A 57,671-nucleotide genomic window follows, 5' to 3' on the forward strand; every position below is an offset into this window, starting at 1 on the left:
CGCTTCTTCTGACAATAGCGAGTTATAAGTAGCAAAACGTGCTTGATTTTGTGAAACGTGCTGCAGCGGAATGTACATACTGCCGTCTTTTTGACTGAACAGCTCTGAATGACGATGACTGAACGTACCACGACCCACGTCTTCACCTGTGATGCGCACAAGTTTGCCTTCGTCCACCAAAGACGCATACGCCAAAGTCTCAGCGGCACCCCAGTTTAGCGGCTCTTGACCTGTTTGCATTGCCAGACGCTGCTCGATTACCTTGGCAACTTGACGCTGCAATTCAAAACCTTCTGGCACTTTCGCCATCGCTTCGCCATAGGCTTTTAGCTTGTTAATGTCAACGCCGGTTTCCCAGTCGTCCACCAGCTGATGACCCACATAAGGCGACCAATCCACAAATAGACTGGTGTCTGGCTCTTTCACCAAGCCATTTGCCACGTCTTCGCCATTGTCCAGAGCCACACGATAATCATCTTCTAGTTTGGCGCTGTCGTCTGCGCTTAGCACGCTTTCATCTGCCAATTTCTTGGCGTATTGCGCGCGTGTGGTTGGCAATTTTTTGATGATTTGGTACATCAAAGGCTGAGTGGCTGACGGCTCGTCCGATTCGTTATGACCGTTACGGCGGTAGCACACGATGTCAAGTACGATGTCTTTGCCAAATTCACGGCGATAATCTACCAAAAGCTGAGATGCAAACACCACCGCTTCTGGGTCGTCGCCATTGACGTGCAGCACTGGTGCGTGTACCATTTTCGCCACATCTGTGCAGTACTCGGTCGAGCGTGCGTCTTGTGGGCGTGAAGTGGTAAAGCCCACTTGGTTGTTAATCACAACGTGCAACGTACCGCCTGTCTTATAGGCGCGTGTTTGCGACATTTGGAAAGTTTCTTGGTTTACGCCTTGACCTGCAAAGGCTGCGTCGCCATGCACCACGATTGGTAGTACAGTGCTGTTATCAATGTCGTAGCCGTATTCTTCACTGCGGCGAGCTTGGCGCGCACGCACAGAACCCAGCATAACAGGCGATACGATTTCTAGGTGCGATGGGTTGTACGCCAAAGCAAGGTGCAGCTCACCGCCTTTGGTGGTTACGTTTGAGCTAAAGCCATTGTGGTATTTTACGTCGCCTGAGCCGATGGTTGGCTGTACTTTACCATCAAATTCATCAAACAAAGCGCTTGGGTTTTTACCCATGATGTTTACCAGCAAGTTCAAACGACCACGGTGCGCCATGCCAATCACGACTTCTTTTGCACCATAACCGCCCACACGCTGAATCATCTCATGCACAGCTGGGATAAAGCTCTCACCGCCTTCAAGACCAAAACGCTTCACGCCTGTGTACTTACGCGCAAGGTATTTTTCAAGACCTTCAGCCGCAGTCAAGCGATCCAGAATTTCTAGTTTTTTGGCGTTGTCAAAGCGAATGTGTCCGTGGTTTGACTCGATGTAATTTTCAAACCAGCGTTTTTCAGCAGCGGTGAAAACGTGCATGAACTCATAGCCAATGCTGCCACAGTACACACGTTCAAGAATCTCAATGATTTCACGCAAAGTCGCTTCAGATTTACCGATTGCCAAATCATTGGTTGGGAATAGCGTGTCCAAATCCGCTTCAGACAAGCCATGAAATTGCAAGGTCAAATCTTCCACTGGCGCACGTTGTTGCAGTCCTAGCGGATCAAGTTTTGCCTTACGATGACCACGGCGACGATAAGCGCTGATCAGCTGCTGAACCGCCATTTGTTTTGGGTCGCACTCGCCTGTGCCACCTGCCGTTGGGCGTGCGTTGGTTTGGTTGCGTGCCAAAAGCAGATACTGCTCTTTGATGGCGTTATGCGGCGCATCAGCGTCCGAACGGTAATCCGCAAAGTACTTTTGCCAATCTTCGCTCACGCTTTGATTGTCTTCCAAATACTGCTCGTACAGCGCTTCAATATATGCCGCGCCGTCCGCTGCCAATTCAGTGTTCTGATAAGCCACCGTATCTTTGCTATTTTTAGTCATAATTTTTGCCATGTTGGTAAATTACTGGATCGCTCACCAAAACACGCAGTTTTTGGGCAAGCCATCGCCTTTTTTAAATGCGTACGCATATCTGTATAGTTTACGCCATTTGACGACAGATAACAAGTTGCATTCTTTTGAAAAATGCAACACAGCACACTTTAATCGCCCTTTTATCACCATTTGACGGGCATTAGGCGCAATTTTACCCAAAAATAGGATAAATTTTCTTTTATCAAATTTCACGATTGGGAAAATTTATCATTTATGCAGACTTAAAATTCAACAAATCGTCGGTTGAATGTTGGTTTCGTCCAATGAATTTACCCACTCTGTCGGTTTGTAAACCAGACTGGCTTGCAAGCTAACTTTGAATTAACTTGTAAATTAAGCAGACTTGTAAGTTGATTAGATTATAGGATAAGCAGGCTTGCAAGTTAGGTTGGCGCAACCCAACATTTTAAAAAACGATTTTTAACCGATTTTTCTAGTTTGCCCAAAAGAAACCTGCCATAAAAACAAAAAAAGACCTTACAAAATAAGGTCTTTTTTTCTTACAGCTAAGATTTTTAGCCCGCTGTGTCAAGCAGCATACTGCGGATATGACCGATGGCTTTGGTTGGGTTTAGCCCTTTTGGACATACTGACACGCAGTTCATGATACCACGGCAACGGAACAAGCTGAATGGATCGTCAAGACGTGCCAAACGTGCTTGGGTGTCGCTGTCGCGACTGTCAATGATAAAGCGATAGCCGTTTAGTAGCGCTGATGGGCCTAGGAATTTGTCTGGGTTCCACCAGAATGATGGGCAAGACGTCGAGCAGCAAGCGCACAAGATACATTCATACAAGCCGTTTAGCTTTTCACGATCTTCTGGCGATTGTAGACGCTCTTTTGGTGGCGCAGGCTGATTGTTGATCAAGAACGGCTGTACTTTTTCGTACTGGGCGTAGAATTGGTTCATATCTACAACCAAGTCCTTAATCACAGGCAAGCCCGGCAACGGACGCACAACGATTTTATTTGGCAAGGTGTTCATGTTAATCAAACACGCCAAGCCGTTTTTACCGTTGATGTTCATACCGTCAGAACCACAGATGCCTTCACGGCAAGAGCGGCGGAAAGTCAGGGTTTCGTCTTGTTTTTTTAGACGCAAAAGCACGTCCAGCAGCATACGATCTGATTCTAGCAGCTCAATCTCGTAAGTCTGCATATAAGGGGCGTTGTCCTTGTCAGGATCGTAGCGATAAATCTCGATAATGCGAGTTCCACGACTCATAATTTTCTCCAAATGTCGTGGGCGCTTGGCGGCAGCTTCGCGCCCAAAATTTGCTAAAATGTCTTAGAAAGTACGAACTCGTGGCTCGCAATATTCAACGGTCAATGGCGTTTTACGCACTGGCTTGTAAATCACACGGTTGCCTTCAGAATACCAAAGCGTGTGCTTCATCCATTCGTGGTCATTACGTCCAAGCGGCGCAACTGCATCATCAGCAGGACGCTCATAGTCAAGCACGCTGTGCGCACCACGGCACTCATGGCGTAGCGCAGCTGATAGCATGGTCGCTTTGGCAACTTCGTATAGGTTTGCCACTTCTAGCGCTTCAATACGAGCGGTGTTAAACACGGCTGATTTGTCTTTTAGGTGAATGTTGTTCACTTTATCAGCCAATGCCAAGATTTTTTCAACACCTTCGTCCATCAAGGCTTGGGTGCGGAATACGCCTGCGTGCGCTTGCATGGTTGCACGGATTTCGTCCGCCACTTCTTGAGCGTTGTAGCCTTCGCTTGAGTTTTGTAGCTTGTCAAGACGTGCTTGAGTGAAGTCTAGCACGCGTGGATTTAGCGGCTTGTAGCCACGATCCGACTTGGCAAATTCGTCCAAGATGTGCTGACCTGCCGCACGACCAAATACCACCAAGTCAAGCAGTGAGTTGGTGCCTAGACGGTTTGCGCCGTGTACTGACACACACGCACACTCACCGATGGCGTACAAACCTTTAATCACACGACCTTCGGTGTACAAGCCTTGCTCGTCCACGTTGCCATCTAGTACAGGCACGGTAACTTGACCGTGAATGTTGGTTGGGATACCGCCCATCATGTAGTGAATGGTTGGTACAACTGGCACTGGCTCTTTGGTGATGTCTACGTTAGCAAAGTTATGGCTGATTTCAAATACTGAAGGCAGACGCTTCATGATTTCGGCATGACCTAGGTGCGTCATGTCCATCACGATGTAGTCGCCGTTCGGGCCGCAGCCACGACCTTCTTTGATTTCTTGGTCCATTGAACGTGATACGAAATCACGCGGCGCAAGGTCTTTTAGCGTTGGCGCATAACGCTCCATGAACGCTTCGCCATGCTTGTTACGCAAAATCGCACCTTCACCACGGCAGCCTTCGGTTAATAGTACGCCTGCGCCCGCCACGCCTGTTGGGTGGAATTGCCAAAATTCCATGTCTTGTAGTGGAATGCCAGCGCGCACCGCCATACCAAGACCATCACCTGTGTTGATGTAGGCGTTGGTAGAAGCCTTAAAGATACGGCCTGCACCGCCTGTTGCCAATACGGTGGTTTGCGCTTGGAAAACTGAGATGTTGCCAGTTTCTTGGTCAAGTGCAATCACGCCATTGATGTTGCCTTCTGCGTCTTTAATCAAATCAAGCGCAATCCACTCCACGAAAAATTGCGTGCCTTTTTCAAGGTTCTTTTGATAAAGTGTGTGCAATAGCGCGTGGCCAGTACGGTCAGCTGCCGCACAAGCGCGTGGCACTGGTTTTTCGCCATAGTTGGCAGAGTGGCCACCAAATGGACGCTGATAAATCGTACCATCTGCGTTACGGTCAAATGGCATACCCATATGCTCAAGCTCATACACCACTTTTGGTGCTTCGCGGCACATATATTCAATCGCGTCTTGGTCGCCCAGCCAGTCCGAACCTTTTACGGTGTCATAAAAGTGGAAATGCCAGTTGTCTTCGCTCATGTTACCCAAAGACGCACCGATACCGCCTTGGGCTGCTACGGTATGACTACGCGTTGGGAAAACTTTGGTCAAAACCGCCACTTTCATACCGCCTTCAACCAGCTGCAATGACGCACGCATACCAGAACCGCCACCGCCAACGATGACTGCGTCAAAGTTTAGCGTTGGGATATTGTGAATTTTTTCTTCTACTGAAGCCATGATTCAATCCTAAGTTAATAATTTTTCAAATTGGGATAATTTTGATACTGATGAATGTTGATAATACCGCCTTAAATTTCACGAAATTATCAATAAAATCAATCAATTACCAAAAAATCATCACACCCCAGAACAAATACACCAAAATCGCCACGATGATGGCAGCTTGAAGCACAAGGCGCAGTCCAGCAGATTTCACATAGTCGGTAAGCACAGTCCACATACCTACCCACGCATGAAATACCAAAGACAAAACCGCCACCAAGCTAAACAGCTTCATTGGCAAGCTCATCATAAAGCCATGCCACACATCATAGGTAACGTCATTAACTAGGAAAAAGCCGACCATTACCACCGCATACACCGCCAGCACCACAGCGCTGATACGTTGCAAAATCCAATCACGAGAGCCTGAGCCAGTCAGACCTGTGGCACTTTTAATACTTGAATTATTTCTAGCCATTAGAACATCACCCATACAAACGATGCGACAATCAAAATAGCGGCGATGATAAAGCTGATGATCGCTGCTGTTTTGCCCGATTTAAATTCTTCATTCATGCCAGCGTCAGCAAGCAAGTGCTTGATACCCATGACAAAATGATAGGCGGTCGCCGCCACAAAAATCCACGCCACAAAGCGAGTAGCGATGTTTGAGAATGCCGCTTCAAAGCCTTCTGGCGATGACAGCGACACCTGCAATACGCACAGCATTACAGGCACAAGTAAAAACAGCACAATGCCAGAAACACGGTGCAAAATAGAAGCCATGGCGATTGGTGATTTTGAGTTCACCGCAATCACTTGGCTTAATGGTAGGTTGATTGGTCTGTTGCTTTTCACAGCGGGCATCCTTATCTGGTTTTCGCCGCAAACTTACGGCAAGGAAAGCTGGCTGGCTACATAAACTGACGAACACCGATCAGCCTATGCCGCGAGCATCACAAATGTAAACTTCCATAAATGATACAAATAAATCCATATTTTTAAACGATAAGCCTTGACAATGCCAATGATTATCGTTTATGAATATCATCGTTTATGAAAGCAGGTTGGTAAATAGATAAATTATAAATCGTGAGCGTAAAATTTACAAACAAAAAACGATATTTTGCGCAAAAATTGGGTAATTTTTTTTGTAAATGATGACAATTATTCGCATTCGTAAATGTTTTTGCACGGCTTGTCGCTCATTTTTGGGCAATTTTGACGTAAATTTTCGTAAATTTAGCGCAGCTTAGGCATACCATACACGCCATTGATGAGTTTTGCACATTTATATTTTTTATTTTCTTTATCATTAAAATAAAACATCGCTCAAATCAGCGCCCCAATCGAATTGTTACAAATAATGTCAAGCAGCCAATAAACGCTTGCCAAACGCCCAATTCCCCACTAAAATCGGTGCATGATTGTTTATTAAATCACAAATTTGGCACGCTGTTTTGTCAGCGAATTTGCCGATTTTCCAAGGATTTAATGCCCACAATCCTCGCAAATTGCACGTTAATGAGTGTAAATTTTTCGTAACGGCTTGCAAGTTTGCGAAAGTTTTTGTATCATCACCTTGCTAAAGATGAATAATAGCACAGCAAATTTGTCGGAAATATAGCGCCAAATAAGCAAAACAAGGACGTCGTGTCTCGTTGTCAATAAAGGGAAAATGACACGAACACGATTCACACTCCACTCTTTTTTCGGCAAGGATTCGCATATTTGACAAGTCGCCATGGCAGGTGTTTTCAAAATATGCTCACGCCTAAAAAGAGCCAACAACCAAAAGAGGTTTATTATGTCAGAAGTTAAATTAGTCGTGGACGGCACCGAATACGAAATGCCTGTATTGCAAAGCAGCTTGGGTCGCCCAGTGCTAGACATCAGCGCCATCTCTAAAGCGGGTCTATGGAGCTATGACCCGGGCTTTATGGCAACTGCGCCAGTAGAATCTGCACTTACTTATATTGACGGCGACAAAGGCGAATTGCTGCATCGTGGCTATGCCATTGACGATTTGGCGGACAATGCCGACTACCTAGAAGTGTGCTACGCCCTGCTTTATGGCGATCTGCCAAATGCTGAAGAAAAAGAAAAATTCTACAAGCGTGTAAACAGCCACATGGCAGTACACGACCAACTGCGTAAATTCTTTGAAGGTTTCCGCCGTGACGCTCACCCAATGGCGATTATGATTGGTGTGGTTGGCGCACTGTCTGCCTTCTATCACAACCACCTAGACATCTCTGATCCTGATCACCGTGATGACACTGCGGTGGATTTGATTGCAAAAGTACCAACGCTTGCAGCAATGAGCTACAAATACTCAATCGGCGAGCCGTTCTTGTACCCACGCAAAGACTTCAGCTACGCAGAAAACTTCCTATACATGATGTTCGCCACTCCGGGCGATGTGAACTACAAGCCAAATCCTGTGCTTGTAAAAGCCATGGATAAGATTTTCACCCTGCACGCTGACCACGAGCAAAACGCTTCTACTTCTACCGTGCGTCTGGCTGGCTCAACTGGCGCAAACCCATATGCGTGTATCGCTTCTGGTATCGCAGCACTGTGGGGACCAAGCCACGGCGGCGCAAACGAAGCTGTGCTGAATATGCTTGATGAAATCGGCTCAGTAGAAAACGTGGCTGGCTTCATGGAAAAAGTAAAAACCAAAGAAGCTAAGCTGATGGGCTTTGGCCACCGTGTTTATAAGAACTTTGACCCACGCGCCAAAGTGATGAAAGAAACTTGCGATGAAGTATTGGGCGCACTTGGTATCACCGATCCAAAACTTGCCCTAGCGATGGAACTTGAGAAAATCGCTTTGAACGACCCGTACTTCGTAGAGCGCAAACTGTATCCAAACGTAGACTTCTACTCTGGCATTATCCTAAAAGCCATCGGTATCCCAACGTCTATGTTCACCGTAATCTTCGCCCTAGCGCGTACCGCAGGCTGGATTGCACACTGGACAGAAATGCACTCAGAGCCATTCAAAATCGGTCGTCCACGTCAGCGCTATGTTGGCGAAAAACACCGCGCATTTGTAAAACTAGAAGACCGCAAATAAGCCGTTTTCTCATACAAATCCAAAGCCAGCTCCCTTGTGGGGCTGGTTTTTTTAGCGTTAAATTTTAGCTGATGATTTTTAAACAGCGAAATTATAAAAGCCGTCTCACAAACCATCTCGCAAATTGCAACTCAAGCCATTACAATCCAAACCATCGCAAGACAGTTCATTACAACAAAAAAACAGCCCAACTTTCATTGAGCTGTTTTTATGTTTTTAGACTGGTGCAATTAAGCTGATTTAACTTAATAACACAAGCAAAACAGGAAACGCCAATCGCCTTACAAACCTGCTTGCTTTAGCAAAGCGCCAAAGCTGCCAAGTTTATTATCCGCAGATTTTGGCTTGTCGGTTTTTGTGCGTTTTGGTTTGGCTTTGTCCGCACCATCGTTGAATTTGCCATTTGCTTTATCGGCTTGGCGTTCAGACTTTTGTGTCTTAGGCTGCGCCTTGGACTTTTTATTTTCTGATTTCATGCTAAAGCCAATGCGTCCGCGCGCTTCGTCCACCACGATGACACGCACTTGCACAATGTCTTGTGGCTTGACCACATCGGCAGGATTTTCCACAAAATCGTCCGACAGCTCAGAAATATGCACCAAGCCGTCTTGGTGTACACCCACATCTACAAAGCAGCCGAATGCCGTTACGTTCGTTACCACGCCTTCTAGCACCATGCCCACTTGCAAATCTTTGATGTCATTGACGTCATCACGGAAAGTTGCCGTGCGAAACTCACCGCGCGGATCGTGCGCAGGCTTGGCAAGCTCAGCCAGCACAGTCGCCACTTGGCTAAAATTATCCGTGCTGTCGTTTAGCGCCTTAGCGGCAGCTTCGTTGCCCAGCACATCGTCCAGCGATTTATCTGCCTTGCGTAAAATTTCATACACCAAGCCATAACTTTCTGGGTGTACGCCCGTTGCGTCCAGCGGCTCGCTGCCGTCTTTAATGCGCAAAAATCCAGCCGCTTGTTCAAAGGTTTTCACACCCAAGCGTGGCACGGCTTTAAGTTCTTCGCGGCTTGTAAATGCGCCATTGGCACGGCGATAATCCACGATTTGCTGCGCCACGTTACGATTAAGCCCCGCAATGTGCGCCAAAATCGCAGGACTTGCAGTGTTTACGTCCACGCCCACGGCATTCACGCAGTCTTCGGTAACTTTATTCAGGCTGCCTTCTAGCTCAGTTTGGTTCACATCATGCTGATATTGCCCCACGCCGATGGCTTTTGGCTCAACTTTCACAAGCTCCGACAATGGGTCTTGCAAGCGGCGCGCGATAGAAACCGCCCCACGCACCGACACATCAAGCTCGGCAAGCTCGCTGCTGGCAAGCTCGCTGGCAGAATACACAGACGCACCTGCTTCAGAAATCACCACCGCTTTGGTGGCAAATTTATGCTCATCAATCACCGCTTTTACCAGCTGCTCGCTTTCACGGCTGGCGGTGCCATTACCCACCGCCACAAGCTCTACGCCATGCGTTTTAATCAAATCGGCAATTTTTGCGCGCGCTTCGTCCACTTTATTTTGTGGCTCAAATGGATACACCGTGTCGGTCGCCAGCACATCGCCTGTTGCGTCAATCACCGCCATTTTCACGCCATGGCGAATGCCCGGATCCACACCCAAAATCACCTTGCGCCCTGCTGGAGAAGCCATCAGCAAATGCTTTAGATTCTCGGCAAATACACCGATGGCATCCGTCTCTGCAGCGATACGACGCTCGGTCAAAAGACGATGCTCAATCTGCGTGCGCCATTTTGCCGACCACAGCTTATCAGCCGTATCCGCCAAAAACTCGCCATTATCCGCGTCCATATTCACGCCAAAATGCGCCTTAATCATCTCAATAAATGGCGCATCTTCGCCGTCCACATACAGCACCAGCACATTTTGCTGACGACCACGCAGCATGGCAAGCAAGCGGTGGTTTGACAGCTTGGCAAATGGTTCGCTGTGTTCAAAATAATCCTTAAACTTCTCGCCTGCTTCACGTTTTTCTTCGCCCACAAGCTCACTGCGAATGCTTGCCGTCTTATTAAAGCCTGTACGCACCGCATCCAGCAAATCCAGCGACTGCGCCCATTCGTCCAAAATAATCGCCTGCACGCCAGCCAGCTGTTTGTCGTACTCGTGAAAATCCGCTTCAAAGCTCTCGCCTGCTTCGTCCGTCAGCACATCAGGGCAGCTAAAGTTTGCCAAAGCGTCTTTTGGTGATTTGCCTGCCAAAATTTCCATCGCCACAGGCAAAAGTCCTGCCAATTTGGCACGGCTTGCCACCGAACGGCGACGTGGGCGGTACGGCTGATAAATTTCATCAATTTCCAGCTTGCTTTTTGCTGCCGCCAAACGCTCGCCAAGCTCGTCTGTATAAGCGTTTTGTGCCTTGAGCAGCTCGGTAACTTTCAAGCGGCGCGCCGCCAAATCACGCTCAGCAACCAGCGATTTTTCCAGCACACGCAGCAGCACATCATCAAGACCGCCCGTCTGATCTTTACGATAACGTGCGATGAAAGGCACGCTCGCCCCTTCGTCAAATAAGCGCGCAAACGCTTCTACCTGCGCAGGTTTTACGCCATGCTCGCTCGCCAATTTGGCAAAAATTGCCGCTTGGTCAATTTCCACAGTTTGCTCGGTCGCAGAATCAAAAGTCGGTACGGCGCTCAAATCAGCCGATGAAGTGGTGCTAATATCAGTCATAAATCATTTTATAAAGTTGAACATGGTAAACTCGCCGCCTGCAAGCGTTTATCAACAGCTCTGCCGATTGCTTTGCTCATTGCTTTTTGGTCGCTTTGCCAACTGCTTTATCAGCCGCTTTGCCAAAACTTTGTCAATCGCTGGGCGTGCGTGCTTGCCATTATAGCAATTTTTCACGCCAAGTTGTCAAAAGCACGGCAAATTAACGCCAAAAAACACGCCCGAAGCCACAAAAATCACAAAACTTGGCAACTCATCATCGCCAAAGCGTGCCAGATGTAAAAAATTGGTGTAAAATTTGGTAAAAATGCGAAAAACAGTTACATTTTTTTGTGCAATGTTGTACACTTAACAGATGAATGCTGGCAAATCCAGCAAGCCAAACACCAAAGCAAATACTTTAAAGGAATCGCCATGACAGAAATTCACGAATCCATCGCTCATCGTATTTTGGTCGTTGATGATGACGCACGTTTGCGCACTTTGTTGCAGCGTTTTTTGGAAGATGACGGCTTTATCGTGCGTGTAGCGCATGACGGCAAACAAATGGACAAATTCATCGCGCGTGAGCTGTTTTCGCTGATTGTGCTGGATTTGATGCTGCCAGACGAAGACGGCATCGCCATTTGTAAGCGTCTGCGTGCCGACAATGCCGACATTCCAATCATCATGCTCACCGCCAAAGGCTCGGACGCTGACCGCATTGCTGGGCTAGAAGCAGGCGCAGACGACTATCTGCCAAAACCTTTCAACCCAAAAGAGCTGCTGGCTCGCATCAAAGCGGTGTTGCGCCGCCATAACAGAGAGCTGCCCGGTGCGCCAAGTCAGCAAATGGAAGTGGTGGAATTTGGCCCTTGGACGCTGGATTTATCCACACGCACGCTCAAACGAGACGGCAACGTGGTAACGCTCACCACTGGTGAATTTAGCGTATTAAAAGCACTGGTGCAGCACCCAAGAGAGCCTTTGACGCGCGATAAACTCATGAATTTGGCGCGCGGACGTGAATGGGGCGCAATGGAGCGCAGCATTGATGTGCAGGTGTCTCGCCTGCGCCGCCTGATTGAAGATAATCCATCACAGGCACGCTATATCCAAACCGTGTGGGGCGTGGGCTATGTGTTTGTGCCAGATGGCGCGGAAGGCTGATTTTCTCATCATGCGCAACCATAAATCAAACCAAGCTGTCAGATGATGGCTTGGTTTTTGTTTTATCGCATTCACACCGAGCAACAGCTTGGCAAAAGTCCGCTTGGCAAAAATAAAACCCCTTGTGTGGAGAGACAAGGGGTTTTGTTTACAATGAATGCGTCTAATCAGAAGTTATAACGCAGACCTACTTTTGCGCCGTATTGATTGATTTTGGCATCGGTGCTGAAAAATTCGCCAAGATGATTGTATTCTACGCCAGCATCAAGCGCTAGATTTGGGTTGATGGCGTATTGCACGCCAGCCAGTACGCCAGCAGCCACAACGGTATCCTTGGCATGGTCGTTTTCTGCCTGATTTACACCCAAGCGCGCGCCAGCATACGGAGTAACGCCTGACACTGGAGCGAAATCATAGATAGCCGACAAACCCACCGAGCGCATCGTAGTTTCCCACACCACTTCAGCTTTGTCGCTAAACTTACCAAAATCTGTATAATCAAGCTGATAACGCACCGCGCCTGTATCCTTACCTACTGCCACGCTGTAGCTTGCGCCGCTGTCTTTCAACTTTTTACCAAGCTCTTTGGCTTCTAGTTTAGAATAACCCACATTACCTTGAACATAGTAGCCAGAGTTGGCCATTGCCAGAGTAGAAACGCCTGCCAATGCAGCAGCCAATGCAAATTTTTTCATATCATTTCCATCAAAATAAGCGCAAAAGCGCAATCATATCCCAGCGACTGATGTCAGTCGCAAGCCTTTGATCAGCTCATGGTCATTCTACCCCTCTTCCCGCAATACTTTTGCAAGGGTTTGTTACAATTTTTTTAAAATTTGCAAAAAATAATTGACAAGTATTTGAATTTATTCATTTAAAAAACAAAAAAGACAACCCATCAGATTGCCTTTTTCTCAAATCCAAACTCACTGCCTGCGCTTTAACAAATACACGCCTGCAAGCGTGCTGATGACAATCGGCAACAGCGCCATCAACAAAGGCGATATGCCAGCCGCCAGTGCGATAAATCCTGTCAAATCCGTCAAATAACTAAACAGCAACCCTGTCAATAACGCCAGCACAATGCGCAGCCCCAAGCCTTGCGAACGCAGCGAACCAAACACAAAAGACGACGCCACGAGCACCAAAGACAGCACCGCAAAAGGCGACAGCAGCTTTTGCCAAAACGCCACTTCATGACGCAGCGAACGTGAATCTTGGTGCTGCATAAGCTGACCGTGCGCATACAAATCCGTCAGCGACATATCTTCAGGCTCTTTGGTGAGCAAATGCACATCGGTCGGCGCAATCGGCAGGCTGAGCAATCTGTCATCATCATGCGCGCGCGACACGCCAGCAGTGCTGATTTGCACTTCGTCCACGCCTTGCAGTTGCCAAGTGTATTCGCCAGCGTTTGCATTGCTTTTTATTTGATTGGCTTGATTGGTTTGGTGCTGATAAATGCCAGAATCCGCGCGTAAAGCAGCCGTCAAATTGCTCGCTTCGTCCAGCCGATAACGCTTGGTTTCGCCAAGTTTGCCATCGCTGTCGGCATAGCTGATATACACAACGTCTTGACCGCCATCACGCGGCACAACCGACCAATAGCCATGCACCGAAGTGATTTTATCGTCTTGTATGTGCGATTTGATGATTTCGGCTTTTTGGTTGGCGATGGGCAGCACAAACTGATTCACCCCAAGCGCAATCAGCACAAACAACACCGCAGGAATCATCGTCCAGCCAATGATTTTATACAAGCTCAAACCCGCCGCACGCATACTGGTCAGCTCGCTGTGATTGGCAAGCAAACCTAAGCCCACCACTGCGCCCAAAAGCGCGCCCGTTGGGATAAATTGCACCAAAAAATACGGCGAACGATACAGCATATAATGCAGCGCGTCCATGGCGGTATAGCTGTCATTGACATTATCAAGCTCGGATAAGTACGCAAACACTGTCTGTAAAAGCCACAGCCCCACCACTGCGCCCAGCATGGCAAGCAAGGCGGCACGCATGACGTAGCGTGGCAAAATCATCGTTTTCATAGCTTGCTCCGCTTAGTTTGTGGGGTTTGAACGCTTGGATTTTGGGTGTTTAAATTGTGCGCATTTTGGTGTTTGGCAAGACGAAACCGCGCCATGATGCGCTCGTGATAATTTAAATACAGCGCAAACGCAAAAAACAGTGCAATCACCACAGGATATGCCCACACGCCAAGTTTGCCCTTGCTGATGCTTTCTTTGAGCGAAATGACAATCAGCGCACTCGCCACAAAAATAAACACCGAAGGAATCAGCTTAAACCAGCGCCCTTGTCTTGGTCGCACCTGCGCAAGCGGCGTGGCAAGCATGAGCGCCAAAATAATGAGCCAAGGCAAACTCACACGATAGCCAAGCTCAGCTTTGGCTTCTGGCACATTGTCATAAGGCAGCTTGCCTTGTACCACCGCCCATAAATCCGCCGTGCGCCAGCCTTCAATTTTCACAGGCTTAGCTTCATTTGGCTGCGCCACATCAAGGCTAATGCGATAACGCTCAAAGCCCACTTGGCTGTATTTACGGCTGGTTGCGTCCACTTCATAACGTCTGCCTTGATGCAAATCCAGCTGCAGCACACCGCCATCGCCTGACACTTGCGTGGCGGATTTGGCATAAATCAGCGTGTCTTTTTCACTAATCAGCTCGCTTGGAATTTTATGCTCGGAAAATTCAGACAATGCTTGCTGCTGCTCGTCTGTCAAGGGCGTTGCCGCTTGTTTTGGCGTATCACTTGCCATCTGAATGACTAAAACGTCTTGTAAATATTCACGATTTTCGCCAATCTCGCCAACATACAAATGATAATCGCCACTGCTGATGAAAGATTTTGGCTTGATTAAATCAAACACTTCCACCAAAGATTGTTCTTGCCATAAATTCGCCGCACGCTCCACGCCCCAAGGCTTGCCAATAAGCGCAATCCACGTCTGCAGCACAAACGCCAAAAGCACCAAAGGCACAAGCAAACGGCTCAATCTGCCACGACTGATACCGCTGCCCACGACAATCGCCATCTCATGATCGGCATACATTCGCCCCAGCACCAGCATGAGCGCGATAAAAAACGCCAGCGGAAAAATCAGCTCCAAAAAGTACGGCAAATTATAACCAATCAGCGTAAACAGCACGCCAACGTCCAGTCCGCCTTCTACCGCGATGCCAAAATAACGAATCAGCCGCCCACCCAAAAGCATGACCACCAAAAACCCAAGCACAAGGGCGGTGGTTGTGGCAACTTGCCAAGTCATGTAGCGGCGTAAAATCACAAATAAAATCCCTAGCTGATTTGATAAAAATGCAAGCGCATATGGCAACTTATGGCAATGATTTACCAGCGTCAAATTTGCCATTGTCAAACTTGCTATTATAACAAAAACCGCCACAAAAACCACACTAACCGCCAAGCCAAGTTCAAGCATTTTAAAGCGCTTGTTAAAGACTTACGATTTCACGGCAGAATTTATCGCTTTGGTGTGGCAAAGCCTGCAAAATGTGCTACACTAAAGCATGCCCAAAGTGGCTTATTTGTGCGGCTGCGATATTTTATGATTTTATGCCGCACACCTAATGACAACTTGGCAAGTGTTTAAAAAGTATGCTTAAATCAAACTTAAGCCAGCCTACTTTTAAGACCACGCCCAACAACTTTTTAAACTTTCACACAAACAACAGTTAGGAAGATAGCATGACAACTTTAGCGTTTGACAGCAAACTTGGCGTGAAAAAAAGCGCCAAAAACGCACCGCACTTGATTATTTTTGCCGACAGCGATGGCAAGATTCTAGGCGGTTTTGACAACGACACCAATCTTGAGCGCGCAGCAAATTTAATCAGCGCCGCCAACTTTTCAGGCGCACTTGGCGAAACCGTGAGCGATTACGCCCTAGCCGATAAAGCGTCTGCCATCAGCGTGATTGGCGTGGGCAAACTTGGCAAACTGGCAAATAACATCGCCAAAGTCGCAGCCGCCGCCTTTAAAGCTGGCAAAAACAGCAAAAATGTAGTGATTTTATGGGGCGATGTGCTGTGCCAGCAGCATTTTGGGCAATTTGCCTTGGCGTTTTTGAACGCAGGCTATCGCTTTGACACTTATAAATCAGAAAAAACCAAAACCACGCTAAGCACCGCCACCATCATCAGCACCAAAGATACCGCTGCCGATTATGAGCGTGCTTTGGCGCATGCACAGGCGACTTTCATCGGTCAAAGCCTTACGCGCGATGTGGCAAACGAAGCGCCAAACGTGATGAACCCAAGCGAACTTGCCAAAGTCGCCAAACAACTGGGCAAAGAGTATAGCGATGTCGTAAACGTCAATGTGCTTGGCGAAAAAGAGATGGCAAAACTTGGCATGGGCTGCTTTTTGGCGGTGTCAAAAGGCTCGGACGAAGAAGGTAAGCTCGTTGTCATTGAATACTTTGGCAAATCTGGCAAAGGCAAAAAAGCCAAACTTAAAAACCCAATCGCCCTAGTCGGCAAAGGCATTACTTTTGACACTGGCGGCATTTCGCTAAAACCAGCCGCTGGCATGGACGAGATGAAATACGACATGGGCGGCGCGGCTGCCATGCTGGGTACGATTAAGGCGGTGTGCGAAGCTCGCCTTGCGCTGGATGTCGTGGTGGTGCTGGCGTGCGCTGAAAATATGCCATCTGGCAAAGCGTCTCGCCCGGGCGACATCGTTACCGCCATGAATGGCATGAGCGTAGAAATCCTAAATACTGACGCTGAAGGCCGTCTGGTGCTGTGCGATGCGCTGTGCTACACCCAAGACAACTACAAACCTGCCACCATCATTGACGCTGCCACCTTGACAGGCGCGTGCGTGATTGCGCTTGGCGGCGTGCGCTCTGGATTGTACAGTAATGACGAAGACACGCTGTTTGCCCTGCAATCAGCTGGCGAATACTCAGGCGACTTAGTATGGCAAATGCCGCTGGACGATGCCTATGACGCACAGCTAAAATCTACCTTCGCAGACGTGCAAAACATTGGCGGACGTGAAGCTGGCTCGGTAACAGCAGCGTGTTTCTTGCAACGTTTTATCAAGGAAAACCAAGCGTGGGCGCACCTTGACATCGCAGGCACGGCTTGGCAATCTGGCGAAAACAAAGGCGCAAGCGGTCGTCCTGTGCCGATGCTGGTGCAATATCTTGCCAATCAAGTAAGCAACTAAACCCAAACCATCAAAGCCGCCCATCGCCTGATGGGTGGTTTTTTGGTGGCAAGATTTAAAGTTTGTAAAATTGACAGATTTGCTGGCAAAATATAGCCGTGATTGGATTGGTGCTACAGGTTGAGTTGGCAAGGTAAATCATCAGTCCAGCTAGCAAAAAACTCAGCTTTTAAAAACAAATTTTTAATCCATAGGAAGCTGTCATGGCAACGCTGATGCAAAAAGACGTACTGCTTGAGATGGTGTTTTTTATCAACGCTCGCGTTTTTCATGCCGAAGGTAAAATCAGCGAACGTGAAATGATGAATGACTTGATTTGGCTGGGCGCTAAGAAAAATGAGTATTATGGCACCGATGAAAGCAGGCTTGATTATGACGCTGAATTAAGTGAATTAAAAACTTTAAAACACAAGTACGAAACTTTATGCGCTTAATCGTTGATATTTAAAATACACCAAACGCTCGTTCATTTTACAAATTTAAAACCCAAAACCATCATAAATGCTAAATACAACTCAAGACGTGTTTGCACCGCCTAAACCCAATTCCAAAACCGCTGCAAACATCGCCAAAACATTTTATAATTAAGCAAACCAACCGCCAAACACAAATATGCGCAACAATCCGCACAATACCAAAACCCACAACCAAACCCTAACCATCGTCAGCGTAACAGGACATCAAGCCTACGCCGAAGGGTCGGTTTTTGCCATTTTGCGCAGCCGTGCTGAGCTGCTGCACAGATTTCCTGATGTGCAGTGTCTGCTTGTCAGTCCAGAAAAACCGCACGATTTGCCTGACGAAATTCGCCACATTTGCTGCTCGCCTTTTAGTTATTTTGAGTACAATCTTTTTATGGTGTACATGCTCGGCTCGCTCATTGATACCGACTTTGCGCTCGTGGTGCAAAATGACGGCTGGGTGATTGACGGCACAAAATGGCGTGATGAATTTTTGGAGTATGATTACATCGGTGCGCCCATCGCCCATTTTTATGAAATTCACGACCACGAACCCACGCATTTTTATGATCATATGTTTTGGGCGAAGCATTGGCAAAATCCACCCCAAAATCTGCACACGCCCCAAAATGGCGGTTTTTCGCTGCGCAGTCGCAAGTTGCTTGATGCGCCGCGTGCGCTGAATTTAGAATATAAAATCCACGCACCTAATGCCTTTAACCCTGCTTCTGGCAAGCCTGTGGGCATAAAATGGGGGCATGGCGGCTATCATGAAGATGTGTATCTGACCACCGCCAAACGGCAGCTGCTTGAGCAACACGGCATTAAATTTGCGCCTTTGCCCGTGGCGGCACTGTTCTCGATGGAAATGATTACTTGTCAAATATGCTATCAAATCCCCATTGACGAAGTGTTCGGCGCGCACTTTTGCTCAGGCATGATCTTAACTGGTACTAACAGCGTGCTTTTGGCAGACCCGTTTTATCACACCGATGAAATGCTGAGCAATTTTCCCACCATCAAACGCCTAAAAGACCTTGGCTATCAGCTGTATCTTGACGAAAATACGCCTGCATGACTGCCAAATTCATAACAAAACCCAAATCACCTTTTGCGATTTGGGTTTTATTTTGTCAATCAATTAAGCTAAGTGAATCTAAGTTAATCAAGATAAGTCAATTAAGCCAAATCAATTAAATCCAGCCAATTAAACCAAGCCAAACGCACTCACTCTTGTTTGCGCTTGGCTTCAAAAAACAGCATATCAATCACCACGAACGCCATGCCCACGCAAATGCCAATATCGGCAATATTAAAAATCGGATAATGCCACACATCTGCATAATGAACGTGAATAAAATCAATCACATAGCCGTGTATAAAGCGGTCAATCACATTGCCGATTGCGCCGCCCAGCACCAACGCCAGCCCAAAAGACAATAAGTGTGCTGATTTTGGCACTTGGCGCAAATAAGTGATGATGAATACCGACACAAACAAGCCTAGACCTGCAAAAAACCACTTTTGCCAGCCGCCAGCGTCCGCCATAAAGCTAAATGCCGCACCGTAATTATACGCCAGCGTCCAGTTTAACACAGGCGCAATCACGTCCATCGTCTCACCAAGCTCAAAGCGTGTATTAAAAAAATACTTGCTGATTTGGTCAATGACAAGCACGAACGCCGCCAGCAGATAATAACGAGTCGCCAGCTTGCCATTGGGCGCAAGGGTTACGCTTAGATTTTTGCTAGAATTAGGCATAGCGGCGCTCTCCACCTTCACCAAAGGCATTGGTTACGCAGCGGCCGCACAGCTCTGGATGTTCGGCATTTGCGCCCACATCGGTGCGAATGTGCCAGCAGCGCACGCATTTTTCGCCCACAGCAGGCGCAATGCGCACACCCAGCTCGCCATCGCCTTGCTTGACGGCAGCATCACTGGTGATGAACACAAAGCGCGCTTCATCGCCCAGCTTGTCAAGTGCGCTAAACACCGCACCGCTTGCGCTAATTTCTACTTGGGCGGTTAGGTTGCTGCTTACGGTCTTGGCGATTCGCGCATCTTCAATCGCCTTATTCACCGTGTCTTTCACCGCCAAAATCGCTTCCCAATCGCTGACGCTGATGTCGTTCATTGCAGGCTGTGGCAGCTCATACCAAGTTTGGGCAAAGATGTATTTGTCATTCTCAGCATCACTGCGCACAAATGCCCACGCTTCTTGGGCGGTGAATGGCAAAATCGGCGCAATCCAGCGCAACAAAGCGTGCGCAATGTGATGCAGCACCGTCTGCGCTGAGCGGCGTGGCTTGCCATCAGCGCGCGTGGTATAAGTGCGGTCTTTGATGATGTCTAGGTAAAATCCGCCCAGCGACTGTGAACAAAACGCACTCACCGTCTGCACCGCTTGGTGAAATTCCATGTCGTCATACGCTTTGGTGATGGCGTCTTGCGTGGCTTTGGCGTGCGTCAGCATGAATTTATCCAAGCTCACCAGCTCATCAAGCGCCACGCTGTCGGTCGCAGGATTAAAATCGCTGGTATTCGCCAGCAAAAAGCGCACCGTATTACGAATGCGGCGATAAGTGTCCACCGCGCCTTTAAAGACTTTCTCGCCTGCGCTCATCTCGTAGCGATAATCAGCAGATGCAATCCACAAACGCAGCATATCCGCGCCTGTTTTGTCAATTTCACGCTGCGGCTCGATGATGTTGCCAAGTGATTTACTCATCTTACGGCCGTTTTCGTCCACCACAAAGCCATGCGTCAAAACTTGCTTAAATGGTGCACGTCCGTGAATCGCTTCAGACGTCAAAAGCGATGTCTGGAACCAGCCACGATGTTGGTCGCTGCCTTCTAGGTACATATCGGCAGGATTGGCAAGGCTGTCGTCTTGGTCAAGCACCGCAAAATGTGTCGTCCCAGAATCAAACCACACATCAAGCGTGTCGCTCACTTTATTATACTGGCTGGCTTCATCGCCCAAAAAGTCCGCACAACTGGCTTCAAACCACGCTTCAATGCCGCCTTTTTCAATCATTTGCGCCGCTTTTTCAATCAGCTCGCTGGTGCGTGGGTGCAGCTCGTCCGTCTCTTTGTGCGTGAAAAAGGCAATCGGCACACCCCAAGTGCGCTGACGGCTGATACACCAGTCAGGACGGTCAGCCACCATCGCTTCAATGCGGTTTTGCCCCCAAGCAGGTGTCCACGTTACGTTTTTGATGTCGGCAAGCGCCTTTTCACGCAGCCCCATTTTCTCCATGCTGATAAACCACTGCGGCGTGGCACGGAAAATGATTGGCGTTTTGTGTCGCCAGCAATGCGGATAGCTGTGGCGGATTTTGTCGTGTTTTAAAAGATTGCCAGAATTTGCCAATGCTTCTAAAATCTGCGGCTGTGCTTTATAAATATGCTCGCCCACAAATACCTTGGCGGCTGGCAAATACACGCCTGTATCGCCCACAGGATTTTCCACTGGCAAATTGTATTTTTGACCTACGTTATAGTCGTCCACACCGTGCGCTGGCGCGGTATGCACAAGCCCCGTACCACTGTCAATGGTAACGTGTTCGCCCAAAATCAGCGATACTTCACGCTCGTCAATCAGCGGGTGCTGCACCTTAACAAACTCAAGTGCTTCGCCTTTTAATTTGGCAAGCTCGCCCAAATTCTCAAGCTCAAGCGTCTCAAGCACGCTTTTCGCCAATTCGCTGGCAAGCAGCAGCACGCCTTTGGCAGTCTTAATAAAGCTGTATTCTTCGTGTGGATTGATGCTGATGGCTTGGTTGGCAGGCAGCGTCCAAGGCGTTGTCGTCCAGATGACCGCATACGCCTTCTCATCGCCCAAATCCACCACGCCTTTTGCGTCCGTGATTTCAAAGCCCACAAAAATGGCGTCTGATGTCTTATCGGCATATTCCACTTCCGCTTCCGCCAGCGCAGACGCACAGTCCAAGCACCAGTTCACAGGCTTAAGCCCACGCACGATATGACCGTTGTCATAAATCTTGCCAAGCGCACGTACGATGTTGGCTTCTTGGGCAAAATTCATGGTGAGATAAGGATTATCCCAATCGCCCAGCACACCAAGACGCTTAAAATCTTTCATTTGCAAGGCGATTTGGCTCGTGGCATATTCACGGCACAGCTTACGAAATTCGGTGGCATCCACTTTTTGACCGACTTTACCGACTTTTTGTTCCACTTTTTGCTCAATCGGCAAGCCATGACAATCCCAGCCCGGCACATACACCGCATCAAAACCAGACAGATTTTTTGACTTGGTGATGATGTCTTTTAGCACCTTATTGACCGCATGACCTAGGTGAATTTGTCCGTTGGCGTATGGCGGGCCATCGTGCAAAATGTACTTTGGCAAACCCTTTTTGATGGTGCGAATTTTTTGGTACAAATCGTCCGCTTCCCACTCAGCCAGCCAGTTCGGCTCACGCTTGGCAAGATCGGCACGCATAGGAAATGGCGTGTCGGCAAGGTTTAAGGTGTTTTTATAATCAACAGTCATGGTCGCTATCTTAGGTTTGTTTGTGTGAATTTTACCGTTTTACAATGTCAATTTGGCTTGGCAAATGCCGTAAAATCAACAAAGCCAAATCGCAATAAAATGCTCTATTATAGCAAGTTTTTGGCAAAGTAACAGCTTAAAGTACGCCAAATCGCACAAAAATCCTGCGCAAAACCACCAAAAACCACACAAATGCACAAACTTTTTTATCATCAATGAAACGTGCGTTCAAGTCTGCGTTTGCCGTTGCGTTTGGGTGGCGTGCGCTTTATAATACGCACATTTACAAAAAGCCCACACAATAGCAACTTTTAGTTAAATTGCAAAAATGATTATTGCGCATTTAAACAAGGCATTTGCAGGCTGATTGTAAATTTATCATCACAAACCCAATCCAACACAAATCAAAACCTAAGGTGAACACATGAGCGGCTTTTTTGCCAAATGGCGTGCCTACGAAGGCGATATCAACCAAAAACCTGTCGCCACCAATGAATATTTGCCGCCCTTACAAAGTGCGGTGCTGGGCTTGCAGCACGTCTTGGCGATGTTTGGGGCAACGGTGCTTGCGCCTTTATTGATGGGATTTGACGCCAATCTTGCCATCATGATGTCAGGCGTTTGTACCATTTTATTTTTCATCATGACAGGCGGACGTGTGCCAAGCTATCTTGGCTCATCTTTTGCTTTTATTGGCGTGGTGGCAGCGGCAACGGCGCACGCCACAGGCTCAGGTGCCAATCCAAATCTTGGCGTGGCACTGGGCGGTATCATCGCTTGTGGTATTTTGTACGCTTTGATTGGGCTTGTGGTGATGGGCGCAGGCACACGCTGGATTGAAAAACTCATGCCGCCTGTGGTAACGGGCGCTGTGGTGATGATTATCGGTCTAAACCTTGCGCCTGTAACGGTGGCGAATGTCGCAGGCAAGCCGTTTGAGCTGGTGATGACGCTCGTTACTGTGCTGTGCATGGGGGCGATTGCGGTGTTTGCGCGTGGCTTTTTTCAGCGTCTGCTTTTACTTTTGGGCTTGGGTTTGGCGTATGCTTTGTATGCGCTTGCCGCCAATGTCTTTGGGTTTGGCGCACCGATTGATTTTAGTGTGATTGGCAAGGCAGCATGGTTTGGCTTGCCGACTTTTAGCACGCCTGTATTTGATGTCAATGCCATGCTCATCATCGCACCTGTGGCGTTTATTTTGGTGGCGGAAAACCTAGGACACATCAAGGCGGTGGGCGCAATGACGGGCGAAAACCTAACGCCACAGCTGGGCAAGGCGTTTTTTGCCGATGGCGTGGCAACAACGCTGTCTGCTGGCGTGGGCGGCACAGGCATGACCACTTATGGCGAAAATATCGGCGTGATGGCGGTAACTCGTGTGTACTCCACCATCGTTTTTGCCATCGCTGGCGTGTTTGCCATTTTGCTGGGTTTATCGCCAAAATTTGGTGCGATGATTCAGACCATTCCTTCGCCCGTTTTGACTGGTGCAAGCATCGTGGTCTTTGGTCTAATCACCATCGCTGGGGCGAAAATTTGGATTGATAATCGTGTGGATTTCTCCAACAACAAAAACCTGATGGTCGCCGCCATCACCATCATCTTAGGCACGGGCAATTTTGGCTTGATGATTGGTGATTTTGACCTTGGCGGTATCGGCACGGCAACTTTCGCTGCCATCATTTTGCACTGGATTTTTAGCCTGCGTGATGACGACACGGCAAAATAATTCTTGAAAAAGTGTTATAAGTTGGGTTGGCGAAGTACAGCCCAACTTTTTTAATGTAATTTTTTGAATTTGTTGGGTTTTCGCTTTGCTCAACCCAGCCTACCTATCGTTCTTTATTTGAATGCACAGCTGTAAGTTGGGTTAGCGTAACCCAACGTTTTTAAAATCGCCAACTAATTATTGGGTTTTTGCAAATTCAACTTAGCCCACACATCACCCCAAACCCACCTATCATAAAACACAACTCTTTGACAAAAAGTCTTTGCCAAATGCGATTTTTCTTGTTATGATAAACATACATTTTAAATACATCTTTAGAACACCCAAGCGATGTGATTTAAAATGTCTATCTTTTTCACACAAGGAGTATCGTATGAGCGCCGAAACTTACACCCCAAATGCTGACGAACAAACCGCCAACCAAACCGAACAAAAACCACAAGAACAAGGTGAAGCCAGCCCTTGCTGTGGCGGCTGCGGTGGCGCAGGACACTGATTATTTATCCGCTTTGGTTTGACGCACGTTTACCAAACGGACAACCATCACAAAACACATCGGGCGACCGCTTTTTGTCGTTTGGCAAAGAGCGGTTTTTTACGTTAAGCTATTTTTTACGTCAAGCTATTAAAGCTATTAAATTGTTGGGTTTTTGGGCTTGTAGGTTAGCTTGGCAAAGCATAGCCCAACATTTGTAGAACCAACCGCCAAATTTCACCGTACCGCCATCATTGCGCAGATACTTTTGCAGACAGCAAGGTTTTGCGCTACAATAAGCAGCTTGCTTTTTAAAAAAATTTACCAACCCAAACCACACTTTACGCCACCATTTTATCAATCCATCGTTCATCAAGCCATCGCCATGACCGCCCTACGCAACACCCAAATCCCCACCACCGACCCTGCCGCAGGTTTGCGCCTGACGGAGATTTTTTATTCGCTGCAAGGCGAAGCGCTGACGATGGGCTTGCCGACCATTTTCGTGCGCCTGACGGGCTGCCCTTTGCGCTGCACTTATTGCGACACCACTTATTCTTTCACAGGTGGCGAGCGTTTTGGTTTGGACGAAATCATGGTAAAAATCGCAAGTTTTCCGTGCAAACGTGTGTGCATTACAGGCGGTGAACCGCTGGCACAGCCGAACGCCATCGCACTCATGCAAATGCTGGTGGCAGCAGGGTTTGAGGTGTCGCTTGAGACTGCAGGCGCATTGTCTGTCAAAGATGTGCCGCCGCAAGTTTCTAAAGTCATGGATTTAAAATCGCCTTCGTCTGGCGAATGTGAGCGCAATTTGTGGGAAAATTTGGCGCATTTGACCACGCACGACCAAATTAAAATCGTCATCGCCGACCGCGCCGATTACGACTGGGCAAAACAAATGCTACAAACGCACGAGTTGCACAAAAAATGCGGTACGGTGTGGTTTTCACCCATGTTTAACATTGACGAAGCGTACAAAAGCGATGTGCCAATGCTTGCCACAAACCTTGCTGAGTGGATTTTGGCGGACGCTTTGCCTGTGCGTTTTCAGTTGCAGCTGCACAAAATCATCTGGGCAGACGCCAAGGGCAAATGAGTGCGCGCTTGCGGTTTATTGCCTTGCTAAAATTACAAAATAGGCGAAATTTAACTTTGCAAACTGGCAAATTTTTGCTAAAATGGCGGATTATTCCCCTGTTTTTATATTGATAAGAGAACATCATGGCACGAGTTACGATTGAAGATTGCTTGCAAAATGTGGATAATCGTTTTGAGCTGATTTTGGTTGCCAGCCGCCGTGCTCGCCAATTAGCAAAGGGCAGCGTTGAGCCAACCGTTACCGTAGAAAACGACAAACCAACCGTATTGGCGCTGCGTGAAATCGCCGCTGGCAACGTTACCAAAGACATCTTGGACGAGCCAGAAGAAGTGTTTGTAAAGTCTGTGCCACAGTTTGATTTGTCGCTAAGCCCAGCGGATTTCTAAGACTTTTGATTTCTAAGTCTAGCAAAGCACATCTAAATAAAAGCCACACCTTTGCGTGTGGTTTTTTTTTACGTTTGACTAGCGAAGCAAACTTTTACAAGCTGAACAAAATTCATACTACCTTGAGCATTTATCAAAAAAACCCATTTTATCATCATAAAAATCCATAAATACACCACAAAATCCCATTGACAAACAGGCAAATAATTGATTTATTATAAGGTTCTCACTGCTGTTTTTGTCAAAGGATTGTCGGCGGTTTTTTGATTTGGGTTTAAATTTTAAGCGTTCAATTTAGCATAAAACTTGGCATAAATTTTCGTACAAATTTTTTAAGCCCATCAAACCACCCAAAACAGCGTAAATCCACCCAAAAGCGCCTTTCGCACGCTTTTACAAACAGTTAAAACAAAAAAGGTCGTCCATGCTAACCAACTTTCGCCAGCAAGAAGTGCCAGAACGTCTTAGCCACCCTTTGGTTGATGAAGCCAAAGACAGTCTTATGCGCGCGGTTGGTTATCTGCCGTCTGATGAGCGCAAAGACGTGCTGCGCGCCTGCTATTTTGGCGATTTGGCGCACATCAAAGACAAGCGCAAATCTGGCGAACCGTACATCACGCACCCGATTGCCGTTGCGGAGATTATCGCAGGTTTTAAGCTGGACAGAGATACCGTCATCGCTGCCATTTTGCACGACACGGTGGAAGACACTGAAGTTACCGAAGCGCTTTTGACCGATATTTTTGGCGAAACGGTGGCGCGCCTAGTAGATGGCGTTACCAAGCTAAAATCCGCCAGCATGAGCAAGCAGCAAAGCCAAGCGGCAACCTTTCATAAAATTCTCACCGCCACCATCAGCGACCCACGCGTGCTGATTATCAAGCTGTCTGACCGCTTGCATAATATGTCCACGCTCGATGCCGTCAGCGAAGAAAAACAAAAACGCACCGCCCGTGAGACGCTAGATTTTTACATTCCTTTCGCGCGCATCATGGGGCTAAACGACATTGCCGACTACATCGAGCTTCTATGCTATCGCAACCTAAATCCTGCGATGTACACCAAATTCACCGACAAACTGCTCCAGCACGGACTTGGGCGCAATTTCCAAAAAGTAGAAATCAGCACTTATTTACAAAATCTTTTGCACCATCTGGGGCTAAATGGCAACGTGCAAGTGCTGGACAACCGCGCATCCATGTACCGCCAATTTTTCAAAAACCGCGGCGAAATGAGCAAGCTGATCCGCCAGTACGACTTTGAAGTCATCTTGGACGATGTAGAATCTTGCGATAAACTCGCCTTTTATCTGGTGCAACGCTACGAAATCAGCGACAACCAAATCCAAGACAATATCCGAAAACCCCAAGCAGGCGGCAATCAGTCTTTGACGCTGATTTATGAGCAAGACTACAATCACATTAAAGTTACACTACTCACCAAGCGTATGCAAGCCGCCGCACGACTTGGCGTGATCAGCCGTGATAAAGGCGACATCAGCCAATCTGTCGTCCAAGCCAGTCTGCGCAATATGCAAGACCTTGCCAATGCCGAATCTTTAGAAGGTGGCGATGCTGACACCGTTGCCATCATCAACGAACTCATCAGCTATCTGCACGAGCGTAAAATCGTCTGCTACAGCCCACAAGGCCGTGCTTATGAATTGCCGCGCGGCTCTACGGCACTGGATTTTGCGTATGCGGTCGGCCCTGCGATTGGTAATATTGCCGTGGGCGCAGACATCAATGGCGAGCATGGACGCTTGGGCAATGTGCTTGCCGATGGCGACAGCGTCAGCATTGAAACCGACAAAAACGCCATGCCAAAAGCCGAATGGCTAGGCTTTGTGGCGACCAACAAAGCACGCAGCGAAATTTTACGCGTACTAAAACGCCTGCCAGACAGCGACAAAATCGGCTACGGCAAAGAAGCGCTGGGGCGCGCGCTGAAAAATTACGGCAAATCCATTGATGATTTGAGCAAAAACGACTGGGCGGATATTTTAAGCTGGCGTGGCGTTTTGAGCGAAGATGAGATTTTTGTGCAAATTGCCAGCGGTACACTGCTACCGCAGCTTGTGGTTTCACGCCTGTTTAGCGAAGAAGTGGACAGCGCTGACGACAACGAAATCACCCAATCCAAACACCTGCTCGCTGGCGTCAAAGGCGTGGAAGTTACCTTCGCCAAATGCTGCAATCCCATTTATGGCGATCACATCGTGGGGCATTTGTCGTCCGCCAAAGGGCTTGTGATTCATCGCCACAAATGCTACTCGCTGGCAGCCATTCGCGCGGACAACCCATACCAAATCATTCAGATGAACTGGAAGCCTGACGTGAAAATTGACCACAAGGCGCACCAGCTGCACTTCACCGCCACACTGCGCATCTTTGCCTTGCTGAACGAAGAGCAAATCAGCCAAGTGATTTATGAGCTGCGCGCGCTGAACATCGGCATTGAGCAGACTTCCGTCAAGGCGGACGAAAAAGGCAAAGACGGCAAAATCGGCACCACCACCTTGCACGTCATCGTGCGTTCTCGTGCGCATTTGCACGAAGGCGTGGAAAAATTGCGCCAAATTCTTGGCTATCCGAACATCATGCGCCTGTATCAAGTTTGATTTTTTAGGTTTGATTTTTAAGTTTAGTTTTTGAATTTGGCCGCCAAATTGACGCATGATTTGCCAAAATTAACCAAACAAACACACCCAACGCAAAAAGCGCTTGAATTTTTGGGTGTGTTTGTTTTAAGATAATAAAAAATCCCAACAATTTGGCACACCACGCCAAACTTGCACAAAACACAACTCAAGGAACCTGCCATGTGCTGCAAAATTGATCTGAATTCACAAGCGGAAGCCGCGCACTTTTTGGGCAAAACCGAACCAAAAATCCTGCCACAAACTGCCGACAATGTCTCAGGCGGCATCGCTTATGCCAACAAGCCTGCCGAAAGTTTGTTTGACCGCTTGGTGGCGTATTTTCAGGCGAAAAAATAAGCAACTTTGGCAAATTTCACCATTGCCGCTTTTATTCGTTTTATCATTCGCCAAATTTTAATAAATTTATTAAATCATAACTCAAGGATTCATCATGGCAAAACAAATCATTCACACCGATGACGCACCAGCCGCCGTTGGCACTTATTCACAAGCCGTCAAAGTGGGCAACACCGTTTATATCTCAGGTCAGCTGGGGCTTGACCCAAAAACGATGGAGCTGCGTGAAGGCTTTAAAGCACAAGCCGAACAAGCGATGGACAACCTTGAAGCCATCGCCAAAGCAGCTGGCGGCTCGCTGGCAGACGTGGTGAAATTTAACGTTTCTTTGGACAATTTGGCGGATTTTGCCGAGCTAAACAGCGTGTTTGAAGCTCGCCTAAGCGCACCTTATCCTGCGCGCGCCGCTTTGGAAGTTGCCGCCTTGCCAAAAGGTGCAGCGGTAGAGATTGAAGCGATTTTATACGTTGAATAATCCACGCAGCGTGGCACTTAGGGGCAATTTCGCCCCTTTGTTTGTTTACGCCTGCGCTTGATAAACGCTTAAAAACTTGGCTTGGCAATACACCAAACCAGTACCTAAGTTCAAATCAAACCAAAAACCAAAACCAACCTGCACCCAGCTCACCGCCCCATGCTTTTACGCCTTGCCCTGCCGACACCGCTGTATCGCAGCTTTGACTATCTGTGTCCGAGCGAGTGCTTGGTACATGGCAAACTGCCTGCGGTCGGCAGCCGTGCGCTGGCACCATTTGGCAAAAAGCAGCTTGTCGGCATCATCATCGCTCACATCAATGCCACAGACAGCGATGTGCCTGCCAGCAAACTGCGCCCCATCATTGATGTGCTTGATGATACGCCCATTTTATCAGCGCAAATGCTTGACTTTGCTGGGTGGCTTGCCAGATATTATCATTATCCGCTGGGCGATACGCTTTCGGTGATGCTGCCTGCGCTGATTAGCCAAGGCAAGCCGATTCACACCCCAAAAACGCTCTGGCAACGCACCAGCACGCCTGCCGATGGCATTGCCAAATCCGCCAAAAAGCAGCTTGCTTGTCTTGAGCTGTTTTGCGCCCTGCCAGATGGCGTGAGCGACACCGATTTACGCTTGGCAAACATCAGTAGCCAAACGCTCAAAGCCTTACAAGACAAAGGCTTAATCCAAAAAAACACCCTAAAAACCACGCCAAATGCGCCGCCTACTGCCCAAGTCATTGGCGAAGTGCTGCCGCCCAATGATGAGCAGCGCAGTGCCATTGACACCATCACCCAAGCGATAGACGCTGGCAATTATCAAGGCATTTTACTGCACGGCATCACAGGCTCTGGCAAGACCGAAGTGTACTTGCAAGCAATGGCGCACGCCCTAGCCGCTGGCAAGCAGGTGCTGATTTTGGTGCCAGAAATTGGGCTGACACCGCAGACCAAATCTCGCTTTGGCTCTCGCTTTGCCGCCAATATTTGCGTGCTGCATTCAGGGCTAAACGACAGCGAACGGCTGGCTGGCTGGGCGGATTGCCTACTTGGGCAAGCGCAAATCATCATCGGTACTCGCTCAAGCGTGCTGTATCCGTTTGCCAATCTTGGGCTGATTATCATTGACGAAGCGCATGACGGCTCTTATAAGCAGCAAGACCATCTGCGCTATCACGCCTGCGATGTGGCACTGTGGCGTGGGCTGACGGAGCGCATTCCTGTGGTGCTGGGGACTGCCACGCCCAGCCTTGAGCAGTTAAAACTTGCCCAAAACGGCAAACTACACCAATGCAAACTGACCAAACGTGCTGGCGCTGCCACGCTTGCGCAAATGCAGCTGATTGACATTCGCCAAAGCACCAGAGCCGTCATGCACCAAGATGGGCAAGCGCACGACACCACGCTTGGCGATGACACCGTACGGCAAATGCGTGAATGCCTAGCGCGTGGTGAGCAGGTGCTGGTGTTCATCAATCGCCGTGGCTATGCGCCAATTTTACTGTGCGATGCGTGTGGCTGGCAGGCAGACTGCCCAAATTGCGATGCGCATTTGACGCTGCACAAGGGACATTATACTTATCTAAAATGCCATCACTGCGGACATCAGACCGCACCGCCGCACGCCTGCCCAGAGTGTAACAGCGCCAATCTCATCAATCTAGGACTTGGCACAAGCAAACTTGCTGAACATCTGCACGCCCTTTTTGCCAATCCACAAATCAGCCCCATAAGCTATCCCATCGTGCAGATTGACAGAGACACCATGCGTAAAAAAGGCGCATGGGAGCGCACTTATGCGCAGATTTTGACGGGCGCGCCCATGATTTTGGTCGGTACGCAGATGATTGCCAAAGGGCATCATTTTCCGAATGTAACGCTCGTGGTTATTAGTGATGCGGACGCAGGGCTGTTGTCGCCTGATTTTCGCTCGCCAGAACACACCGCCCAGCGTATCATTCAGGTGGCGGGACGTGCTGGCAGAGCGGACAAGGCAGGACGTGTGCTGATTCAAACTCGCCAGCCAGACAATCCGCTTTTGACCACGCTGGTGTGCCAAGGCTATGACGCTTTTGCGCAAAACTTGCTCAAAGAACGCCAAATGCTTGGCTTGCCGCCTTTTGCCCATGCGGCGCTGATTCGTGCCGAAAGCCACGACGTCGCCAAAGCACGCACCGCCATCGCTGAAATCGGCAAAAACCTACCAAAAACGCACGACATCGCCACCATCAGCACAGACGCACCGATGGCAAAAAAAGGCGGACGCTATCATGTGCAGTTTTTATTACTCGCCAAAAACCGCAAATCTTTGCACGCTTTGCTGGACGCACATTGGCTGCGTTTGATTGACTTGCCAAGCGTCAAGGCGGTGAAAATTTCGCTGGACATTGACCCGCTCGGCTGGTGATTTTTTGGTTGATGGTTTTTGGCTAATGATTTTCGGCTGATAATTTGCGCCACACTTGATGATTTGCGTACCTTTACAGCCAAAATCCTAAAAACGCAAGCACCAACAAATGCGCAGGATAAAAAATATAAAACACATAGCGATGATGAAGGATTTGGTGCAAACTTGCACCCATCGTGAAGCGTTTGGCTGGGCGAAATTGATGGCTTGCTGGTGAAGTTGGATTTGCTTGCAAGGTTTGATTGGCTGGGAAATTTTGGCGGTTTTCTTGCGAAGTTTGATTGGCTGGGAAATTTTGGCGGCTTTTTGGTGAAATTTGCGCATGACGGCGGTGTTTTTGACCGTCAAACGCATAAATCAGCGGCACAACCAGCAGCACGCCAAAGTGCATAAATCCCACGCCTGCCGTACGCACAAAGCCATAAGTCAGCACATAAAAAATGGGCGCACCCAGCACGAAAGCCGCCAGCATTTTGCGCTTGTTCGCCTGCGTTTTGCCATAAAAATAATCAAACACCAATGCTTGTGCCACCAATGCCGCACCATAATCGGCAAATTGCGCCGCCCACGCCAAAATCCCCACGCCAAGCGCACGCAGCCACCACGCCAAAGCGTCATGGCGCACATACAGCGCGCACAGCGCAAAAAACAGCGTGAATAGCACATTACCCTGCCCGCTTAGCACATCTTGCCAAATCAGCGCACTCACCACCGACCAATCATCTCTCGGATAGCCGCCTTGCACCGCCGACACGCTCGCCCCATACAGCGCATAAGGCAGCTGCGAAATCACGGCAAACGCCAGCAAACGAAACGCATACGCCCCAAAATTTGCCGTGTGGCGAAACCCCACCACCAAAAAATACACCATCAAAGGCGCAACCAGCCGCCCAATAAAATGCAGCCATTCTGACAAAAGCGTCTGCACATCAAGCCACAGCCACGCCACATGATCCAGCGTCATCGCCAGCATAGCGATCCATTTTAGCTCAAAGGCGCTTAGGTGAAATTTGGGCGTTTTCATAAATAATGGGTTGGTGTGGGTTTTGATTGTGTGATGATAATTACTAAGTCCATTTGGCGGCAGCGCAATCTGATGTTTTCAATTTAAATAATTGAATTTATTAGTTTTTTACTACCCAATACACCTTCTCGGCGTTTGTTTTTTATTCAGCGATGTTTGGCAACGCCACACCACTTGCCCATCGTCCAGCACCGCGCGGTACAGCGTCAGATTTTCACCATTTAGATAGCGCACAGGATAATGCGCCTTTTTTACCGTGGCGATGATGGCGCAATCGGTGCGCACGCCCGCCACTTGCCCCACCACCTGCATGGACACCGCCTGATCACGGCTACTGATGGGCATTCCTACAGGGCATTTGCCTTGTTGTTCGTAAATATATGACACACGTTTTTGGGCGGCATTGGCGGCTTGATAACTCTCAAAAATCACCGCCTGCTCTTTTTGCGTGGCGATGATTGGCACAAATTGCAGCACGATGGTCGCCAAAATCAGCCCAAACATCGCAAACGCACAGCCCAGCCCCACCAGCGACACACCCCCTTCACGGCGCAAATGCGCACGCTGCTCATCTGGCGCATTCGGGTACAGCTCCAGCACATCAGCAATCTCACGCCTTGCCATGCGATAATAATACGCATCCGCCCAGCGCGCCACCATGCTCGCCCAAAACAGCCACACCGTACCACCAACCAGCACACGCACCGTAAAATGCCACGCTTCAGGGAAAAAGCCGATGAATAAAAACTCAAACGCCGCCAAAATGATGGCGATATTCACCTTGATAAACGACCAACCCGCCACGCAATACACCACACAGTCTAGATAACGCTTGCGGTACAAAAGCCAGCCAAAAGTGCTAAAAAATGCCGCCCAATTCCAGCGCGCGTGCAGCCTGCCCACACGGTCAAATTCGGCAAACTGTCGCAAATAATACGCCTGCGAGCGTGTGCCGATGAACCAGCGGTCAAGCTCAGTGCGCCTTGTGGCAGACAGCTTGGCTTGATAAAACGGCGGTGGTGTGGTCTGCTCTAAAAACGGCAATTTTAAAAACATAATTCAACTTTTTTAAGATAGGCGGATATAAGGCAAGCGGATTAAGACAAGCGGACTTTCAATGGCATGGCAAGCCTAAATCAAGCAAGCAAACGCACAGCAAACGAAAATTTATTTGCGCCTTTTTCCGCCCTATTTTATAATGGTGAATTTGGCTTGATGTCAAGCGTTTGGCGTTTTTACGTTTTACATTGACATTACAAACCCAAATTTTTTACGAATTTTTAAGCGGTTTTTAATTTTAAACGACTTTAAATCGCTTTACATAAACCGCTTTACGCAATTTTTATCACTCTTTTAAAAAGCCAAATTATACCGCCCAAACGGGCAAGGTTTCAACCACCAAGGATAGCCAAGCCAACATGAACACCGCTTCCACCACTTTTGCAAACCCACAAAACGGTACACAAAACGACACGCCAAACGCACCGCTTGCGCCCATCGGTGGCGACCGCCAAACCCCTGATGTCAGCCGCGCCGCCATCAAAGACGACATTGACAAGCTGAGTAAAACGCCAGAGCAATTTCGCCAAATCCAGACCTTCATGAAGCGGCGCACGCACATGAACGCTAATTCAGAGCTGGCGCTCACGTCCAGCGAATTTGCCGCCTACATCATCAATCACGGCGGCGAGCTTGGCAAGCTGGGCGATGTCAGCCAAATCCGTGATTTGCGCCAATGCTTTGCCGATACGCCAAACGGCAGCAGCGCACCGCTCACGCTGGAGATTGGTTTTGGCATGGGCGACAGCCTGCTTGAGATGGCGCAAAACGCCCCCGAGCGCAATTTTGTCGGCATTGAAGTGCATGAGCCAGGCATTGGGCGCGCGGCATTTTTGGCGCACGAGCTTGGCTTAACCAACCTAAAATTCATCAATGGCGATGCCATCGCCCTACTGGAAAATCTGCCAGCCAACCACTTAGACACCGTGCAGCTGTACTTTCCAGACCCTTGGCAAAAAAAACGCCATTATAAGCGCCGCTTTGTTACGCCTGAGCGTATGGCGCTGGTTGCCGAGCGGCTTGCCGTGGGCGGAATTTTCCACGCCGCCACCGACTGGGAGCATTATGCGCTGTGGATGCTGGACGTTTTGGATCATATGCCGCAGTTTGAAAACGTCAGCGGTCAAGGTAATTTCACGCCACGCCCAGATTTTCGCCCACAGACGAAATTTGAAAAACGCGGCATGGATTATGGGCGCAGCTCTTGGGACGTGATGTATCGTAAAGTTTGAGCGATTCGCGCCGTTGGCAATCACGCTTGACCTTGCCCACTTTTAAATCCGCACTTTTTAAAGTTATCCACTTTTAAAATCATCACCGTGCTGCAATCATTAAAACAGCTGTCAAAACAGCCATCAGTACGGTGATTTTTACAACCTGCCAAAACACAAATCATCTTACCAAAGCCCATCACGCCACCAGCCAAAATGGTGGAACATCTTAGAGTAATCATCAAAAAATCTTTGCCAAACTCTGCGTGAAACACGCCATTTTTATGGCAACACGTCCACCTGCCAAGCGATTTTTATTCATCAAATCCTGGTATTCATCATTTTTACTTGCACGCTTTTATCTTGGCAAAGACTTGTGGTTATTAGGCTTGCTCGCTTATCCACAAAATCTGTGGATAACTTTGTGGAAATGGTGGAAATCATCGCTTGCAATCCTTGATAAACTAAGGCGTACACAAGGTTTTTGTGCGGTTATCAGTTTTACACAATGATAAAATTTATCCTTATAAATCAATAAGTTATTATTTTTCATCAAAAACAATCCGCACCGACATTTTCATCAATTTTTACGCATGATTTTTATTAAAATGTTCCACAAAATCCACCAAATTTCATTCATAAAATCTGTGGATAACTTTGTATGTTTCACGAAAATTTTTGGTGTTTTTATGATGTTTGCTTGCCATAATGCGCCAGCGAATTTGACAAAAATTTTAAAAACCCAAGCGCAAAACACCGCCAAAACAAACCCACAAAACTTATAAAAATCATGCTATAATGGGAGAAATTAACCAACTTTTTTAAGGACACATCGTGGACGAAAACAAAGAAAAAGCGCTCAAAGCCGCACTTGCGCAGATTGAAAAGCAGTTCGGCAAAAATACCATCATGCACCTAGGCGATGAATCCGCCAAGATTGACGTGGACGTGATTTCTACAGGCTCATTAGGCTTGGACATCGCGCTTGGCATTGGCGGCTTACCAAAGGGACGCATCATTGAGATTTTCGGCCCTGAAAGCTCTGGTAAAACCACGCTGACTTTGCAGGCGATTGCCGAATGCCAAAAACAAGGCGGCACTTGCGCCTTTATTGACGCAGAACACGCACTTGACCCAATCTACGCGCGCAAATTGGGCGTGGACATTGACAAGCTGATGGTATCACAGCCTGACAATGGCGAGCAGGCGCTTGAAATCGTGGATATGCTGGTGCGCTCTGGTGCGGTGGACATGATTGTCGTGGACTCGGTGGCGGCATTGACACCAAAAGCTGAAATTGAAGGCGAAATGGGCGACAGCCACATGGGCTTGCAGGCACGCCTGATGAGCCAAGCACTGCGTAAAATTACAGGTAATGCCAAGCGTTCAAACTGTATGGTTGTGTTCATCAACCAAATCCGCATGAAAATTGGCGTGATGTTTGGCAGCCCAGAAACCACCACAGGCGGTAACGCATTGAAATTCTACGCTTCTGTGCGCCTTGACATTCGCCGCATTGGCTCGGTCAAAGATGGCGAAGAAATCCTTGGCTCAGAAACGCGCGTGAAAGTCATCAAAAACAAAATGGCGCCACCATTCCGCCAAACCGAATTCCAAATCATGTATGGCGAAGGCATCAACCGCTTAGGCGAAATCATTGACCTTGGCGTGGACATCGGTGCCATCGGCAAATCTGGCGCATGGTACAGCTATGGCGAAGGCAAAATCGGTCAGGGCAAGGCAAACACGGTCAAATACCTAAAAGAACACCCTGAAATCGCCGAAGAAGTGGAACAAACCATTCGTGCGCAAAAACTACAAACATCTGCCGCTGCGCCTGCTGAAGCCAGCGCCCAAGAGCAAGCCGAAGCTGAACTTGGCGAAAACGATGCAGATTTGTTCTAATCTGCCGTGATCGCTGAATGTTAAACTTGTGGGTTTGGGCTGGTGAGTGAAATCTTAACGCTTGATGAAATCTTGGCGCAAATGGGCGAATCTACGTCCAGCGCCAAGCCATCTAGCAATCACACGCCAGCCCCAGCCGACACTTCAAAGCGCCACTCACTACAGCACGGCTCATCAAAACAAAACTCATCAAAGCGCAGTTCAAGTCATACTTGGCAAGCCGCCAAACCTTCTGATTTAAACGCAAATAGCACCAGCGCAAACTCATCATCTGCGCAAAAAACTGCCTTTTTAAAACCTGCGCCAAAACCCACGTCAAAACCAACCGCTCGTACAAACCGCCAAGTCATTGACGGTAAAAATTCGTACGCTCAAGATACTGACACTTGGCATTTGGACGCTGAAAACGCTGAAAATATTGCAAATCCAACCGCTCAAAACAAACCCAAAAAGCGCAAACACCGCCCACAAAGCACGCCAGATTTGCAGGCTTTAAGCAGTGTGAGCAATGACGCTTTGGCGGCTGCGCTGTCTGCCACGCCCATAGAAGCGATTTACCAAAACGATAAAGCTCAAAATCGGCTGCGCTGGCTGGCGTTTTATTATCTTTCCAATCGTGAACTTTCCGTCAAGCAGCTGCGCCAAAAACTGCTGGACAAAGACCAAGACCCACACATGGTGGAAGCACTGCTCGTGGAATTTGCCGAAAAAGGCTATCAAAGCGATGAACGCTGCGCCCACACGCTGATTCGAGAAAGCGTGCGCCGTGGGCGTGGCAAGCGGCACATCGCCCATGCGCTCAAGCAAGCAGGACTTGCCCTGCCGCACTCTTTGGACGAGCTGATTGCCGCAGCGGACGTGGAATTGGTGCTGGATAATCCGCACTCACCCACAGCAAATGGCACTTCAGGCAATGCTTCTACAGATGAGCCACCTGTGAATTGGCTAAAACTTGCCATTGAAGCACGCTGCAAAAAATACGGCAATCATCTGCCGCGCGACCAAAAAGAAAAAGCCAAGCAACTGCGGTTTTTGCAGTATCGTGGCTTTGATATGGGCGTGTGTTTTGATGCGCTCAAATACACGCTTGACACCATCGATGAGATTGATTTTTAAAAATTCGTGGTTGTTTAAAAAGCACGCCCAGCTGGAAGGCTGATTGAAAAGCTGGCTAAAAAACCATTATGGCTTAATAAGCTCACCACGAACGATTTTTTGGATTTGATTTTTGGATTTTAGATTTGGCACGCCTTTTAAAACCGCTAAATTTTAGGCGATTTTAATTTTTCCGCCCAAGCAATTCAGCCAAAAACACATCAAATCACAAGCAAAAACCCCAAAACACGCACGCTTTGGGGTTTGTCATGACTGGCTAGAAATCGTTGTAAATAAATCACGCCTTCACAACTTGCGAATGCAGCTTGGCAAGTCCTTGCTCCATGCGTTCTTGCAAAATTTGCGTCAGCTCACTGCGTGTCTTATCCGCAGGCTCAATCGGCTCAAGCGCCAGCACATAAGCGGTGATGCCGCCATTATCCATCACACGTTTTAGGCTTTCTGCCATCGTGCGCTCACCATAATACGCCGCATCGTCCGATAGCCTGCCGTCCTTATCCACATACGCCACCACCATCGGGCAAATCGGCAAACCTGTGTCCATGCTTGCTTGCAAAAGTTTGCCGTGCACTTTTTTGATGGCTTTGCCGTCTGTGGTCGTGGCTTCTGGAAAAAACACCACCGATGAGCCATCTTGTAAAAACTTGGCAATCTGATCGCTCACCGAACCTGCATCGCCAGAGCCGCGCTGGATAAACAGCGTGCCTGCCGCCGTTGCCAGTCTGCCAAAAATCGGCCATTTGCTGATTTCCGCCTTGGACAAGAAAAACACAGGCGCAACGCTGCCCACCACAGGAATGTCCAGCCAAGACACATGATTGCTCGCCCACAAGCCGTGTCTTTGCGGCACAGGCTCAACTTGCACCACACGCACGCCAAAGGAATTTGCCATCTTACGGCAAAAAACTTGAATGTATTTTGGCAGTGCTTCTCTTGGTAAATCGCCACGAAATGCGCCAACTTGGTACGCCTTTTTAAACCCACCGACCAAAGTGCTGCTCATGCCTGCCACCGATCTGGCGCGGCGATACTGCGTGCTGATAAAATTTGCCATAAATGCTGAATTTTCCTGTGTGATTGTGCTTTTTCGTCAGATGCTAAGCCTACCTTGAAACCGTGTAAATTGCAAGAAAATAGTGTACAAATGTTGCGAAAATTTGTAACACGATTTGATGATGGCGATTAAATGGTAACGTTAGGCAGGCGACAACAATTTGGTAATGCCAACTTGATGGCACTAATTTACCAATCTTGCCTTACAAAAAAACACGCCCAAATCATTGAGCGTGTTTTAAAAATTTACATTAAGACATCGCAGGCAGTGGCGGTGGCAGCTCGTCATTGCTTGGCTGCTGCGGCACTTCATGCTGATATTCTTTTGGCTCGCGCGGCTCTTCGCCATTCATGATTTGCAAGAATTGCTCACGGTCAATGGTTTCCCATTTCATCAGCGCATCCACCATGGCGTGCATTTTGTCGTGATTACCGTCAATCAATTTATACGCCACATCGTACTGCTCTTCTAGGATGCGGCGCACTTCTTCGTCCACTTTTTGCTGGGTGGCTTCTGAAATGGTGCGCGTGCTGCCGCCAAAATAGCCAGCGTGTTCTTCGTCTTCATAGACCATCACACCCATGGCATCAGACATGCCGTACTTAGTTACCATCGCACGCGCCATTTTGGTGGCACGCTCAAAGTCGTTGCTTGCGCCTGTGGATTTGCGATTGATAAAAATCTCTTCGGCAATGCGCCCGCCAAACAAAATAGACAGCTCGTTGAGCATTTTATCTTTATAATTGCTCACAGCGTCTTGCTCTGGTAGTTGCCAAGTTACGCCAAGCGCCCAACCACGCGGCATAATCGTTACTTTATGCACAGGGTCGGTATTTGGCAAAAGCTGCGCCACCAGTGCGTGTCCTGCTTCGTGATAGGCGGTCGCGCGGCGCTCTTCTTCTTTTAGCACCATAGACTTACGCTCAGGCCCCATGTACAGCTTGTCTTTGGCGTCTTCAAAGTCGTTCATATCCACGCTTGGCTTGTTACGACGAGCAGCAAACAATGCCGCTTCGTTCACCAAGTTGGCAAGCTGCGCACCACTAAATCCGGGTGTACCACGCGCCAAAGCGTTCACATCCACACCGATGGTGCTTGGCAATTTTTTCAAATGCACATTTAAAATCTGCTCACGGCCTTTAATGTCTGGCAAGCCCACCGACACTTGGCGGTCAAAACGACCGGGACGCAGCAGCGCCTTATCCAGTACGTCCACACGGTTGGTCGCTGCGATGACAATCACGCCATCATTGCCTTCAAAACCGTCCATCTCCACCAAAAGTTGGTTCAGCGTCTGCTCACGCTCATCATGACCGCCACCCATGCCGCTGCCACGATGACGGCCGACCGCATCAATCTCGTCAATAAAAATGATACAAGGCGCGTTTTTCTTGGCTTGCTCAAACATATCACGCACACGGCTTGCGCCCACGCCCACAAACATCTCTACAAAGTCAGAACCAGAAATGCTAAAAAACGGTACTTTGGCTTCACCAGCAATCGCCTTGGCAAGCAGGGTCTTACCTGTACCCGGTGGACCGACCATCAGCACGCCACGCGGAATGGTTGCGCCAAGTTTGGTGAATTTGCTCGGATCTTTTAGAAAATCCACAATCTCCACCACTTCTTGCTTAGATTCTTCACAGCCTGCGACATCAGCAAAGGTAACTTTGATTTGGTCTTCAGACAGCATTTTGGCTTTAGATTTGCCAAAGCTCATCGGATTACGGCCGCCCAAGCCAGCACCGCCGCCACCGCTCATGCCACGCGCAAACAGCCAAAACAGACCAATAATCAGCAAAATTGGGAAAGCGGCAATCAAAAGCTGCGTGCCAAGACCTTGGCGTTCTGGCGCCGTGCCTTGAATTTCCACGTCATGCTCACGCAAAAGTGGCATCAATTCATTGTCCGTAACCGCTGGGCGCACGGTCTCAAACTTCGAGCCGTTCACCTTGGTGCCAGAAATTTCTTCGCCGTCAATCTTCACTTCCTTGATTTGACCTTCCGCCACTGCGGTTACGAATGCCGAATAATTCAGCGCATCTGCGTCGCCACCAGTGCGGTCTAGGTTGCTGAAAATCACCACCACCAGACCAATCACCACCAGCCACAATAAGGTATTTTTTACCATGTCGCTCACAATTTTTCCTGTTTATTGCGTCATTTGCCGTAATGCCGATGGCATGGCAATGTCGTTTGCATTATGTTTTACGTTTTGTACGTTTCGTTTTGTTGCGCTTGGCACGTCTTTATGTCAAACGCATTTGCTAGATATAAGGCTTTATGCCAAAAAATCAAGGCAATTTACCAAACTTCATCAGCCGATTTTGCGCACGCTTATTTAATCGCCACCCAAAACATCTCTTTTGAACGTGGACGGCTGGCAGCTGGCTTAATGCTTTTGATTTTGCTGAATTTTTTTTGCATATCCGCACGCAGCTCTTGGCTGCCTTCGCCTTGAAAGACTTTCATAATCAGCGCACCACCCTCTGGCAGCACTTTTAGCGCAAAATCCACCGCCAGCTCGCACAAATACATCATGCGCGGCTGATCCACCGCAGGCATTCCAGAGGTGTTTGGCGCCATGTCAGAAATCACCACGTCCACCTTACGTCCGCCCACTTCGTCCATGATTTTATTAAAGGTCTCTTCTTCACGAAAATCCCCTTGGATAAAAGTTACGTTTTCTAGGGTGTCCATCGGCAAAATGTCCGAAGCGATGAGCGTGCCTGTGTCGCCCACGAGCTGCCCTGCCACCTGCGACCAACTGCCGGGCGCACTGCCCAAGTCCACCACCGTCATGCCTTTTTTGATGAGCTTGGTTTTTTCGTTAATTTCCAATAACTTATAAGCCGCTCTGGCACGATAGCCGTCCTTTTGCGCCTTTTGCACATAAAAGTCGTCAATATGCTCTTTCATCCACGCGCGTGATGATTTGGAGAACTTTTTGTTTGTGATTCTGGTTGCCATTTGATAATTTTGCTTAAAACTATATTTTAAATAAATGAAAAATTTTACGAAAGTTTAAAATAACACGATAGTTTAGCATTTTGCCACAAAAATTGCCAAAATTTCTGTTATAATATGCAAATTTATTGCTTTGCACTGCTTTGATTGCGGTGTTTTAAATCGCCATAAGCACGCCCAAGCAATACCCATCATTTGAGAAACATCATGAACGCAAAGAAAAAACGCCTACAAGACCTAAAAGCCCTGCGTGGCATTGGTCATAAACTTAATCCCATCGTAACGGTCGGTGGCAACGGTCTAAGCCCTACTTTGATTGAAGAAGTGTCGCGTGCGCTGTCTGACCACGAATTGATTAAAGTAAAAATCCCAGCAGGTTCTGCCGAAGAAAGACGCGACTGCGCTGACGCATTGGCAGACGCCACCGAATCTGCGGTGATTCATCACATTGGGCGCATGGTGCTGCTGCTGCGCCAAAATCCTGACGCCAATGACAAGCTGTCAAACTTGGCACGTTTTGGGTTTTGATGTCTGATAAGTGCTTGAATTTTTAAATACAATGACCCCATCAGCAAAACCGACAAACGACACTTTGGCTTGGCTTCATCGTCAAGCCTTTTGTGATTTTAATGCCAATTTTACCGATTTGAACGCTGATTTTACTCAAGACAGCCACCCAAAAACGCACGTTTTTTGGCTACAAGCGCACTTACCAAATCAGTCAAACTCATCAATACATCAGTCAATTTTACCCAACATCGCTGTGTGCGCTACATTCATCGCTAATACGCCCAAAAATTGCGCCCACTTGCTGCTCAGTTATTATCTGTCAGATACAGACTGGCTGACACTTGCGCCAACATCGCCCACGCACACCACTCGCCAAGACTATCTGTGGGAGCAAAATTGCCTTGAATGCTTTGTGGAATTTGGCGATAATGTAGGCTATCGTGAAGTCAATATATCCTTTGATGGCGCATTTAATGTGTACCATTTTTTGGCGTATCGTGCGCCTGCCGTCATGCCGCCTGTGCAAGACAGCCACGCTTCCGTCCAGTTCATTCACAGCACTCAAGCCATACCGCACTGGCATTCTTATCATGCGGTAGTGAGTTTTGATGACAATCCGCCAAACTTACACAAAATCCATCCCACCGCCATTTTATATCACGGCAGCACGCCTATTTTTTATGCCGAAAAACACGCCACGCCACCAGATTTTCACGACCGCCGATATTGGCGTGTGGCGAGTGAATGAAAATCGTCAAATTTCAAGTTTATAAATTTTGACAAATTAGATTAAAGAGCGATTTGCAGGTTCGGATTTGTGGGTTGAACTTGCGAAAACCCAACAAATTCAAAGATTTGCTATAAATACGTTGGGTTACGCTTTGCCAACCCAACTTACAGACATGGTTTTTCTCGTTCGCCCTGAGCTTGTCGAAGGGTTGAACTTGTGAAGGACTTGCAAAAACCGCCATGGTTCGACAGGCTCACCACGAACGGTTTTTTGAACAGTTTTGCGTGAAATGATGGTTTATCACTCGGAATGTTGGGTTACGCTTTGCTAATCCAACCTACGACTTAAAATCCAATTTACAACCCAAAACCCAACCACCCTTTTAAATCCCACAAACGCAAAAAACCAAGCGCAATCTGTGGGATTGGCTTGGTTTTGTGCTAAGCGAAAGTCTATAAAAAACGCTTAAAAAATCATTGCTCGTTCATCGCCAGCATTGTGCCAGAAGTTGCGCTGGCATCTAGATAGCGAGTGTCGCGCCATACGGTGTAGCCATTGTGCTTGCTGTATGGGCTAAACTTTGGCTGACGGAAATCTGACACCCAGTCTTTGCCGTCATAGATTTGAATGTGTCCGTGTGGGTTGCGAGAAGTGCGGTTGAATACCACCACGTCGCCCACTTGTGGCTCATAATTGGTGCTGCTGATTTGAGTAAAGCCTGCGCCTGCCAATGTGCCGTTTGCGTATTGATAAGCTGATGGCAGCGGCGTGAACTCATAGCCTGCTGATTGTAGTGCGCGGCGCACATACAAAGCACAGCGGCCTACACTGCGGCCATGTGCAGCACGAGAAGCGGCGCTGGCGGCGATGCTTGGTGCGCTGTTTGCGGTAAGCTGTGAAGCGGTAAAGCTGCTTGGTGCGCTAAATGTAGAAGATTGTGAAAAAGCAGAGCTGATACGCTGATTTGTATTACTGGCGCTGATGTGCGGTGTTTGAATGACCGCTTGGTTTGCCGTGGTGGCAAAGTTGCGATTAGCGCTTGCTTGGTTAGATTGGGCAATTAGGCTGTTGATTGCGTCATCAAGGTTGTTGCTGATGGTGTGTGCGCTACTGGTTTGCGCCACGCTCAAGCCAACTGCCGATACGAGCCAAAGAATACGTTTCATTCGTAAGTTCCTCACGCAGCTTTTTTACCCAACGCTTTTGCTCATCGCACGCCCCTTGGTATCAAAAACTACGCTTGATTTGGGTTTTGATTAAAAGCTTGTCATCACACGACACACAATCCACGTGCGCCAGCTTCGTGTTGCCCTAGGGCATTGTGAAAGGCAATCCTAACTTAATAAGTTACCAAAATTTTCACAACTTGATACACACTTAGCTCATCTGGCATGATACACTTGCTCTGTTGGACACCATGTCCAAAGTTTTTTGATTGCCTAGGTGAGATGATGACCGATTTTACAAAACCTGACTTGACGACCGCTCGTCCGATTGACGATTTGGCTGCCAAAACCCACACCACAAACTTTCTTGCCGCCCCCACAGAAAAGCTGGCTGCCGCAGGTGCAAAACCACCCAAAAATCTCGCAGCACGCTATCAGTATTTACAAGCCTGCACCAAAAAAGTTCGCCAAGCATTGCACGCTTTGGTTACGCCTGACGTGCTTGACGGCTGTCATGTGGTCTATGCGGACGCTCACCGAATGACTTTATCATTATTTTCAGCGACCGCCGCCAATCATCTGCGCTATGTATCAATGAATTGTGTTCAAGCTTTGCGCGCCTATGACCAGCAGTTTTGTGATTTGCAGGAAATTCGGGTGATTGCCACGCCGCCTGCACAATCGGTCTCTCGCCAAAACAGTTCTCAAAAAACCTTAAGCGAAAACACGAAGCGTATTATAAACCAAAATGCAAACAATGTCATCAAGCATGATGGGCTAAGACAAGCACTTTTACGCCTTGCCAATGACGATGGCGACACAAAGGTTTGAGAAATCCGCAAAAATCGCCAACATTTCATAATAGCGAATAAGACTTATTATCTTTTGTAACTTTGTAAAGTTTTGTAAACATTGTGCTAGTTTTTCGTATCCAAAAGCTCAGATTTTGTGAAATTTAATTGCTTAATGCTTAAATAAACTTAAGTAAACGCTCGTTCTTTAAAAACTCTTGTGCTGTGGTGCTAATTTTTTTGTGTATTTTATTGGCAAATCACTCGCCTAGGTTTTATCTTTACTCAAATCAAATTGCCCGCTTGGCACGCAATTTTACCAATGCTTTCGCAAAATACCTTTATTATCAAGGCTTTACACACACTCACCAATCATCGTCTTGCAAATTTTTCATCATTTATCAAAACTTATTCGCCAAAAAAAATCCCGGTCATCGCACCAAAATTTGGCGGATAAGCTGGGATTTGCTTTTAAAAAATCATCAGTAAAACTGACAAATAAAATACAACTTTTATATCAATTTCACACCGCCCAAACGGCAAATTACACAACAAAAATTTTACCAAAAATAATGCGCCAATTCTTGCGATAAGTTTGCACAAAAATTGACGCACAGTTTGCCAATGAAATTTTGGCAGATTTTATGATGCTAACTTTGTTTCTCACGCTGCCGATGGCAGTGCCGCCACATACTCGATCGGGCAGTCGTCTTCGTTACAAAAAGTTACAATTTCATAGTTGCTTGGGTCGGCAAGCACCGCACGAATCAGCTGATTATTCACCGCATGACCTGATTTGTAGGCGGAAAATTTACCCAAAAGCGCATGACCAATGACGAATAAATCACCCACTGCGTCCAGCATTTTATGGCGTACAAACTCATTTGGATAGCGCAATCCGCCTTCATTGACAATGGCGTCTTCGCTCAGCACCACGGCATTATCAAGACTACCGCCCAACGCCAAATTATGCTGGCGCAAATATTCCAAATCCTTTAAAAACCCAAAGGTGCGTGCCTGTCCCACTTCACGAGCGAAGTTGGCGGTGTTAAAATCCAGCGTGGTTTTTTGGTCGGTGGCGGCGATGGCAGCATGACTAAAATCAATCTCAAAATCCATCAAAAATCCGCCATCATAAGGCATAAGCTGCGCCCATTTATCGCCATCTTCCACACGCACAGGTTTTAGGATTTTGATGAATTTTTTGGCGGCTGACTGCTCCACCACGCCCACTTCGCTCAGCAAAAACAAAAATGGTGCAGCCGAACCGTCCATAATGGGGATTTCAGCAGCATCAACTTGCACACGCAAATTATCAATGCCAAAAGCTGCGATCGCCGACATCAAATGCTCAATCGTGCCAATGCGCGCTTCGCCCTGCACCAGATTTGATGACATCATGGTGTCGTGGATTTGCTCTGGGTGTACCGCCACGCTTGCGCCGTCCAAATCCACACGCTCAAAGACAATGCCCGTGTCGCACTCGGCAGGCAGCAGTGTCAGCGTAACTTTTTTGCCGCTGTGCAGTCCGATACCTGTGGCGGTGATGGCTTGAGCAATGGTGCGTTGTTTGGTCATGACAAATCCAAATGTTACAAAATATGTATCATTGTAGCACTTAGCGTGCGTTTTGTCATCAAAATTGGTGAAACATTGGCATAAGCAAAATAGATTGAGACTGGCGCGCTTGAAAAATGCTTGCAAATGCGCAAATCTTTGCTATAATAGGCAAACTTTTAGGCGCATAGCTCAGTTGGTTAGAGCACCACCTTGACATGGTGGGGGTCGTTGGTTCGAGTCCGATTGCGCCTACCATATCCAAACCCCTTGTAAGTCTTGTACTGCAAGGGGTTTTTGTTTGCCCAAAAATACTGGCGATACTGGTTCAACTTTTAAGTCCATCTTTCAAACCCACCTTATAATCCACCCATTTCCCAAGAGCTTCCCAACCCTTCTGCCAAACCCAAGCAAAATTTTCGCACACACCGCCAATATCCGCTATAATAAAGGCAAATTCACTCGCTTAACCAAAAATTATCATGAAAGATTACACCATCATTCCAAACCTTGCCACGCTTGATACCGCCCACATTGACAAAGCTCGCGCGCCTGTGGTGCTGGTGGACGGCTCGTATTATTTGTTTCGCTGCTTTCATGGCTTGCCGCCTTTGTCAAATAAGGATGGCTTGCCCACCAATGCCGTGCGTGGTGTGCTAAATGCACTCAATAAACTCATCAAAAAATATCAGCCCACGCACATGGCGGTCGCTTTTGACACCAAAGCACCGACTTTTCGCCACGAGCTGTCCGAAGCCTACAAAGCCCACCGCCCACCGATGGACGAAGATTTGGCGGTGCAAATTCCCTACATTCACCGCATGATTGAGCTTTTGGGCATTCCGCTCATCAAACTGGACGGCTTTGAAGCGGACGACATCATCGGCACGCTGGCATACACCGCTTGCCAAGCTGGGCATTCGGTGGTGATTTCCACAGGCGATAAAGACATGGCGCAGCTGGTCAATGACTGCGTGATTTTAGAAGACAGTTTTAAGGGCGTGATTACCGATACCGCTGGCGTGGTGGAGAAATTTGGCGTGTCCGCACCACAAATCGCCGATTATCTCACCCTGATGGGCGATGCGTCCGATGGCATTGCTGGCATTCCTAAAGTGGGCGCAAAAACCGCCGCCAAACTACTCACCGAATACGGCTCGATTGACGGCATTTTGGCAAATCTAGGCGACATCAAAGGCGTGGTCGGCAAAAACTTGACGGAATTTCAAGACACCATTCCGCTCAATCGCACGCTTGCCACCATCGTAACCAACCTAGATTTGCCGGTGCAATTTGGCGACATCACGCTTGATCACAGCCTTACCGCCAAACAAAAAACCGCCAAAGAGCTGTACGCTTTATTTGCCGAGCTTGAGTTTAAAAAAGAGCTTGGCGAAGTGGGCGCAATTTTGGCTGCCGATGAAAACGCACTAAAAGAGCTGGCAAGCCAAGCCCAATCAAATCAAGCCACCAGCGAAACCAAGTCAAGCGAGCAAACTGAGCAGGCGGACGATTTTGCGCCTGCCATTACTGCGCTTGCCATCAAGCCCACCAAATACCACACCATCAGCACGCAGGCGGATTTTGATGCGCTGATTGAGCGCTTACAAGGCGCGGCGCACTTTGCCATTGACACCGAAACCACCGACATCAACTGGCAAAACGCTGAACTTGTAGGCGTATCCATCGCCATGGATAATTATGAAGGCTACTACATTCCTGTGGAGCATACGGGCGATTTTGACATTTTGCTGGACGGTCAGCTGGAGCGAGAAACCGTGCTTGCCGCCCTAAAACCACTACTGGAAAACCCAAACATCACCAAAATCGGACAGCACGCCAAATACGACATGCACATCTTTGCCAAATACGGCATTGACGTGGGCAGGCTTGGCGCAGAAGATTGGTTTGACACCATGCTGGCAAGCTACGTCATCAATGCAGCCGCCACACGGCATAACATGGACGATCTTGCCAAGCATTATTTGCACATCACAACCACCACCTTTGAAGATGTGGCAGGCAAAGGTGCAAAACAGGTCAGCTTTGATAAAGTGGCGCTGGACAAAGCAAGCGATTATGCGTGCGAAGATGCGGACGTAACTTTCAGATTGTTTAGTATTTTTAATCAATATCTGCAATCAGACGACAACACCAACAAACTTTTGCACCGCTTGGAAATCCCCACCGCCAAGATTTTGGCGCAGATGGAGCGCAGCGGCATTTTGATTGAGCGGCAATTTTTGGGTAAATTATCCCAAGAATTTGACCAAAAGATTTTCGCGCTAGAAGAAGAAGCGCATAGACTTGCAGGGGAAAATTTCAATCTTGCCAGCCCAAAACAGCTGGGCGAGATTTTGTTTGACAAGCTGGGCATTGCTGGCGGCAAAAAAACCAAAACAGGACAATACTCCACTTCTGAAGCGGTGCTGAGCAAGATTGAACATCCACTGGTGGACGTGGTGCTAGAGCATAGAAGTTTAGCAAAACTTAAAAGCACCTACACAGACGCACTGGCAGCCGCCGCCGACAAAGAAGGACGTGTGCATACCAGTTATCATCAGGCACTCACCAGCACAGGGCGACTGTCATCGTCTGACCCAAACCTACAAAATATCCCAATTCGTACCGACACAGGCAGGCTGATTCGTAAAGCCTTCATCGCCCCAAAAGGCAGAGTCATCATGGCGGCTGACTACTCGCAGATTGAGCTGCGTTTGATGGCGCATTTTAGTGGTGATGAAAGTCTGATTGCTGCGTTTAAAAACGACCTAGACATTCACACCGCCACCGCTGCCGAAATCATGGGCAAAGAACTTGCGGACGTTACGCCAAATGAGCGCCGTGCTGCCAAGGCGGTGAATTTTGGCTTGCTGTACGGCATGGGTGCGTTTGGGCTTGCCAAGCAGCTGGGCGTGGAGCGTGGTGTTGCCCAAGATTACATCAAACGCTATTTTGCGCGCTACCCTGCGATTCACGATTATATGGAAAACACCAAAACGATGGCGCGCGAGCAAGGTTTTGTGCGCACCATTTTAAATCGCAAGCTGTATTCGCCAGACATAAAATCCGCCAATCGCATGATACGAGATGGCGCAGAACGTGCCGCCATCAACGCACCGCTGCAAGGTTCTGCCGCTGAAATCATCAAACTTGCGATGATTGCCGTGGCGGACGTGCTGCCAGAAAATCACGCCAAGCTGCTGCTGCAAGTGCATGACGAATTGGTGTTTGAAGTGGACGAAGATAAAGTTGATGAAATCAGCGCACTCATCAAAACCGCCATGCAAAATGTGCTGACCGACACCGCCAAAACGCTGGGCTGGGACGTAGATTTTGCTGTGCCTTTAGTGGCGCAAATTGGCGTGGGCGCAAATTGGGACGAAGCGCATTGATTAGCGAATAATTTGCAAAACCAAAAACCCTGCCATTGTTACGACAGGGTTTTATTGTCAAATTTAAAATTATCTATGATTGGCTGGGTTTTACACCACCAAAATCACTGCGTCCACTTACCATCACGCCACACAAGCGCAAATTTGGTCGCCTTGCCGTCTTTTTCTGAGCCGATGTACTGCTCAGCATTTTTACGGCTCCAGCGCAAAATCGTTGGGTTGCCGTCTGGGTCAGTGTCTGGCGCATCAAAGATGTAATGGAATTTTGGCTCAAGCTCGCCTTGAATGCTGCGCAATTCTGCCACTTTTGGCGGACGGGTTTCACGGATTTTTGGGAACTTACTTGCCGCCAAGAACAGCCCTGCCGCCCCTTCACGCAGCACATAATGGTCGTCAAATTTTGCCGAACGTAAATGCGGCATATCAATGGCGCTCATGCGTGGCGGCGCAGCTTGACCATTTTTTAGCACTTTGCGTGTGTTGTCGCATTTTTGGCAAGCAAAATACGCTCCAAAACGCCCCGTTTTTAGCTCCATTTGCCCATCGCATTTGTCGCAATCAATCGTTGGTGCGTCATTGCTCGCACCGCCAATCTCAAACACGCCTTTTTCTAGCAAATAGCCATCACAGTCAGGATTATTACCACAAACGTGTAATTTCAAGCCGCCATCTACGATATAGCCGTCCATCGCAGCATTACATTTTGGACAGCGTTTTTTCCCCATCAGCGCCAAAGTCTCGGCAGATTCATCATCTGCGTCAAACTTAAATGCCGACACTGGCATCAGATTTTTGGTGCCTTTGCAGCGTTCTTTTGGCGGCAAATTATAGCCTGTACAGCCCAAAAACACGCCTGTAGAACCTGTGCGAATCTGCATAGGGCGGCTGCAAGTATCACAATGCACATCAGGGACGTTGGTCGGGTCATTTGGGCGCATACCGTCTTTTTGTTTGGCGTGCTCAAGTTTGCCTTTAAAATCGCCATAAAACTGATCCAGCACCGCTTTCCAGTCTTGCTCGCCGTCCGCCACATGGTCAAGTTTATTTTCAAGCCCTGCGGTAAACGCATAATCCATCAAATCAGGAAAACTCTCCACCAAACGCTCGGTAACGATGTCGCCCATTTTCTCGGCATACAGACGCTTATTTTCAAGGCGCACATAGCCGCGCTCTTGAATGGTGGAAATGATGGACGCATAAGTAGATGGTCGCCCAATGCCACGGCTTTCAAGCTCTTTAACAAGGCTTGCTTCGCTGTATCTGGCTGGCGGCTTGGTGAAATGCTGGCTTGGCTCAACGTTAATCAAAGGCAGCACATCGCCTGCTTTGACGTTTGGCAGCAGCACATCGTCATTTTTGGCTGGCGGCTGAACTTTGGTGTAGCCGTCAAATTCCAGCGTACGCCCTTTGGCTTTTAGTTCCACCGCGCCTGCCATCACCGACAAACTCACCGAACGATAACGTGCTGGCGACATTTGGCACGCCACAAATTGCCGCCAAATCAGCTCGTACAGTCTTTGAGCATCTCGCTCCATACTGCTAAGCTGCGTGGAGCGAATGGCGACGTTTGATGGGCGAATCGCTTCGTGTGCTTCTTGGGCGTTTTGGCGATTGCCGTAATAATTTGGCTTGTCTGGCAAATACGCCGCACCAAAATTCTCGCTGATGTAACCACGCACCGAATTAAGCGCATCTTGGCTTAAAAACGTGCTGTCCGTACGCATATAAGTGATAAAACCTGCTTCGTACAAACGCTGCGCCAGTAGCATGGTCTTTTTCACCGCAAAGCCAAGGCGTGTGCTGGCTGCCTGCTGCAAGGTAGACGTGATAAAAGGCGCAGATGGGCGTGATTGGGTCGGCTTTTCGTCCAATGACGACACCACAAAATCTGACGACTGCAGCATCGACACGATGGCATTTGCATCCGCTTCATTGCCAAGCTTGAGTGTTTTGCCATGCGCTTTGACAGCCTCTAGGCGCAGCGTTTCGCCAGCGGCTTGGTTATTGGTGTGAATTTCCCAATATTCTTCTGGCACAAACGCACGAATTTCACGCTCACGCTCCACCACAAGGCGCGTTGCCACCGATTGCACACGCCCAGCCGACAGTCCGCGCGCCACTTTCGCCCATAATAAAGGCGACACCATAAAGCCCACCACACGATCCAAAAAACGGCGTGCTTGCTGGGCGTTCACACGGTCTAAATTTACTTTTGCAGGGTGATTAAAGGCGTTTTGCACGGCAGTTTTGGTGATTTCATTGAACACCACACGACTGTATTTGCCGTCATCGCCGCCAATCACTTCTTGCAAATGCCACGCAATCGCTTCCCCTTCTCTGTCCAAGTCCGTTGCCAGATAGATGGTGTCTGCGTCTTTGGCAAGTGCCTTTAACTCTTTGATAACTTTGGTTTTATTGGGCAAAATCTCATACTGTGCTGCCCAGCCATGCTCAGGGTCTACGCCCATGCGGCGCACCAGCGCACGTTGGGCTTTTTCTTCACGGCTAAGTCCAGCGTCGTCCGTCTTGGCTTTGGTTTTATCACCGCCAGACACAGGCAAATCACGCACATGACCCACGCTTGAGCGCACGATGTAATCATTGCCCAGATATTTATTGATGGTTTTGGCTTTGGCAGGCGACTCCACGATGACGAGCGATTTGCCTTTTGCGCTCACAGGTGCGCTTGCCACTTTGGTTTTGGTGGCTTTTTTGGTGGATTGCTTGGCGCGAGTGGTCGTTGCCATGTGTGTACCTTTACCCTATTATGATGCGTCAAAACACAGCTTTCCTTGTTTGCGGCTGTGCGACACGATAAAACAACTATAAAAACCCTAAACGAAAAATCATCAATTCCTTGACGTGCTTTTTATAGATTGACAAAATTTTATCAAAAAAGCAAGTATCTTTGAAAAAATAAAAACCAGCACGCATTTACCGCCTTAGTGCAACTTAGCGTCTGTCTGATGTTTGTTTTGGCATTACTTATTGGCGGATAAACTTTGTCGCCAATACCACAAGCCCATCGTACAAAGCATTTAAATCCGCCTGCGCTCTGCCTTTATCCAAAGGCTGCACGCCTTTATCGCTTTGATAACGCTCGTCATGCCAATAAATAATCACGCTGTTTGCCTTAAATTGCACGCCAATGATAGAGCGCAGCACGTCTTTTGGAATGTGCTGAGCGATAAATTCCGCCATCTTCGCAGGCAAATGCTCAGCACCAATGGCGCATTGCCACGCCTGCTCGTGGGCGGTGTCGCTTTTGGCGGTTGCAGTGTTGGCAGGCTGATAAAAGCCATCACGACTCATGCGCACCAAAGGCAGCCGCCAAGCGTCATCAATCACGCTGTACTGCGCAATCATCGTGCTGGCAGGCTTTAGACTGTGCGAATTAGAGGTTTGGCGTGGCAGCCATTCAGGGCGAGCAACCAGCCTAGGATTTAGGCGCATTTGCCGAGCCAGCAGCCGAAAATCCGCAGTGCGTACTTCGTGGGCGCGTGGCTTGGCAGCAAACATATTGCCCAAGAAAAACCCCGCCACCAAAAGCACAACGACAATCGCAATGGTTGATGAACTCATCTTAAACCCTTAGCAAAACCTTAGCGCAAAAGATGGCGCTTGCCACTGATTGAAGGACTGATGTAGCCTTGCTCTTCCATCAAATCCACGATACGCGCCGCGCGGTTGTAGCCAATGCTAAAGCGGCGTTGCAGCGCAGAAATAGAAATTTTATCCGTTTCTGTAAAAAACTGATACGCCTGCGGAATCATCTCTTCATCGCTGGCGGCTGTGGTGCTGGTATTGCCGCTGCCTTCGCCTTCAAAGGTGTAGCTTTCAGACAAATCAATATAATCAGGCACACCACGCTCACGCCATGCATCCGCCACACGGTTCACTTCTTGGTCGGTAACGTACGCACCGTGCGCACGCTCTGGGTTGAGCTTACCGGGGCCTAAGAACAGCATATCGCCATGACCCAGCATATTCTCCGCACCGCCAGTGTCAATGGCGATTTTACTATCACGGCTGTCGTTCACTTTTAGTGCCACACGGCTTGGGACGTTTGATTTAATCAAACCTGTTACCACATCTGCCACAGGACGCTGCGTTGCCAAAATCAGATGAATACCCACCGCACGCGCTTTTTGGGCAATGCGCACGATTTGCTCTTCGGCTGGCTTGCCAATTTGCATGATCATATCGGCAAATTCATCAGCCACCACGACAATTTTTGGCAATGGTTTTAAACGTGGCACAATGTCGCTCACCGAATCATCTGGGCTATGCAATGGGTCTAAAATCGGACGACCGTCAGCGATGGCTTGGCTCACGATTTCGTTGTAGTCTTTTAGCTGGCGCACACGGAACATACTGAGCAGCTTATAACGACGCTCCATCTCGGTAACACACCACGTCAAAGCGGCAGTCGCTTCGCTCATGTCGGTAATCACAGGCGTAAGCAGGTGCGGAATTTCGCTGTACACCATCAGCTCCACTTGCTTAGGGTCAATAAACAGCAAGCGCAGCTCATCAGGCGTGTATTTTAGCAGCATGGACATGATAAGTGAGTTCACCAGCACCGACTTACCAGAACCTGTCGTACCAGCAACGAGCATATGCGGCGCTTTGGCAAGGTCAGCGATGATCGGCTTGCCAGACGTATCCACGCCAATCGCCATGCTGATGCCTGCATTGGGGTCTTTATAATCGCTGGTTTCTAGTAGCTCAATCAATTTCACCGTTTGACGCTTACGGTTTGGCACTTCAATGCCGATATACGGCTTACCGGGAATAGAATCCAGCACACGCAAAGACTCCATCGCCAGCGAGCGCGCCAAATCTCTTTCAATGCGCATGACGCTATCCACACGCACACCCGGAGCAAGATCCACCTCAAAACTCGTTACCACAGGGCCGACGCTTGCGCTCACCACGCTGCCTTGAATGCGAAATTCCTGCAATTTAATCTCAAGCAATTCCGACAACTGCGCAAGCTCATCTTGGGTATAAACCACCTGCTTATTTTGCGCAGGGTCAAGCAAACTCAGCTCTGGCACAGGCGTTAGGCTCATGCGGTATTCTAGCGTGTTAAAGGCGTGCGATTTTGCATTTTGTTTTGCGCCCAAAAGCTCTTCAATCGTCTGCACATTGGCTCGTGGCGCTGGCCGTGCTGGCGTGTTTTGCGCTGGTGTGTCGCTTGTTAATTGTGCGCTTTGGCTTGGCGCAACTTGGCTTGGCACGGCTTGGTTTTGCACGGCTGGATTTGGTACATTTGCCACGCTCGGCGCAGCTGGTGTGATGTCGTTCATGTCATCAGCATTATCCGCCAAGTCAGGCTCACTTGCCACATCGCTTACGGTGTCGTTTGCTGTATTATTCGCAGTTTCGCTCGCCCATGCGTCGTCAGCAGGCGTTTGTAAATGCGCAAAATCCACGCCAGCAAAGGCTTCTTCGTGTAGGCTTGTTTGGCTTTTGGTTTGGGCAGCTTGCGTATTGATTTCGGCTGGGCTTGGGGCATAGCTTAGCGTTTGGCTTGCCGTTTGATTTGCCACTTGCCAATCATCTTGCTGTGCGCCCTGCTCAGCATTTGTCAGTTGAGCAGTTGGCTGTGGCGTGCTTACTTGTGACGCATTTGGCTGAGAAATACTTGACTGGGAAACGCTTGACTGGGAAATACTTGGCTGATGAGTAGTGTCCGCCACATTCATTGCTGCTGCGGCAATGTGCGCAAAACGCTCACTTGCTGATTGATTTGGCTGCGTGGCATTGACTGGCGTATTATCCGTTGTCAAATTTGGCTCATCGGCTGCGCTTACACCGTCAAAGTCATCGCCAAAATCATCGCCAACGTCATCAAAACCAGCTTGGCTGTCGTCCACATACTCGTCCGCTTGCACATCTTGCGCCACTTCATATTCAGGCGAAACGTGCGGCTCGTGCAGTGGCACGGCGGCTTGCTCAGCTTGGCGTGCTTCTTCGTCCGCTTCCGCTTGCTTTTGCGCCATCAAATCTTCACGCAGCCCAGAATGCGCCAAAAAGCTCGCCAATGCGCCATCGTGATTGTGCGCTTGGTATTCGGTGCGCTGTGGCGACACCACCGTCAGCTCTGCAGGCTCAAAATCGTCCGCCGCTGGCTCGTCCAGCGCTTCATTAAAATCAGCCTCATCGCTGCTTTTTTTCTTATCGCTGATCCATGCAATCACGCCTGCAAACACCGAACCCCAACGAATATCAAAGGTCAGCGTCGCCACAACCAAACTCATCAGCAGCAAAAACGCCGTCGTCAGCGGTGCGCCCATCACACCAAGCAGGCTCTTTTGTAGCTCCATGCCCGTAACGCCGCCCAGTGATTGCAATGGCGCGTCCATCACCGAACCAATGTGCGCAAAAGTCGTGCTAATCAGCACCGACAAAAACGCATACGCCAACACCCGCAGCGCCCACGCCATCGGCGCACGCTTCCACCACAGGCGCGCCAGCTCATACGCCAGCACCACCACAAAAAACCACGCCCCCAAGCCAAAAAACGCACGCAACAAATCCGCGAACCACGCTCCCAAACGTCCGCCCACATTGCTCACTGCCGTCTCATTGCCAACGTGCGACCACGCTGGGTCGGCAGGATTGTACGACAGCAGCGAAATGAACAAAAATCCCAGCAAAATCCCGCCACACAGACTAAAAACCAGCTGTTTGATGATGGGCAATCTGCCAAGCAGTTGAGAAGTGGTGTCGTGGTGCAAAATTTTCATGGTGTGCTTTTTGAAAAATAAATTGGCGTTGCGGTTTTGTTAATTGGGGTTTTGGTTGGTTTGTTGCGCTTGCTTAGGTTTAGAAGTAAATCTGTTAATAAGCAATTTGGCAATAAGCAAAAAGTTGTTTGGTTGCGATGGTTGCGCCCAATTATTAAAATACTGGTTATTGAAGATACTGGCGACTTTTAGCGGCTTGCACGATTAAAATTTTCAAATACTGCTTTTGATGGTATCAAATCGCCTGTGCTTTAATGTCAATGCTACCAAAAGTCCAATGCTGCACATTTTGGCAGATTTTTTGGCAAGTTTTTAGGCAAATTAACGGACGCATTTTTGAAAAAACGTTAGAAAATCTGCCATCAAACAAACTTATCCGCCATTCACAATCCGCCCACCGCCCACAAACTGCCTGCTGGCACGCTTTGCTGGTTGCTTTATCGGCAAGCCAAATACCTTCAAACCAAACAAACCCTACATTATATCGGATTTGGCGCACAGTTGGCAAAAATTTTACTCGCCTTTCATAGATTTTGCG

44 protein-coding genes and 1 tRNA gene (2 of these 45 cut by a window edge) are annotated in these 57,671 nt (G+C 48.4%); 21 read left to right on the forward strand and 24 right to left on the reverse strand.

What is annotated here, in order from left to right; translation table 11 throughout:
- The 5 genes from B0181_RS06905 to sdhC form a co-directional block, all read right to left on the reverse strand.
- Window positions 1-2,013 carry the 5' portion of a 2-oxoglutarate dehydrogenase E1 component gene (locus B0181_RS06905; protein WP_078276777.1) on the reverse strand. It extends 828 nt beyond the left edge of the window, so only the first 2,013 of its 2,841 coding nucleotides appear in the window; it begins with the start codon at window positions 2,011-2,013; the stop codon falls past the left edge of the window.
- 569 nt (window positions 2,014-2,582) lie between these two features.
- Window positions 2,583-3,293 (reverse strand): succinate dehydrogenase iron-sulfur subunit, encoded by a 711-nt coding sequence (locus B0181_RS06910; protein ID WP_078276778.1) that lies wholly within the window; start codon window positions 3,291-3,293, stop codon window positions 2,583-2,585.
- A gap of 63 nt (window positions 3,294-3,356) precedes the next feature.
- Window positions 3,357-5,204 carry a succinate dehydrogenase flavoprotein subunit gene (sdhA, locus tag B0181_RS06915; RefSeq protein WP_078276779.1) on the reverse strand — a complete coding sequence of 616 codons (1,848 nt, stop codon included), beginning with the start codon at window positions 5,202-5,204 and terminating at the stop codon, window positions 3,357-3,359.
- A 106-nt stretch (window positions 5,205-5,310) separates the two neighbouring features.
- Window positions 5,311-5,667 (reverse strand): succinate dehydrogenase, hydrophobic membrane anchor protein, encoded by a 357-nt coding sequence (gene sdhD / locus B0181_RS06920; protein WP_078276780.1) that lies wholly within the window; start codon window positions 5,665-5,667, stop codon window positions 5,311-5,313.
- On the reverse strand, window positions 5,667-6,056 hold the full coding sequence (gene sdhC, locus B0181_RS06925) for a succinate dehydrogenase, cytochrome b556 subunit (protein ID WP_078276781.1): 390 nt from the start codon (window positions 6,054-6,056) through the stop codon (window positions 5,667-5,669). The genes sdhD and sdhC overlap by 1 nt, the downstream gene beginning before the upstream one ends.
- Before the next feature lie 940 nt (window positions 6,057-6,996).
- On the opposite strand from sdhC, the gene gltA reads away from it, so the two are divergent.
- Window positions 6,997-8,271, forward strand: a complete 1,275-nt coding sequence (gltA, locus tag B0181_RS06930; protein WP_078276782.1) for a citrate synthase — start codon at window positions 6,997-6,999, stop codon at window positions 8,269-8,271.
- A 281-nt stretch (window positions 8,272-8,552) separates the two neighbouring features.
- Here the strand turns inward: gltA and B0181_RS06935 are convergent, their stop codons facing one another.
- Window positions 8,553-10,973 carry a helix-hairpin-helix domain-containing protein gene (locus B0181_RS06935; protein ID WP_078276783.1) on the reverse strand — a complete coding sequence of 807 codons (2,421 nt, stop codon included), beginning with the start codon at window positions 10,971-10,973 and terminating at the stop codon, window positions 8,553-8,555.
- A gap of 414 nt (window positions 10,974-11,387) precedes the next feature.
- Here B0181_RS06935 and ompR point away from each other — a divergent pair, with 414 nt between their 5' ends.
- Window positions 11,388-12,122, forward strand: coding sequence for an osmolarity response regulator transcription factor OmpR (ompR, locus tag B0181_RS06940; RefSeq protein WP_078276784.1), 735 nt, complete (start codon window positions 11,388-11,390; stop codon window positions 12,120-12,122).
- 167 nt (window positions 12,123-12,289) lie between these two features.
- On the opposite strand, the gene B0181_RS06945 is transcribed toward ompR, so the two are convergent.
- The 3 genes from B0181_RS06945 to B0181_RS06955 all read right to left on the reverse strand — a co-directional run bounded on the left by B0181_RS06945 (window position 12,290) and on the right by B0181_RS06955 (window position 15,513).
- Window positions 12,290-12,817, reverse strand: a complete 528-nt coding sequence (locus B0181_RS06945) for an opacity family porin (RefSeq protein WP_078276785.1) — start codon at window positions 12,815-12,817, stop codon at window positions 12,290-12,292.
- A 231-nt stretch (window positions 12,818-13,048) separates the two neighbouring features.
- Window positions 13,049-14,170, reverse strand: a complete 1,122-nt coding sequence (gene lptG, locus B0181_RS06950; protein WP_078276786.1) for an LPS export ABC transporter permease LptG — start codon at window positions 14,168-14,170, stop codon at window positions 13,049-13,051.
- The gene (locus tag B0181_RS06955; RefSeq protein WP_242620155.1) at window positions 14,167-15,513 is read right to left on the reverse strand and encodes an LPS export ABC transporter permease LptF; all 1,347 of its coding nucleotides are present in this window, start codon (window positions 15,511-15,513) and stop codon (window positions 14,167-14,169) included. Before B0181_RS06955 ends, lptG begins: the two co-directional genes overlap by 4 nt.
- A 335-nt stretch (window positions 15,514-15,848) precedes the next feature.
- Here B0181_RS06955 and B0181_RS06965 point away from each other — a divergent pair, with 335 nt between their 5' ends.
- The 3 genes from B0181_RS06965 to B0181_RS06975 all read left to right on the forward strand — a co-directional run bounded on the left by B0181_RS06965 (window position 15,849) and on the right by B0181_RS06975 (window position 18,878).
- Window positions 15,849-17,339 (forward strand): leucyl aminopeptidase, encoded by a 1,491-nt coding sequence (locus tag B0181_RS06965; RefSeq protein ID WP_078276788.1) that lies wholly within the window; start codon window positions 15,849-15,851, stop codon window positions 17,337-17,339.
- A 203-nt stretch (window positions 17,340-17,542) separates the two neighbouring features.
- Window positions 17,543-17,773 (forward strand): hypothetical protein, encoded by a 231-nt coding sequence (locus B0181_RS06970; RefSeq protein ID WP_078276789.1) that lies wholly within the window; start codon window positions 17,543-17,545, stop codon window positions 17,771-17,773.
- 178 nt (window positions 17,774-17,951) lie between these two features.
- Window positions 17,952-18,878, forward strand: a complete 927-nt coding sequence (locus tag B0181_RS06975; RefSeq protein ID WP_078276790.1) for a DUF5672 family protein — start codon at window positions 17,952-17,954, stop codon at window positions 18,876-18,878.
- A gap of 149 nt (window positions 18,879-19,027) precedes the next feature.
- On the opposite strand, the gene lspA is transcribed toward B0181_RS06975, so the two are convergent.
- Window positions 19,028-19,561 (reverse strand): signal peptidase II, encoded by a 534-nt coding sequence (gene lspA, locus B0181_RS06980; RefSeq protein ID WP_078276791.1) that lies wholly within the window; start codon window positions 19,559-19,561, stop codon window positions 19,028-19,030.
- Complete coding sequence (gene ileS / locus B0181_RS06985; RefSeq protein WP_078276792.1) at window positions 19,554-22,319, reverse strand: isoleucine--tRNA ligase; 2,766 nt, start codon at window positions 22,317-22,319, stop codon at window positions 19,554-19,556. Before ileS ends, lspA begins: the two co-directional genes overlap by 8 nt.
- 424 nt (window positions 22,320-22,743) lie before the next feature.
- Here ileS and B0181_RS06990 point away from each other — a divergent pair, with 424 nt between their 5' ends.
- The gene (locus B0181_RS06990) at window positions 22,744-24,048 is read left to right on the forward strand and encodes a solute carrier family 23 protein (RefSeq protein WP_078276793.1); all 1,305 of its coding nucleotides are present in this window, start codon (window positions 22,744-22,746) and stop codon (window positions 24,046-24,048) included.
- 373 nt (window positions 24,049-24,421) lie between these two features.
- Window positions 24,422-24,544 (forward strand): hypothetical protein, encoded by a 123-nt coding sequence (locus B0181_RS12460; protein ID WP_278044952.1) that lies wholly within the window; start codon window positions 24,422-24,424, stop codon window positions 24,542-24,544.
- A 121-nt stretch (window positions 24,545-24,665) separates the two neighbouring features.
- Here the strand turns inward: B0181_RS12460 and B0181_RS06995 are convergent, their stop codons facing one another.
- Entirely contained in the window at window positions 24,666-24,896 is a 231-nt protein-coding gene (locus tag B0181_RS06995; RefSeq protein ID WP_078276794.1) for a hypothetical protein, read from the reverse strand.
- A gap of 12 nt (window positions 24,897-24,908) precedes the next feature.
- On the opposite strand from B0181_RS06995, the gene queE reads away from it, so the two are divergent.
- From queE to B0181_RS07025, 6 genes are all read left to right on the forward strand, one after another.
- Window positions 24,909-25,622 carry a 7-carboxy-7-deazaguanine synthase QueE gene (gene queE / locus B0181_RS07000; protein ID WP_078276795.1) on the forward strand — a complete coding sequence of 238 codons (714 nt, stop codon included), beginning with the start codon at window positions 24,909-24,911 and terminating at the stop codon, window positions 25,620-25,622.
- A 125-nt stretch (window positions 25,623-25,747) separates the two neighbouring features.
- Window positions 25,748-26,011 (forward strand): DNA-directed RNA polymerase subunit omega, encoded by a 264-nt coding sequence (gene rpoZ, locus B0181_RS07005; RefSeq protein ID WP_078276796.1) that lies wholly within the window; start codon window positions 25,748-25,750, stop codon window positions 26,009-26,011.
- Window positions 26,012-26,435: 424 nt separating this feature from the next.
- Window positions 26,436-28,631 (forward strand): RelA/SpoT family protein, encoded by a 2,196-nt coding sequence (locus B0181_RS07010; RefSeq protein ID WP_078276797.1) that lies wholly within the window; start codon window positions 26,436-26,438, stop codon window positions 28,629-28,631.
- 201 nt (window positions 28,632-28,832) lie between these two features.
- On the forward strand, window positions 28,833-29,009 hold the full coding sequence (locus tag B0181_RS12220; protein WP_165474555.1) for a hypothetical protein: 177 nt from the start codon (window positions 28,833-28,835) through the stop codon (window positions 29,007-29,009).
- 94 nt (window positions 29,010-29,103) lie between these two features.
- Window positions 29,104-29,484 carry a Rid family detoxifying hydrolase gene (locus B0181_RS07020; protein ID WP_078276799.1) on the forward strand — a complete coding sequence of 127 codons (381 nt, stop codon included), beginning with the start codon at window positions 29,104-29,106 and terminating at the stop codon, window positions 29,482-29,484.
- A gap of 159 nt (window positions 29,485-29,643) precedes the next feature.
- Complete coding sequence (locus tag B0181_RS07025; protein WP_078276800.1) at window positions 29,644-31,893, forward strand: primosomal protein N'; 2,250 nt, start codon at window positions 29,644-29,646, stop codon at window positions 31,891-31,893.
- 73 nt (window positions 31,894-31,966) lie between these two features.
- Here B0181_RS07025 and B0181_RS07030 read toward each other — a convergent pair whose 3' ends face one another.
- Both B0181_RS07030 and B0181_RS07035 read right to left on the reverse strand, forming a co-directional pair.
- Window positions 31,967-32,917 carry a TraX family protein gene (locus B0181_RS07030; RefSeq protein WP_078276801.1) on the reverse strand — a complete coding sequence of 317 codons (951 nt, stop codon included), beginning with the start codon at window positions 32,915-32,917 and terminating at the stop codon, window positions 31,967-31,969.
- A gap of 111 nt (window positions 32,918-33,028) precedes the next feature.
- Complete coding sequence (locus B0181_RS07035; RefSeq protein WP_078276802.1) at window positions 33,029-33,973, reverse strand: pilin; 945 nt, start codon at window positions 33,971-33,973, stop codon at window positions 33,029-33,031.
- Between the two features lie 362 nt (window positions 33,974-34,335).
- Between B0181_RS07035 and trmB the strand changes: the two genes are divergently transcribed.
- A complete protein-coding gene (trmB, locus tag B0181_RS07040; RefSeq protein WP_078276803.1) occupies window positions 34,336-35,208 on the forward strand; it encodes a tRNA (guanosine(46)-N7)-methyltransferase TrmB in 873 nt (290 codons plus the stop codon).
- A gap of 20 nt (window positions 35,209-35,228) precedes the next feature.
- Here the strand turns inward: trmB and B0181_RS07045 are convergent, their stop codons facing one another.
- A complete protein-coding gene (locus B0181_RS07045) occupies window positions 35,229-35,429 on the reverse strand; it encodes a hypothetical protein (protein WP_078276804.1) in 201 nt (66 codons plus the stop codon).
- Window positions 35,430-36,021: 592 nt separating this feature from the next.
- Here B0181_RS07045 and recA point away from each other — a divergent pair.
- Entirely contained in the window at window positions 36,022-37,092 is a 1,071-nt protein-coding gene (gene recA / locus B0181_RS07055; protein ID WP_078276806.1) for a recombinase RecA, read from the forward strand.
- A gap of 42 nt (window positions 37,093-37,134) precedes the next feature.
- On the forward strand, window positions 37,135-38,208 hold the full coding sequence (locus B0181_RS07060) for a regulatory protein RecX (protein ID WP_115338051.1): 1,074 nt from the start codon (window positions 37,135-37,137) through the stop codon (window positions 38,206-38,208).
- A gap of 277 nt (window positions 38,209-38,485) precedes the next feature.
- On the opposite strand, the gene B0181_RS07065 is transcribed toward B0181_RS07060, so the two are convergent.
- The 3 genes from B0181_RS07065 to B0181_RS07080 form a co-directional block, all read right to left on the reverse strand.
- Entirely contained in the window at window positions 38,486-39,262 is a 777-nt protein-coding gene (locus B0181_RS07065; RefSeq protein ID WP_078276807.1) for a lysophospholipid acyltransferase family protein, read from the reverse strand.
- 250 nt (window positions 39,263-39,512) lie between these two features.
- Window positions 39,513-41,393 (reverse strand): ATP-dependent zinc metalloprotease FtsH, encoded by a 1,881-nt coding sequence (gene ftsH / locus B0181_RS07070; protein WP_078276808.1) that lies wholly within the window; start codon window positions 41,391-41,393, stop codon window positions 39,513-39,515.
- Window positions 41,394-41,599: 206 nt separating this feature from the next.
- Window positions 41,600-42,232: an RlmE family RNA methyltransferase gene (locus B0181_RS07080; RefSeq protein WP_078276810.1), complete on the reverse strand. Its 633-nt coding sequence runs from the start codon at window positions 42,230-42,232 to the stop codon at window positions 41,600-41,602.
- A gap of 204 nt (window positions 42,233-42,436) precedes the next feature.
- Between B0181_RS07080 and B0181_RS07085 the strand changes: the two genes are divergently transcribed.
- Together B0181_RS07085 and B0181_RS07090 are read left to right on the forward strand one after the other, a co-directional pair.
- Window positions 42,437-42,757 (forward strand): YhbY family RNA-binding protein, encoded by a 321-nt coding sequence (locus tag B0181_RS07085; RefSeq protein WP_078276811.1) that lies wholly within the window; start codon window positions 42,437-42,439, stop codon window positions 42,755-42,757.
- A 31-nt stretch (window positions 42,758-42,788) separates the two neighbouring features.
- On the forward strand, window positions 42,789-43,487 hold the full coding sequence (locus B0181_RS07090; RefSeq protein WP_078276812.1) for a DOMON domain-containing protein: 699 nt from the start codon (window positions 42,789-42,791) through the stop codon (window positions 43,485-43,487).
- A gap of 455 nt (window positions 43,488-43,942) precedes the next feature.
- Here B0181_RS07090 and B0181_RS07095 read toward each other — a convergent pair whose 3' ends face one another.
- Window positions 43,943-44,635 carry a CHAP domain-containing protein gene (locus B0181_RS07095; RefSeq protein WP_078276813.1) on the reverse strand — a complete coding sequence of 231 codons (693 nt, stop codon included), beginning with the start codon at window positions 44,633-44,635 and terminating at the stop codon, window positions 43,943-43,945.
- A 285-nt stretch (window positions 44,636-44,920) separates the two neighbouring features.
- On the opposite strand from B0181_RS07095, the gene B0181_RS07100 reads away from it, so the two are divergent.
- The gene (locus B0181_RS07100) at window positions 44,921-45,466 is read left to right on the forward strand and encodes a hypothetical protein (protein WP_078276814.1); all 546 of its coding nucleotides are present in this window, start codon (window positions 44,921-44,923) and stop codon (window positions 45,464-45,466) included.
- A gap of 623 nt (window positions 45,467-46,089) precedes the next feature.
- Here B0181_RS07100 and lpxC read toward each other — a convergent pair.
- Window positions 46,090-47,004 carry a UDP-3-O-acyl-N-acetylglucosamine deacetylase gene (gene lpxC / locus B0181_RS07110; protein WP_078276850.1) on the reverse strand — a complete coding sequence of 305 codons (915 nt, stop codon included), beginning with the start codon at window positions 47,002-47,004 and terminating at the stop codon, window positions 46,090-46,092.
- Between the two features lie 160 nt (window positions 47,005-47,164).
- Here lpxC and B0181_RS07115 point away from each other — a divergent pair.
- Together B0181_RS07115 and polA are read left to right on the forward strand one after the other, a co-directional pair.
- Window positions 47,165-47,241, forward strand: a tRNA-Val gene (locus B0181_RS07115).
- Between the two features lie 224 nt (window positions 47,242-47,465).
- Window positions 47,466-50,378: a DNA polymerase I gene (polA, locus tag B0181_RS07120; RefSeq protein ID WP_078276816.1), complete on the forward strand. Its 2,913-nt coding sequence runs from the start codon at window positions 47,466-47,468 to the stop codon at window positions 50,376-50,378.
- 104 nt (window positions 50,379-50,482) lie between these two features.
- Here polA and topA read toward each other — a convergent pair whose 3' ends face one another.
- The 4 genes from topA to B0181_RS07140 all read right to left on the reverse strand — a co-directional run.
- On the reverse strand, window positions 50,483-53,125 hold the full coding sequence (gene topA, locus B0181_RS07125; RefSeq protein ID WP_078276817.1) for a type I DNA topoisomerase: 2,643 nt from the start codon (window positions 53,123-53,125) through the stop codon (window positions 50,483-50,485).
- A gap of 238 nt (window positions 53,126-53,363) precedes the next feature.
- Window positions 53,364-53,960, reverse strand: a complete 597-nt coding sequence (locus tag B0181_RS07130; protein WP_078276818.1) for a hypothetical protein — start codon at window positions 53,958-53,960, stop codon at window positions 53,364-53,366.
- Window positions 53,961-53,980: 20 nt separating this feature from the next.
- On the reverse strand, window positions 53,981-57,133 hold the full coding sequence (locus B0181_RS07135; RefSeq protein ID WP_078276819.1) for a DNA translocase FtsK: 3,153 nt from the start codon (window positions 57,131-57,133) through the stop codon (window positions 53,981-53,983).
- Window positions 57,134-57,368: 235 nt separating this feature from the next.
- Window positions 57,369-57,671 carry the 3' portion of a hypothetical protein gene (locus tag B0181_RS07140; protein WP_143821580.1) on the reverse strand. 36 nt of this gene lie beyond the right edge of the window, so 303 of the gene's 339 nt are visible here — the last part of the coding sequence; its start codon lies beyond the right edge, outside the window; the stop codon is at window positions 57,369-57,371.

The sequence above is a fragment of the Moraxella caviae genome (assembly GCF_002014985.1).
Lineage (GTDB): Bacteria > Pseudomonadota > Gammaproteobacteria > Pseudomonadales > Moraxellaceae > Moraxella > Moraxella caviae.

What these genes read in the sequence shown, in the direction of transcription:
- B0181_RS06910 (WP_078276778.1), bottom strand. Translation starts at nt 3,293, where the DNA reads ATGAGTCGTGGAACTCGCATTATCGAGATTTATCGCTACGATCCTGAC.
- sdhA (WP_078276779.1), bottom strand. Translation starts at nt 5,204, where the DNA reads ATGGCTTCAGTAGAAGAAAAAATTCACAATATCCCAACGCTAAACTTT.
- sdhD (WP_078276780.1), bottom strand. Translation starts at nt 5,667, where the DNA reads ATGGCTAGAAATAATTCAAGTATTAAAAGTGCCACAGGTCTGACTGGC.
- sdhC (WP_078276781.1), bottom strand. Translation starts at nt 6,056, where the DNA reads ATGCCCGCTGTGAAAAGCAACAGACCAATCAACCTACCATTAAGCCAA.
- gltA (WP_078276782.1), top strand. Translation starts at nt 6,997, where the DNA reads ATGTCAGAAGTTAAATTAGTCGTGGACGGCACCGAATACGAAATGCCT.
- B0181_RS06935 (WP_078276783.1), bottom strand. Translation starts at nt 10,973, where the DNA reads ATGACTGATATTAGCACCACTTCATCGGCTGATTTGAGCGCCGTACCG.
- ompR (WP_078276784.1), top strand. Translation starts at nt 11,388, where the DNA reads ATGACAGAAATTCACGAATCCATCGCTCATCGTATTTTGGTCGTTGAT.
- B0181_RS06945 (WP_078276785.1), bottom strand. Translation starts at nt 12,817, where the DNA reads ATGAAAAAATTTGCATTGGCTGCTGCATTGGCAGGCGTTTCTACTCTG.
- lptG (WP_078276786.1), bottom strand. Translation starts at nt 14,170, where the DNA reads ATGAAAACGATGATTTTGCCACGCTACGTCATGCGTGCCGCCTTGCTT.
- B0181_RS06955 (WP_242620155.1), bottom strand. Translation starts at nt 15,513, where the DNA reads ATGGCAAATTTGACGCTGGTAAATCATTGCCATAAGTTGCCATATGCG.
- B0181_RS06965 (WP_078276788.1), top strand. Translation starts at nt 15,849, where the DNA reads ATGACAACTTTAGCGTTTGACAGCAAACTTGGCGTGAAAAAAAGCGCC.
- B0181_RS06970 (WP_078276789.1), top strand. Translation starts at nt 17,543, where the DNA reads ATGGCAACGCTGATGCAAAAAGACGTACTGCTTGAGATGGTGTTTTTT.
- B0181_RS06975 (WP_078276790.1), top strand. Translation starts at nt 17,952, where the DNA reads ATGCGCAACAATCCGCACAATACCAAAACCCACAACCAAACCCTAACC.
- lspA (WP_078276791.1), bottom strand. Translation starts at nt 19,561, where the DNA reads ATGCCTAATTCTAGCAAAAATCTAAGCGTAACCCTTGCGCCCAATGGC.
- ileS (WP_078276792.1), bottom strand. Translation starts at nt 22,319, where the DNA reads ATGACTGTTGATTATAAAAACACCTTAAACCTTGCCGACACGCCATTT.
- B0181_RS06990 (WP_078276793.1), top strand. Translation starts at nt 22,744, where the DNA reads ATGAGCGGCTTTTTTGCCAAATGGCGTGCCTACGAAGGCGATATCAAC.
- B0181_RS12460 (WP_278044952.1), top strand. Translation starts at nt 24,422, where the DNA reads ATGAGCGCCGAAACTTACACCCCAAATGCTGACGAACAAACCGCCAAC.
- B0181_RS06995 (WP_078276794.1), bottom strand. Translation starts at nt 24,896, where the DNA reads ATGAACGATGGATTGATAAAATGGTGGCGTAAAGTGTGGTTTGGGTTG.
- queE (WP_078276795.1), top strand. Translation starts at nt 24,909, where the DNA reads ATGACCGCCCTACGCAACACCCAAATCCCCACCACCGACCCTGCCGCA.
- rpoZ (WP_078276796.1), top strand. Translation starts at nt 25,748, where the DNA reads ATGGCACGAGTTACGATTGAAGATTGCTTGCAAAATGTGGATAATCGT.
- B0181_RS07010 (WP_078276797.1), top strand. Translation starts at nt 26,436, where the DNA reads ATGCTAACCAACTTTCGCCAGCAAGAAGTGCCAGAACGTCTTAGCCAC.
- B0181_RS12220 (WP_165474555.1), top strand. Translation starts at nt 28,833, where the DNA reads ATGTGCTGCAAAATTGATCTGAATTCACAAGCGGAAGCCGCGCACTTT.
- B0181_RS07020 (WP_078276799.1), top strand. Translation starts at nt 29,104, where the DNA reads ATGGCAAAACAAATCATTCACACCGATGACGCACCAGCCGCCGTTGGC.
- B0181_RS07025 (WP_078276800.1), top strand. Translation starts at nt 29,644, where the DNA reads ATGCTTTTACGCCTTGCCCTGCCGACACCGCTGTATCGCAGCTTTGAC.
- B0181_RS07030 (WP_078276801.1), bottom strand. Translation starts at nt 32,917, where the DNA reads ATGAAAACGCCCAAATTTCACCTAAGCGCCTTTGAGCTAAAATGGATC.
- B0181_RS07035 (WP_078276802.1), bottom strand. Translation starts at nt 33,973, where the DNA reads ATGTTTTTAAAATTGCCGTTTTTAGAGCAGACCACACCACCGCCGTTT.
- trmB (WP_078276803.1), top strand. Translation starts at nt 34,336, where the DNA reads ATGAACACCGCTTCCACCACTTTTGCAAACCCACAAAACGGTACACAA.
- B0181_RS07045 (WP_078276804.1), bottom strand. Translation starts at nt 35,429, where the DNA reads ATGATTACTCTAAGATGTTCCACCATTTTGGCTGGTGGCGTGATGGGC.
- B0181_RS07065 (WP_078276807.1), bottom strand. Translation starts at nt 39,262, where the DNA reads ATGGCAAATTTTATCAGCACGCAGTATCGCCGCGCCAGATCGGTGGCA.
- ftsH (WP_078276808.1), bottom strand. Translation starts at nt 41,393, where the DNA reads ATGGTAAAAAATACCTTATTGTGGCTGGTGGTGATTGGTCTGGTGGTG.
- B0181_RS07080 (WP_078276810.1), bottom strand. Translation starts at nt 42,232, where the DNA reads ATGGCAACCAGAATCACAAACAAAAAGTTCTCCAAATCATCACGCGCG.
- B0181_RS07085 (WP_078276811.1), top strand. Translation starts at nt 42,437, where the DNA reads ATGAACGCAAAGAAAAAACGCCTACAAGACCTAAAAGCCCTGCGTGGC.
- B0181_RS07090 (WP_078276812.1), top strand. Translation starts at nt 42,789, where the DNA reads ATGACCCCATCAGCAAAACCGACAAACGACACTTTGGCTTGGCTTCAT.
- B0181_RS07095 (WP_078276813.1), bottom strand. Translation starts at nt 44,635, where the DNA reads ATGAAACGTATTCTTTGGCTCGTATCGGCAGTTGGCTTGAGCGTGGCG.
- B0181_RS07100 (WP_078276814.1), top strand. Translation starts at nt 44,921, where the DNA reads ATGACCGATTTTACAAAACCTGACTTGACGACCGCTCGTCCGATTGAC.
- lpxC (WP_078276850.1), bottom strand. Translation starts at nt 47,004, where the DNA reads ATGACCAAACAACGCACCATTGCTCAAGCCATCACCGCCACAGGTATC.
- polA (WP_078276816.1), top strand. Translation starts at nt 47,466, where the DNA reads ATGAAAGATTACACCATCATTCCAAACCTTGCCACGCTTGATACCGCC.
- topA (WP_078276817.1), bottom strand. Translation starts at nt 53,125, where the DNA reads ATGGCAACGACCACTCGCGCCAAGCAATCCACCAAAAAAGCCACCAAA.
- B0181_RS07130 (WP_078276818.1), bottom strand. Translation starts at nt 53,960, where the DNA reads ATGAGTTCATCAACCATTGCGATTGTCGTTGTGCTTTTGGTGGCGGGG.
- B0181_RS07135 (WP_078276819.1), bottom strand. Translation starts at nt 57,133, where the DNA reads ATGAAAATTTTGCACCACGACACCACTTCTCAACTGCTTGGCAGATTG.